The following is a 42,475-nucleotide window of genomic DNA, read 5'->3' as shown; positions in this document are numbered from 1 at the left end:
TTCCTCGGAACACGAAGTCAGGAAATCGTCGCTCTTTCGATCGATGACGGCGCAACGATCTGGCAGCAATCCGGAAGCGCAACCCGCGGGATTAGCGTCGGCCGCGAGTCAATCGTTATCTCGGGTGAAAGCCTTCCCGAAGCAAATCTCGCCGGGCTTGCCGCGCTAAACCGATCCGACGGGACCGTTCAGTGGGAACACCAAATCGAAGGATTCGACGCGTACCCCAGCACCGCACCCGTTCTCGCAGACAAAGCCGTCTACTACACGAGCAACGCAAGTAGCGGGGTCGTCGCCCTCGGTGACGTACCGAGTAATGATGACGAGTAACGAGTCAGCGGGTCGGGACTCTCAAGGGCGTGAGAACAGGATCAAGCACGAGAGCTGGAAAGGACCGATGGCAGAGTCACAGTCGGGGAGGCAGGGTCACAGCACGACTATACCCATACTCCACCCCGAAAGAGTATCACCAACGACACAACGCAGCAACAGCCCAGTGGTCATCCCGCTGGATCAGATTGTTGTAGTGGCGTGGTGACAACACTGGCCGGGCCTGTTCGTCATAGATGAGGCATTCTCGACATCTCATCACAGTGCACGCCGGAGCGTAGCCACTCTCATCATCTTCAAAAGATTGGAATTTGTCTACCATGCTATCCCGAACGGCATCCATCAGCTCCTCTGTCTCGTCCTCTGATGTATGGTGAATCCCGTCACTATCCGGTATCGAGTATCTGCTGTCCTCTTCTTCTGCGAGAACAGGATACAAGCGGAACCAGTCAAAGATCGGATTCGTTCCACCAGGAGCGTCGCTCTCCGTGTGACATAACTCAAGGAACGCGCCGTACGCATTTTCGATTGCCTCTTCTCGTGTTTCGCCGGATACAATCGCGTATAGTGTTATCTTCATCGGTTGTGTGGGTTAGCCGCTTCAGTTGGTGTCGGGCTGTCCGGTGATTGCCCGCTCGATACCGTTAGAGACGGGACTGCTGTGCTGTTCCTGCTGCGTGATATGCTTTCGCCGCACGGCGAGGTAGCACCTGCAATTCCCTACGCTACCGAGCAGGACGAGTGGTGCTGGACTCTCACCGCTGGCCATAGGTTCGCGTACCGACTCAGGCGACAGGAACTCACCTTCGGTCGGGTCTGCTATCGATCGGCGCTGATTAGCCGAACGGTCGTTTTGCGTGTGGTTGTCTTCTGTGTTGATGTGGTCGTGTTCCGTCATTAGTGACGTGTTGTCTGTTGTGTGGATTTCTGAGCTGTTTGCTGTCCATATCCGCCGGTTTAGCGTCGATTCGTGCCCGCTTCATAACTTTCAACCACCGTGTGAACCACGGCTGTATAGGCGAGGTGGATTGACTGACATAAATGCTCGTAAAATGGTGACGCCCCCACCCGCTCTCACACCGCCTGTCTGCGTCTGGTCTCACCCCCGCGGCCAGTCATCCCGTGTTCTTGGCCACGGGAACACTATTGAGAGAAAAATGACTCGTATGGACTGATGGCGCAGATCTGGGTGACCAACGGGACGCCGACTATGCCCGGTATTCTCAATCCCGTGACCGCGGCGTGTGACCAGGGATACGTCCCAGACAACGTCTGGATGCTCTCGAATCCCAGCGTCGCTGAGTACGTCACCGAGGCCACGAACCGGTTTGAAGTAATCATTGATGCGTACGGTGGCGATGCCGATGTGTATACTCGTGACTTAGACGACGAGACGGACTTCCACGGCATTATCGACTTCTACCGATCTACTATCGAAACCGTCCAGAAGAATGACGACACGATTGCTGGCGATGTCACCCCCGGTCGGAAATTCATGTCTGCCATCGCATTCCAGTCAGGATTCAAATTCGACGCTGACCACGTCTTCTATTTCCACCGGAAAGCAGAGGGATACTACGGGCAGTTCTACGCCGAAATCCCACGGACCGCCACCGACCTAATCGATTTCACCAAGGTGCTGTAATGCAGATCGAACGCCAACGACTGATGATTCTCCTCAACGCCCTCTACGATCAGGACGTCGAATCAATTCCTGTCAACCATCCCTGCGAGGACATCGGAGAACTCAGCCAAATCACTCTTAATCAAGCGAAACAGACTCACCACACCTGCCGTCACTTTCTGGCTTACAAGCGTGATGACTCCGCTGAGCCGAGGCGAGACCTACAGCTCGGTGGTGAGCTCCTGCAACGCAGTGATAGCTGCTTCTAACTGCGCCTGCAGCTCCGGATCGGCCCCGTCCACTGGTATGGCACCGGCTCTGTCAGCGTGACCCTGCTGTGCGGCCTCGCCCCTAGGAGCAACGTCACCCGAGGCGCTATCCGCAGCATCCTCACCAACGGCATCCAGCCGCTGTTGATTCTCACCACCGGCGGCAGTCTGGCTCGTGTCCGCCTCGCCGGTCGGGTCACTCGTCTCACCGCCAGCCGGGTGCTGTCCACCATTCCCACCGCGTCGAAACGCATTCAACGGGAAATCGTACGCCATCGCGCGTTTTTCCTTGTGAAACGTCGTCCTTCTGGAGACATCGAGCACAGCCATCACGGTCTCCCGGTCGCACCCACGCTCCAGTGCCTGCCTAACTTGCTCGTCCTCAACGCGCTGAATCAACGCTTGCGGATCCGACGGAATATGCCCACGCGCTGAATGCTCAATCTGCTCGGTCAGGCCCCACTCGCCGGTGTCAGCGTCCTGATCGACGATCTGCTGGTCCCGAGAGTCGACCATATTGTCAAGCCCCATCAGCAACGCCAGCCGCTCCCGAACCGTGGTGACGGACAACTCAGCCGTCAACCCGTTCGAAATCTCACCGGTCCGCGCCGGCCCCTCATCAGCCAAGTACCGCAGGATCTCGATGTCCTGCGGGAGCAGCACACTCTCATCTTCCTCAGTGATATCCACTGGCAACTCATCCGGGGTGCTCTGCTGGTGGAACCAACTATGGCACGACCGGCACAGCAACGTTAAATTCTCCAGGTCGTGCTCGTTTATCCCGTCGGGGTCCCGCTCGATGTGATGGACGTGCAGCGTCGCCAGCCCACCTTGTGCAGGCCCGCGTCGCCCGCACGCCTGGCACCGATGCTGGTACTCCGTCAGGACCTCGTCACGCGTCGCCGGGTCAACCGTCTCGTGACACTCACGAGGGCTCGTCGTCCCGGCGTCCTTGCCGTCTGTAGTTGGACTGCCTGATTCATCCGCTCGGGGTCGTGTATCAGCTTCTGCCATATTGTCTCTCAGTGTACGTCGTGTTCAGTTGCGACCGATACTGCACTGCGCTGCCGTGAGTCTTGGTGTATCGCTTCACTCCGCACCGACAGCACCAACGGAGCCGCCTGTCGACACCGCGCGTCAATCCGGCGGCACCACCCAGTCACGCACTTGCCCAGCCCGCCACGCGGCTACGACTCCCGGCACCCGCATCTCAACTCGACCTCGTCGGCGTCAACGATTTCACGTTGAACTCTGCCTTGCTACAGTACCGCTCAGCAACCCGGCCGAGCGCCCGCGTCCGCAACACATCCGCCACGTTATGCAACACGAGCTCCACGAACCGCCCGTCTTCGAAAGCGGTCACCGCCGCGGCACTGTCCTCAAACGGATCAAGGTCACTATGCGACCCGTCGCCGAGCAGCCTGTACACAGCCGCCAACCCGCGCTGTTCCTCACCGTCAACCGTCGTGTTGAACCGATCCGAAATCACCGGCAACACGTCCGCATACGCCACATCGAACGGCCACGCCATCCCATGCGCCGCGTACCGACTCCGCAGGAACGGCAGATCGAACCCGCCACTCCACACCTCGCCGTTAAACGCAACGAGCAGCGACTCCGCGTCCTGTATCCGGTCACCGATGAACGCCGCGACAGCCGCCAACAGCGCGGACTCATCAGGGTGTGTCGACACATTCACAAGTGTGTCCGACAGCCGCGCCGACACGCTGGCCTCGACATCGCCGGCGGCCCGCCCAGCGGTCTGAACGAACACCCGGACACCCATCGGCATCGCAAACCCGACGACCGTCACCTCATCATTGATGTCAAATCCAGTCGTCTCAATATCGAACGCCACCTGCTCAAGCATCACACCACCCCCTCACGCTCCGGCACGCGATCACGACCCGCCGGCCGCACCCGCAGCTCACCGAACCCGAATCGTGCGTGTGTTCCGATTCGCAACACGCCGTTTTTCGCCGTCTGTATCGGGTCGTTTCCGGCGTAGCCGACAAGTTGCCCGTGATCGATCGTCGCCAAGTCGTACACCGACTCCCCAGCGAGTCGCTCCTCGCGGCGACGCAACCGCCGGTCTCGCGTCGGCGCATCACTTCCCATGCCCGTAACCGACGTATCCCACCACCACGGCACCGACTGGGTGTCCGCGTCCGGGGCCTCACTCTGCAAGACGTACGGCGTCACCAGCTCGATGGAGTACTGGTCGTGCCCCCGCAGCCCATCGAACGACACCGCGTCGAGATCGACGACCTGTGAGTCGACAAGCGATACCTCCCCAAACCCGTAGTTCCGCGCGCCGCCCACCCGGATCCCATCAAGCACGCTCTCATCAAGCGGGAGCACGCCCTCGCGCTCACTGTGAAGATACGCGTGGATGTACCATGTCACGCGGCGCTTCGAATTCCGCTGGTGTGCCGGCACCCCGAAGAACGACTCCGGCGCGACCGCGAGCCGCCCGCCGTGCGACTGGACATCCATCGTATTCTGCGCCTCACGCGGCCGGGACGCCTGCAACCATCGCTGGGCTGCGTCCCGAAACAGGAACAGATCCTCGTACGACTCGACCGGCGGGAGCGACCCGCCGAGCTTCCCCGCATACCCATCCTGTGAATGCTCATCCGGGTACGACCCGTACTCAGACGGCGTGAACACCCCGTGACTCACCTGTAACTCGCGTCGCGCCCGGTCGTCGACGTCCGCCGCGATCGCTTGAAACAACGCGTGACCCGACACGTGATACGGCCGCCCCGCGTACGGCGCTGTCAACTCGAACACGACCTGCTGGATCCGCGTCATACCACACCACACCCCCTTCGGTTCACATCGAGATCATAACACACCGACCCATCCCGGGTAACTGCATCACCACAGCGAGCCCCCACTCGACTCAACCCCCACTCACCACCAGCAGGAGACACAGCCCCACCAAGCACCCGCAACGCACGGCGAACCGCTGGTGAGGCGTGTACTGCCGGGCGGTCCAACGACCCTCGACCCTGGAGAGCCGGGAACGCGACCGGACACGCAGTCCGACCCGCCGACTCACCGTACGACCATATCGCATGACCGGAGTCAGCAGCCCAGCCGTCACGACCGTGACGACGGGTCACGCATCCACCCCCACCGTGCCGCGCGTCTCACCCGCGACAGCATCCTCAATGTACTGTAGCGCCGTCGACCACGACCGGATGCGACGGAGCTGTGCGTCGACGTGTCGCCACCATACCGTGTCACGATCCACCGGCGACCCAGACACGCGACTCCACACATCCGCAAACGACTCAGCCGGCGCCGGACCAAGCCACGCCGCCGACCCGTCCGGTGACGCCGTCAACCGCATCGTCATCGCCTCCGTCCACAGGATGGTTCGGTGTGGAATCACCGTATCTGCGTCAAGTGCCGCCTGCTGTCTCACTACTCGATCCGCATCTCGTGGCGGTACATCTGTAGTCGGTTCTACAACCAGGAACAGGTCATCAAACACGTGGCCCGCCCGGTACGCATCAAGCAGTCCCGCCACCAGCAACACGTGATACTTCAACGACGAATACGGCAGAAACACCGACTCATTCACCAGCGACGCAGTCTCACTCGTCAACCACGCCGCGTGCAACTCTTCCGGCGACCCATCAACCAGCGGCGTGATCGAAGTATCCTGTACGGGGACCGCCCCCGTTTCGAGTACCGAGCCCGTGAGCAGCGACAGCCGCGCCGGCGACGCATGATTCGCCACCGTCTGCTCGGGTTCGCCGTCCGGCCGGCTCAACAACGCCGCATCCCGATCCGCCTGCATCGGGACTGATTCATTAACCGGCACATCGAACAGCTCGTCACACCCCGACCCGTGCTGACGACCACGCAGTTTGTGAACATCGTGCCGATACGCCACCCGCAGATCCACGCTAACCGTATCACTCGCTTGCGCCATCACAGCTCCCCCATACTGTTCACACGCTCTTGCAGCGGCGTCACGAACTCCTGGCGCACCGACTCCCGCCACAGGTCATCCTTCCACGCCATCCCCGACGTGGCGTCCTGCGCGCGATTATACACCCGCTTGATCTCAGCGTCCGTGTACAACGGGTTGATGACGCGCGCATCCACCATCCCCGCCCCGAAATTCCGCGCCCCACCAAGCTGAAGCTCAAACTCATCACTATGCGCATCCAAATAATCAACCGCCTCAACCAGCAGCCCGACGTACTCCGGTTTCAACTCCCGCAGCGACAACTTCCACGTCCCCACCAGGTTCCCGACAACGTCTCGGGACGCCATCCGCAACGGCTGCCCGTCATCCTCACTGTTCCGCGAACGCACCTGCGTATTCAGTTGGCGGTAATGCGCTTCCGCTTCGCCCTGCAGGACGTCGACTTGCCGGCGAATCGGAGAAAACCGGATCGGCCGACGCACCAACCGCCCCGCCCGATCATTAAACCCGCCGAACAAGTCATAGACGACACAGCCCGCATCGTCGTCGACGCACGACCCTTTCTCGTGGTACCCGGCGTCGAGGTCACGCTCATACACATCCTCAAGCATATAGTCCGCATTCGCCTCACCCGGATGACACGCCGACCCGCCCGCCACCTGCACCACACGCTCACAACCGTGCCGCAACCACCCCGACAATGGGAACGGCGACACCATCCCACCAATCAAATTCTGCGGATCATCCGCCTCATACCGATCCGCCGAGGCGTGATGGCGATCCGTCACGATCCCATCGCCCGGTGCGAGCAGCGGAATCTCGAGTCCCACGTACAGATCCGGAAGCGTGAGCTCCTCGACATCGTCCGGGAGCGACACCTCACGATCCAAATGCGACGTCTCAAACTCCAACACCATCACCAACCACCCCCATCAGCCCGAGTATCCTCACAGACAACCGACAGCAACGACCTCGGACCACCCCGATGCTCAGTGACGGTAGTGCTCCGGGCCTCAGCATCGCGCGTCGTGTCATCACCCACCACGCAAGCCGAGTCCGACGACGCCACACTCACCACCACCACCGACGGCGCAAGCAGAACCAACCACGACGACTGCACCGCCACATCAGAACACAGCCCAACCCGACCAGTCACCACGAGCTCGTGGACGCCGCGCATAAACTCCGTCGGGTGTGCGTGCTCGTCCGCCCCGCACATCACGTATCCGATCTCAAAAATGGGGTTGCCAGCCGCCCGGAAGGCATACGCGGTCAGCTCGTCGCCTTCCCGGAGCTCGCGGTCGCAGACCTGACACGCCGCCGGCCCTTCCCCGAGCGCAATATATTTTATTTTTGATATATCTTCAATTAACTGGTCACCGACAACCTCTTGATTCGGGGGATTTGAGTTTTCCATGGGTTCTCACGTCCAGTGTGAAACCCAGTCCGAGTGTCCCTAGCACTCGGGCGTTTCTCGACATTAACGCCCCGTTGGGACCGGGCTTCCACACCATATCTTATATAGTGTAATGGTATAAACTTTTCCATCTCTTCCATAAGAGATGGGTTTCCAACCCATCACTTACATAGGCGAAGTATACGAATTAGACATCGTGCCTGGAAAAGATCGTGAGGAAGAATCGGGAAGGTATACTACGACTTATACCGATTCTGAGTTTATAGAAGCCATTCAGCAACTCGAAGGAATGGCAGGTACATCAGAGATCGCCGAGGAGATTGGTTGTACTCAGCGGACCGCATACACGCGACTCAAGTCCTTGGAAGATCAGACTAAGATTGAGAGCCGTAAGGTCGGAAGTTCACTGCTCTGGAGTCTTTCTGAGTAGCTTACCCATTCAATATGAGTTTGTATGTTCCTGACAGGGCCTTATAATGAAATCCCGTCTCGCCCACTTACTCACGAACCGTTCACGGCCAACAGCGAACGCGGCACAGCGACTCACTTCTCGCTATTTATGCCGGGCTACAATTACGGTCCGTCGGAAAACGAACTCGTTCTGAACATCATTTCACACCTCTTACCTTCCAATCGTATTCAGGGTCTGGAGGAATAGCCCTCCGTAGGTGCGATAGGTCGTTTGTTCTAAGACGCAGTCAAGGACAGTCTCTTCCCAGAAGTCCGGATCAAACTGAATCCTAAAGGTCCGAATATCGAGGCTTGTCCGACTCCCATAAATAATCGCTGTAGTCTCGGGGTGCTGAGCGTACTTTTTGCCAAACCATGGAGATACGCGTTTATCTGCGTCTTGTGATGTGGATTTGGTGCAGTCAGATACTCTACCGATTTCTTAGTCTTGATCACCAGCAACAGAAGTGGTGATGTATGTTCGTTAACGACGACTGGACCCGTTTCACCTTTGATGTGAATATAACCTATGCCCACTCCCGATATACGATACATCATCTACTACAATAGCTGAATTGGTGACTCTATCGTCGATCTCAGTAGTCCACTCCAACATTCTTGTCTTCTAAATCCTTGACAATCCCCTTACTCAGTTGATTGAGTAATTGGGGTATTGTGACGCAGGGAACTATTTGGCGAGTCTGAAACAGACCGTCCCCAACTAAAATTAGATCAGGTTCACGCCGAGGGCCGGTTCCCGCCCCGAAAAAAACAGCTTTCAAATACTGGTCGGGACACGTAACAGTAGGTGACTATCTACGCGTGAGGTTCTACGTACCGGAATGGGAAGACCGCGTCGACGCTCACTATGACTTTGAGCACGACGAGCACTCTTCGCCGCATACCAGCGAACGCGTCCAGCAGTACATCTGGGATATCTTCGATTACGAGAGCACACCCATCGACGGCGTCCTCATCTCCCGCGAGCAGGTTGAGGACAGCCGCACGAAGTTCGAGCGTCTCATCGACCACGGAGTCCACCACGAAGCGTCCGGTCTGAACATCCCCGACTGGCTGCCTACGATCAGCGACTGCGGGGCTTGGGGCTACAAACAACTCCCGTTTCCGCCCTACGACAACGACGGGATGTTGGAATTCTACGAGCAACTTGGCGTCACGGTCGGCGTGACTATCGACCACCTTGTGCTAGGCACTGGTCATCAGGAGCGACTCTACCTCGACAAGCGTGCGATGCCCGAGGGATTCTCCACGGACGATCTACCCGAGGACCTAACGGAGGACCTCGACCTTATGATCGACGAGTGGCCTGACACCTGGCCCGACTATGTGGCCGAATCCGAACCGTCGATCTACGAGGCGGGCGATCCGGACCCGTTCGACTTATCGATTTTCGAGGGATCGGCCGATCGTGTCCTCGCCGACCTCCGGGACGACCCACGGGCGGTCTATCGGGAAGACGACACCGACTTTCGCTACCAGTTGACGCTGAAGAACGCCCGCGAGATGCGCGACCTCTACGAAGAAAACGGCTACTCATTTCGTCTTATGGTCGCAATCCAGGGGTGGGATCCCGGATCGTACGCCAATGCGGCACGGAAGGTCCTCGGGATGGGCTACGACTACCTCGGTATCGGTGGGGTTGCGGGCAGCAACGTCGAGGACGTCCGAAAGACCACCACCGAGCTCGGGACTGTTATCAAGGACTACGAACGCGGGTTCGACACCCGAGTCGACACGCACGTCTTCGGGTTCGCAAAGACGGACGCCTTCGAGACGATCGGTCGGACCGGGATGACGAGTTTTGACAGCGCGAGTATGCTGCGGGCTGCCTGGACGGGCGGCGAGAACTACCACCTCGATAGTGAACGCCGCTATGACGCCATCCGCGTCCGGTACCCGTCGAACGGTGATGACCTCGAAGACGCTGTCGAGAAGGCCCTCCGCGGACAGGAGGTGCTTCACGGCCTCCGGGCGTTCGACGAGAATCGGTCGATCGCAGATGCGCTCGACGAGTGGCTCTCGTCGGCCGAGATTGCCCTCGATAGCTTCGAGAGCTACCTCTATGACAACCGGTTCGACGACCGGTTCGATGCTTCTCGGCTCCGTGACATTGAGCAGTCACTCCGAGAGGACTTCGATCTGGCAGGGGAGTTGAAGGCGAGTTTCAGCGATATGCTCCGGAGTCGCGTCCACAAACTCCTCCGCGAAGACGACCCGGAGGAGCCACTCCTTTTCGAAGAGTACGCGAGATTGTTGAAGACAGCGAGCGGCGTATTCGAAGAGTTCGAGTCGATGCAAGCGGAGATTGCACGGCGCGAACGGACGACCGCCGATGTCGGGACGTTCAAACAGGTCTGGGCGCTCGTCAAATCGTATGCGGAGTGGATGGGTGACGAGGACCACCTCCAAGCCTACGAGAAGACCCTCCGCAACGAACCGTGGCGGGAGTGTGGCTGTCCAATCTGCTCCGAACTCGGTATCGAAGTCGCCATCTTCCGGGGAAACAACCGGAACCGTCGCCGCGGATTCCACAACACCCGGAAGTTCTACGACGAGTTTGAGGAGGAACTGCCGAAGATCCTCGTTGCCACCGAGGCCTCAGCCAGTTTATCGGGTGTTGAAACGATCGAGTCGTATCTTCGGAACAGTGAACCCGAACTCTGGAAGGCGGTTCATGACCTGCCGGTCGCGGAGATCGGGGTCGTAACCGCAAACGGCGTTCACGAATGGTGGGAGCAACCGCCGTCGACGGTTTCACTCGCCCCGTCCAAACTCGGTCAACAAATCGGAGCCCATTGCGTCCGCTATCAAGACCTCTTCATATATTCGACGGATCGCCCTCTGTTCGAGGAAGTTCGACACGCGGTCGAGACCCAAGATTGTACGGTTCACGAGTATTCCGACGCGAATGAGCTACGAACGGCGGTTCTCGACCGCCTGGGGTACGAGGCTGAATATCTGCCGTCACGGCTCGTCCAATCCGGGCTCGCGGAGTTCAGCCAATGAAGATACTCATCATCGACCAGTGCTCGGGAGCGAAGGAGTACCCCGATGAGAGTCCGGTGTTCGATGCCGACGAGATCGATGCGCAGCCGAGAGAGGAGTTGTTTGAACAAGAGGGTGTGGCAAGATTGCGGGCACGTGATCTCTACAAGGGCCGACAGCAGCAATATATCTCCGAAGCCGTCGACGCTCTTCGGGAAACGGGGTATGAGGTGGACCGCTACTTCATCAGCGCAGGGTTCGGTCTCGTCGAAGAGACCGAGGAACTTCCCCCGTACGAAGTCACCTTCAACGAGATGTTGAAGGAAGAGCTTCTAAATCGGAGGACGAAACTCGGGATTCCGCAGTCGGTTCGGGAACTCTTTGCCGTGGAGAAGCCGTACGACATCGTGTTCTTCGCACTGGGGAGCAAGTACTATCTCAGCATAGACGTCCAGGGGATAATGTCTGAAATCCCATCCGGCACCTGGGGTGTGCTTTTCAACCAGGCAGAGGTGGCCAACGGGCGGAAGAATCTCATCTCGATTCCGGCAAGAACTGACGAGGCGAAGGAGAACGGATCGATTGTCGTCGCGCTTAAAGGAACGTATCTGAAGAACTTCGCCAGCAACCTGTCTGCCGGGAATACAATCGAGACTATCTCTGATATTGAGGAGTTCTGCACTTCGGAACCCACGGCCCAACTCGACTTCAAGCAGTTCGAAGACTCGTGAACTCCTCAGAATGACATAATTATTATAATTGGCTTCATCTCAGACCTGAGCCTAATCGAGTGAGTTGCCAAATGCTGTACCGACAACGGACGCTCTAGACACCCCACGGAGCACTCAACATCCTTATCCTACTCTCGGTCCGGAACATCGGGAAGCGGTCGAGCGACAATACCCCAGAATATGTGGACAGCATCTATGATTTGCAGACCGCGATGGTCAACGCCCGTGCCATCAGACAGCGTGAATCCCAGTGGGAGTGACTACAAGATTCTCCGAAAGACGATCTGTCTACGTTGAACACCATCCGGCACCTAATGGATCAGAACTATCGGGGCTTTACATACTCTTTGGGTGTGCTCCCGAGGTCTGGCAGGACGTGATGAGTAAATACCACGCCTCCTCTGAGAGAATAGGTCAAGAAATTGTACTCAGCCCTCTGACAGTTGACGATGTCAACCAACTTATTGAAGCGTACCTAGGCAAACAACGTACCGGGTCAACGACAGGGAGGAAGCTATTCTCAGAAGAGGTTGTAGAACTTATTCTACAACGTTCGCAAGGGAATATCCGACAGATACTGTCCGTGTGTATTCGAGTTCTAGACCAAGCAGTAGACAACTGTGAGAACGATATCCCCCCGACTTCGTCAATCAGGTTCTGGAATGACACCGGTCATCGGGGAGTACTACCCAAACTGAAAAGACGCTCTACCATTAGATACCGAATAGATGGTATCGAGCGAGGAATTCTACGCACTCTCTCAGGAAGAACAACGGAAACTGGTCGATGAGCGGAGGGTGATCCTCGACCAGAATCCTGTGCGTGAAATCCCTGAGTACGGAGCGCCGATTAGGGTTCTCGATAAACCGTTCACTACCGCCATCTTCGACCGACTCCAAAACAGTCGATATACGGTCTCCGAACTCGCCGGCGAAATCGGTGTACGTGAAAAGTACGTTCGGAACGCCATCAACAAACACCGACACCGACGGTTCGAGAAACTGCTTGACGAGTACAGCGCGGTCCTGCGAGCCAAAGACATCGACGGACCCGCTCTTGTCTACTCTCTCGAATCGATTCCGTACTTTGCTCGGGTGATGGATCCGACGCTGAGTTGCTCGCTTTTGCGCTGGAACGATCTACTCGTCGATCGACTTGACGTCACCGAGTGGATTCCTGCCAATAAAGTCACAGAGATTGATGAAGACTACGCGTGGGTCATTGCGAACTACTGGGATCTCGACCCGGACGACACCTTCGACTTCATCACCGAATTCGAGCGCCGGTACGTAGAGACAGCCCTCGGACCTCTCCCTCTTGTTTCAGACACTGAGAAGTACGAGAGCGTCCGGCGCCGTCTCGCTGAAGCAGAAAACGCCTATGCGCGACGGAAAGGTATCGATGATACCACGCCTCGTGAGAAAGTGGATGCATTTGCGGGCGAGCATACCAAAGAAGTTGGAGGGATGGGTTTCTACCAGAGCCTCTCGCTGATCCTTTTCGACCTCTTGGAATACGCTCGTTACGAAGATCCCTCTATTCAGGATGTGATTGAGGACCAGCTCGACGTGGTCCTGGAGTGGGTGGAACCCAAACCCAGTAATCAAAACGAAGCCTCAACTCAGACGGACGCCGAATCAGTATCCCAAGACTCGCTGGAGTCCTCCGAATTACGACCGACTTCCAATACCTATGAGGAGGAATTCGACTGGGACAAACGAGAACTTATCATCGAGTTAGTCGCGCTGACTCAGGAGTTGGGTAGACTCCCTAATGAGACCGAAATCAACGACAGAACACGGTTCTCCCACAGAGCCTATGTGAAGAAATTCGGCTCGTTGATGGCCGCATTTCGGAGTGCAGGAATTCTTACTGAAGACGCATCCAATAACTGAGAGCAACCCAGAACTCCCTGAGAGCGGCGTTTCGAAGGCGGCAAAGAACCAGATCGAAACTGCAGCCGAAATTCTCGATCTTTCTTTTCGAACCAAAGAAATTGTTGTAGAGTACTCCCAGATCGCATCTGATACCAGTAGTAATACTTTCGGTGAAGGAGGGATGCTGGCCAATAGGTAGTCGCTGCTACAGTAGTCGCGGCTAAATAGGGAAGAATGAAATCGATGTGGACAATTTCAAAGAACTCGCTCGTTTAGGGGATGTTCTTGAGTGAATTGAATACACGATGTTGGAACCTCAAGCGCGATCGAGGAAGAAAAGAAGTTGACACGCCTCTCTATTGGTATCATCGACTTTCTCGTCTAATAGCGAGTCCCCGGGGATGCGGTCCGGTTACAAGTCGGTGAGGCGTTCGGTTAGTGTATTTCGCTTGAGCGTCGCTTCGTCCCCAACGACAGTGACGGACTCACCAGCCGTTAGCAAGGTGTACAGTGTCTCGATGTTATTCACCGGTGGCCGGACGATTTCTTCGTCGTTGGCCACTGTGAGGCTCACGATTACATCTTCTACGATGTCTCCTTCGAGGGCGTCGGGAGTGACCACCGGCACGTCAATCCCTCGGTCCTCCAGTTCCGTGCTGATGGATACGGCTTGCGCTTCGAAGGGAGTGACGACGAGCGAAGGCTCCTGTTCGGCTGTGAGATTAGCGACTTCCTGCGCTTCCAGCGGGTTCAAGATGAGTCGCCGGGTGAAGTATGGCGTCTGGGAGAGGTTGATGTCGACGGTGACCACGTGGCCCATATCGCGGTCGGGGGCGACGTCATTGTTTTCGACTCGGAACCGGGCCTCGCCGAACGTGTAGGTCTGTCCCACTCTGAGGTCGGTTGCATCGAGTGCGTTCAGATCGTCGAGTTGGGACGCGACGTAAAGAGCGTCACCTCGATCGAGCGCTTTGAGGAGGATATCCCGTGGCTCGTCGGTCTCGCCTACCGTATGAATTCGCCGCTCAATAGTCATATATTCCTCTGCTCGTTGCTCCTCTCCCGAGACGTGGTGGAACGACGCGGAGCCGCCGATCCCATCAAGCTCGATGTCCAGCGGTTTGAAGAACTCGGCGACTGGCGTCGAGGCCTCCCCCTCGATGAAAATCGACTCGGCAGATTCACTCGAAATCGTGCTGAAGCGCTTGTACGCGTTAACGTAGTAGGACTCAGCGAGTCCCTTCTCCCGAGCCTCTTCGCTGACCATCTCGGGACTCTCCCGGTTGACTTCTCCGACGGCGACAGTTCGGTCGGCGAGGTCACGGAGGAAGACGTACTCGGGTTCCGTCAGGGTCTCAGCACCAAGTATCACGATTGCATCGAAGAAGCGGCTCGAATGAGGCCGAGCCGATTCATCACCCGATGTCATCGAATGGAAGACACCTTCCTGCAGCGCGTACTGGGCCGAGGAGACGATGACGTTGGAGTCCCGAATTGCTTCGTAGAGCCTGTGCGAGTTGCTGGTCGGGCCGTATGCGTTCTTCGCGTCACCGAATCCGTCGACACGGATGATATCATCTCCGTCGACAAGATGGTCGGCCACGGAGTCTAGCTCGGGGAGCCGAGCCCCGAGCACGAGCACCCGGCGGTCGTCGTCAGGCACCCAGTCTCCGTCAAGCGACTGGAGAGGGGACTGCGTGACCTCACGAACGAGTTGGGTGAGTTTCTCGGAGCGACTGACTCGCGCCGGGAGGTTAACGAATACCTGCCGGTTGTCTAGGTAGTCCGCAATCTTTTCGACTGCGTCAGGAGCAATTCGCTCCGGACTTGGGGAGATCTCTCCTGACTCTCGGAGACGGGGGTCGATTCCGATCCGTTGTGCGTAATCGAGCTCCGAGAGCAATCGGCGAGGGAGCGACGTCGATTCGACCGCTCTCGTGGCTCGGTACGTGACATTGAACCGTTTGAAGTCAGTCGGGGGCGACCCGTCGAACTCGAAGACATAACCCCCTTCCTGGGTACCACAGTAGGTCGCCACGATGTGTGTATCTTCGTCTTCTGGGACGATTCGTACTGGGGTCCCGGGTTCGAACAGGCGAACCGACTCGCCGGAATAGAGCATCCGCCGGGTTGAGAGTTCCTCCTCGAAGGAAAGCCCGGAAAGCTGCATCCCTGCGTTCTCTAGGACCTCGTCAGTCATCCGGGCCATCGTCTTGCCGGCATCCTTCCTGGCTCGCTTCTCATCCTGGAGAGCCGACCTAAGCTGGTTATAGTGGTCCGTGACGCTCGGATTGCGGTACTCCAGGCGCTGGTCGCACTCGTGATACAAGGGACACTCGGTCTTCACCTCGCCCTCGTCGTTCGTTTCGTGGCAGGCCCACCGGCGTTCCGACTGGCAGTGGAACTTGCAGGCGGACGGCAGCCTCTGGCCTGCGCCTGCACCGCTACCGATCGTGTCTTCGTCCTTAAAGTAGCAGCCAGAACAGTCCCTGTCATACGTCGTCGGCACGGCGAAGGAATCCCGGAGCGTCGCCGCCTGGTTCCGGAGTTGCATGATCTCCTCGATGTGGTGGTGCTCTAGTTCTACCCGTTCGTACACCGGTTCCGACTCATCTTGCAGATTGGGGTAGATAATCACGCCCGGCGGGAGTTCGTCCAACACCTTGCCGAGATTCATTCCCTGGTCCAGGTTCTCCAGCAGGACCCCGAATAAGTACAGGCGAAGTTGGAACCTGTGCCGCTGTTTCATCCCGTCTTCGAGGAAGAAGTTCGTCTTGAGGTCGAGCGGACTACCGTCGATCATCAGGTCGACGCGGCCGTTCAAGCCGTACGAGTCGGCGATCGTTCGTTCAGTTTCCAGGGTTTCGGTTCCCCGAACGAGTTTCGTGAACCCAGCGTCCTGGAGAAGGTTGAGAACCGAGTTTTCGGCAAACTCCTTGATGTCGTTGGGGCTCACCCAGGCGAGGCGGCACAGCGTCATCTCCATCGAGAAGCTCTCATCCACGACGGCGTCCATGAGTTCCTCGACATCGTCGTCCGTCCATCCCGACTCGAAGTTCGCGGCGAACTCGGAGTCGTCTATCGCGCGTTCCAGTGCCCGGTGAGCGATGCTGCCCTTGACGGCGCCCTTCGAGATGTCGTACCGGTTCGGGTTGAAAACGTTCTTCCGGTATCGTAGGTCGTAGATTCGGGGACATTCGTTGGCCGACCGCATCTCGCTCTTCCCAATGGTTATGTCAGGGTTGCGGACGAACAGCGACGTCACGTTGAGGTACCACTTGCCCTCTCGATGGACAGGAATCGCCCGCACGAGCAACTCCTCCCCACGCTGGAGCGGCGACGTGTCGACGAAGGTCTGAACCGCGTTGTCGGTCTCCTCAAGCCGGCCCCAGTTGGAGTCCTCGTGCCAGAATGATAGCAGTACTTCGTCTTGGAGCTGAGTCGTCGGGTCGTCGACCGGGTAGAGAGTCTTCTCACCCCCTGCAGTTCCGGTCGATGGAATCCCGGTGACTTCACATCGGACGGTGAGTTCCTTATCCTTGAACGCTTGCTCTTCCTTGGAAAGGTCTGTTATTGCGTACTTCTCGGCGTTGTGGACGACGTCGTACAGCGAGACAATCATACTTCAATCACCTCGGAAAGCGACGCCTGCAAGAGGCGTTTGTCGAGCATCTGGTTCTGGTAGCGATACGCGTACATAGAGTCCTGTCGTTCGAGACAGTCCGGACAGGCTCTGATGCACTGCTTTGTGATCTCCTCGACGCGGTCGGCAAGTTCGCTCAGGTCCCTACGCTGGGAGCCACGGTTGGCGAACCGTTCGTAGGTGTTTCTCACCCGGGAATCGATAAACGTCTCTTCTTCGAGACCGAGGACAACGTCCATCGCAGTCGGTGTCCGATTCAGTTCGGACGCTATGCGGTGGTACGCCCGGGCGACCGCGCCGTAGAAGCGTGCAAGTTCTTTCGTCTCGTACAGCGAGGCAATCCGACGATTGAATACGGTGATGACCTCCTCCTCGTCAACGAGCTTGGCTCTGTCGATATCTGACGCGGTAGCGACTGCGAGGTCGAAGAGATCCCGCTGAATCTCGTCGTCTTCGCCGTCGCCCTGCGTGTAGATGTCGTAGAGAACGGACGCGTCGCGCTCGGCGAGCAGCGAGAGCACGAGGTCCTCCGCGAGCGAGATGTGGCAGGAACACTGGTTAGAGAGCGGGCCGGAGATGTCGAGTGATCCATCCTTGAGCCGTTTGAAGACCTCTTTGCTCGTCCCGGCGCCGCCCTGAATCGTGTCGTAGAGCGCTAACTGTACGACGTCGATGTCCTTGCTCTGGTAGTTCGCGTCGTACCAGGTTTCGAAGTCGCTTCCGCCAAGTCCCGCCGCCACGGCCCATCCTGCGACGGCGTTCTGCAGGGAGTGAACGAGGACCTGCTCGGTGAACGTCCGCTGGTTTTCTATCGACGCACAGTTCTCCAGAACCTCGCGTAGTTCTTCCGAGTTGTCCCGGAAAAGATCCTTCAGATCCTCGCGCTGGTCGCTGTCGTATCCCATCAGCCGAAGTCTGCTCGGACCTGATTCCGGAATTACCTTGTCGAGAACTCCGCAAATCTCGTTGACCGATGCCTCGAACACAGAATTGGGACTCTCGTCTGAGGTCCGAATCCAGTAGTCCGCAGCCTGAAGGGATCGGAAGACTGGATCGACGCCGTAGACGTTCTGTATCGTCCGGTCGGTGAAGAAGAGGTCGTCCCAGAGCTCCCGATACAGTTGTGCGAACCCGAGGTCACGCCGCAGTGACTCGTTCGAGTCCAGTTGCCTACTGACCGATTTTTCGACCCATTCACGAGGAATGTCGAAGAGGAGCACCTGGCTCTTCTCCTCACTCGTCACGAAGGCGACCCGACCGCTACGGTCATTGAAGTACCGGACGACATCGGAGAATGTCCGCTGGTCCTGCCGATACAAAGTGAGGACCGTCGCGTAGTAACACTTCAGGAAGACGGACTCGTCGGAGAAGACGATCCGACTGAACAGTTCGCCCTCCTCCTCGATGTCGAATCTTTCGATGTCTCCACCGAGTCGGTGAAGGTGTTTGAACCAGAGAAAGTTCGAGCTCGGGTCGCTCATTCCGAGGTCGATAACGTCTTCGTCTGGAACGGTGTCGGGATTGTAGTTCAGTACGTGCTTGTGAACGGTGTCGAAGAAGTAACGCGGGGACGCTGGCTGCTTTACGTAGATCTCCTCGGGTACATAGAGACCGACCTCGTCCGTTTCGTACCCGAACGGTGTGTACTCCTCCGAGTCCGTCAAAGAGAGCACCTCTTCGAGAGGGTAGTCCTGGCGGAACTCGAAGCCAGACGTGACGTCCACGTAGCCGTCGCGTTGCGAGGCAGCGAAGTCTCCGGTCCACATCTCGAAGTCCCATCGCCGTTTGTAACCACCAGGGAGGTAGTACGAGAGCATCAGGTCGAGGGGCTCCGAGTCGAGCAGCCCCCCCTCGTCTGCTGTGACGGGGATGTTGCCGCCGACCTGCTCGGAGATGAACGTCCCAGGAACTGTGAGGGGGCGTTCCGCTTCGGGGTCCACCTCGAACAGGTCTGGAACGTGGCAGTAGGGCTGAACAGGCCCGTATCTGGTTCGCTCTGCGAGATCGTCGTAGAACCGAACGATGGATTTGATTCTGTCACCCAGTTTCCGCTGATGCCGTTTTTTCTCGTCCCCACTCATTCGTCAGTACCTCCGGCCGCATTCACACCCTGAAGTATCTCGAACTGCGTCAGGAGCTTCTGCAACTGTTCTTTCTCTCGTTCAATCTGCTTCGACTTCGTACCGGATTCGATCCGAAGCGCTTCCCAGAACTTCTCGAATCCACCGGCCTCCTCCAACTGGTCGTGCGGAGCCAGCGCCATCTCGGTCAGCCCGACGTAATCAGTCAGGTCGTCTAGGACCCCCTCAAGGAAGTCGGGGTCCGCCGATTGGAACGCTTCATCTAGCCACCTCTCTATCTCGTCACGGTCGTCCTCAAGGATGCGAATCAACTCCGGTATCTCCAATCGCCTGTAGATCTCGTCCGAGACGTCCTGATGCCGAACGTTGACGTAATCGAAGATCGCTGAGACGACGTGCTGGGTCCTAACGAACTCGTTCTCCTCGTCAAGTGAAATCTTCAGGTATTCGTCGCTCGGATTGCTCAAGAGCTCTTCGTGGTGGAAGTAGAACGAATCCTCCGGGAACGTCCCGAGGACGACGACCGAAACCGGTTGATCGCCCGGGTCCCGTCCGCCACGACCTTTCCGCTGGACGAAACCGGGGATGTTCATTGGCGCCCGGTACTGGAATGTCCCGATGATACTCGGATGGTCGAACCCAACCTCTAACGCGCTGGTCGTGACCATCATATCCCACTCGTCGTCGTTGACACGGCTTCCGTCGGGAGTTTCAGTCCGACCGCTCTTATGCAGATAGACATCCATCGATTCGAGAAAGTCGTCCTGCAGCGTCCACCAGCACTCACCGGCCTCGTACACTGGACAGGGGTTCAGTTCTGGATTCGGAGGGAGTGGTTCACATACTGCGGTCTCGTGGTCGGCTGCCGACCCTCTGAACAGGTCTTTCGGACAGTCGGGGTTCGTTTGTTCTGTTTCAGGGAGGAAGGCGTCTGGCTTCCTGAGTGAGTAGAGCCCGGCGTCATCGTTTCCTCCAGCTCCCTCGGCGTCGTGGATGTAGTCGCCTAGGCGTTTGACGGAGTCGATCGAATCGACGAAGCCGAGGATCTTGTCCTTCGTGTCGTCATCTTCGGGTCGCTCCTTCAGGATCGTGTGGTAGAACGCAAACGCGACCTGGATCATCGTCGAAAGGTTGGTCACGTTCGTCTCGTCGAACTCCTCCCACTCGGAGCGAGGCTTGTAAACGTCGTCGCCCTGTGGAATCTGGACGGTTCTGGGCTCCGTCGATTTGACGAAGACGAGGTACTCCCAGCCAATCTCCTCAAGTTCCGGTTCGAGGCCCTCGCTACGGCTCTCGTCCATCTCCTCGATGTCTTTCTTCGAGTACGGTTTGATCTGCTCTGCACGGGGAGCGTCGAAAATTCGCTTGGTGAAGTCTTCGGCGTTCGAAATCGTCGCACTCGATGCCACGAGAACGGGATCCTGTTCTTCTGCGACTGCCCTCATCGTCGCCTTCAGCCGACGCATCAGGTTAGCAACGTGCATCCCGTACTGGTCGGTGTAGACGTGGACCTCATCGAGGACGACGAACTTCGGCGGGTAGCCTCGCTTCCAGAACTGGTTCTGCCCGTACGGGTCCATAAGTCGTCGATGGAGAGTGTCCGGCGTTGTGATGAAGATATCAGCCTGAGCCCGGTTTCCGGTGGAGACGTAGTCAATGACGTGATCTGGGTTTTCAGAGCACTCGAAGTCCTCCTCCGCCGACATCCGGCCGCCACACTCCGGACAGTCTATCTCGACTTTCCCGCTGCTGCTGTGTTGCAGATTCACCGAGAGTGGGAACTGGTTGAATGGTGATGACTCGTCGTCCTCGATGAGTTCGCCGATGGTGTAGAGATAGTGAACCACTCGCTCGAATTGGTTGTCACAGAGGTCGGTACGTGGATATGCCAGCAGGGCTCGCGCTCCGTTCAGATTCGCCTGTGACGCGGTCAAGGCATATGTGAGTAGGGGAAACAGGAACGCTTCTGTCTTGCCGCCCCCAGTACTAGCGGTGACAACGCGAGCTGTTCCGTCGTTGTCGTCGGTGACGCTCTGGAGGTAGAGCCGCTCGAAGGCACGGCCCTGGTATTTGGCGAGTCCTTTCATCCCCAGTTCGTGGCAGAGCTCTCTGACCAGCGTCAGTGACGTTTCTATGGCATCCTGCCAGTCGCCGGTGGAGTCGAATGCCTCTTGGAACTCAGCGGCCGGTTCGGAGATTTTGACCTCTTGGTAGATGTCGCGGACGATGGAGTTGATACGCTTCCCGTCCTCTCCCCACTTCGGCTTCTCCCGGGACTGAATGTCCATCTTCACCATCTTCGTTAGGCTCGGAGTGAAGTCGTACTCCTCACCGACGAATCGCTGCCGTAGCAACGCGAAGTACCGCGTAACTTCTGCGACACGGCTCCGGACACGTTGGCGGTCGTAGACGTACAAAATCGTGTTCCGCCCTTCGAGTTCGTCAACGAGACGCTGGAAGACGAGGTGGCTCGCGTGGTCCTCTCCGACCTTGCGCGGGACCGCGTCAGAGAACCGGTCGTCATCGGCTATGGTACCGACGAAGTCCTCGTACAGTTCCCCGAGCGCCACGGTGGCGTCGTAGTTGCCGGAGTTGATCTGTCGCTTGCAGCGGTCGTCGATTGCCCTAAGCAGCCGCTGCTGCAACTCCGTCTTGAACTCTTGGGGGAGTTGGTTCCAGACGGCCTGGAGGGTCTTGAGGTCGTCCCGGCCGTCCATCTGTGTTCGGCTCATTTGTCGTTCACCAGGTGGATGTCGTTGAATTCACCGTTATTGTACAGCTGGTACGCCCATTTGAACGTCTCATCCCAACTGAAATCGGTCGCATCGACGACCTTCGATAACCGCCCGTCGTGTTCCTCGACGGCATTTCTGAACCGTTCCTCGGGTGTTGGGCCCTCCAGTCTGTCCTGGATGTCCCCGAGTTGTTGTTCGGCTTCAGCGAACTGGCCGCGAGCCACGTTCTCACGGGCGTCACGGAACTGTTCGAGCAGGTCGTCGTCGCCCTCTTTCTTGACGTCGGACTCGATACTATCTAGGTTGTTGTTCAAGCGGTTCTGTCGACTAGAGATCTTCTGGGCACGGTCCGCGGTGTCCTCAAGTTCTGGTAGGTGATCGTTGAGGTACGTCAGGGCCTCTTTGTACTGTGTTGCGCTGTAATACTTATCGTAAGCTTCTAACACCTCCTCGAAACCGTTGAGTTCCTGCTGAAGTACCTCCTGCTGGTCGTTATCCGTACTGATGTCCGCAATAGCATCGGCTGCTTCCTCTTTCAAATCCTGGGCGTGTTGATACGCCTTGACACACTGCTGTTTCGCACCGGCTATCTCCTCTAGTTCCTCGTCAATTTCATCGAGGCGTTCTCCAACCTCTTCCACACGGTCGGCCAGTAGTGAATACTCATCGTCCTCGACGAGCTCTCGGAGATCCTCTAGCAGTGTGGAGAGTTCTTCGTGCCAGGTATCGAAGTCGTCAACGTGGACCTCCTCCTGCTTGATCTCCTCTAATCTCTCTTCGAGTTCATCCGCCTGGATGGCGAGGTTCTCTACTTCGCCCTCCAACTGCTCGTGACCTGCGTCGATTTCATCTTGGAGTTCGTCACGAACCGTCTCGGCTTTGCCGAGAGCATCTTTCAATCGAGAAAGATCGCCCGAATCCGGGTTAAGTGACCCATCGACGTCGGTAATCGTTGTTTCGACATCGTCAAGCTGGTTGTTGTACTCGTTCAGTTCGGTGATGTTCAGTTCCTGCGCTTCCTCGTAGGTCTCTCTCGCATCTTCCAATCGGTCTCTCGCCTGTAAAACCGTCTCGTCGACCTGATCTGCGACACTCACGACATCGTATTTCATCCCCTCTCCGGCAGGACCTTTCTCCTGTTCGACGTAGCCAGCGATGCGGAGTCGGTTGAGATACCACTGAAGCATCTCGGCTTCCTCGCCTTCGTTGCAACCGAGAACGAAGCGCTGTTCGACTTCGAACTGGAGTTCGTCGCGCGTGAGCGGGTCCTTGTCCTTCAGAATCGCATAGACGTGGTACCATGGTGGCCGATCGTCCTCGACATCCGGGTACGTCCAGTTCTGACCGTCCTTTGAGACCAGGCCCTGCTTCAGATAGCCGATCATCGTCTCGCTGCGGAGGTCGTACTGCTGGAGGTCGAGTTGTTCGCGGAGGCCTGTTATCGTGAAGTCCTTCTGCTGGTTGCGCTCCATCTCCTCAATGACGCGTCGTCCGATCGATCCCGGATACGGGAGTACCGACTCCTGAATCGCCTCGACGAGCCGGTCGTTCACGCCGAGTGACTCCACGAGTTCGTCGACTTCGAACGCGTCGTCGTCGAATTCCACGTCAGATTTGCCCAGACCTAGAAGTTTACCATACGCAGACTCCTCGCGCTGCTTCTCCGTCAAGTCGATCTGGAGGACCCGTTCCCTGTAGTAGTCGCTCTTCAGTCCCTCCAACTCACTCAGATACTTGTTCAGTTCAGCCGATTTACCCTGACCCTGCTTGAGTAGAATTCCGAAGGAAGCTCCCTTCTGCTCGATGGTTTTGATGAAGAGCTCGGCGATTTCCTTCGGAAGTTCCGGTCCATTGTAAACCGCGAGTGCTACCGTGGGCCTCCGGTAGCCCTCGCCAACGTGGTACTCGACGAGCCACGATTCGAGTTGATAGTCCTCGTATTCGACCCCGACCGGATCGGGGAACGTCGTCGCGTAGTCGGCCTCCCGTAACGCGAGTGCAAATCCACGGGACATAGATGATTGGTACTTTATTGGCGCAGTCGTCGCATGGATGTCGAGGTCGGCGATGAGAGTTCCTTCGCCACCGGTCGAGCCAAAGAGGAAGTCCTTCGCCTCTTCGTGGAGTTGATAGAAGTACCGCCCGTCCTCGTTGATACGTTCGAGAACCCGGATATCCGTATCGCTACTTATCGAAATCGGCTGGAGTAACTCCTCCGGGTCGGTCGTGAACCCATCCTGCGGGACACGGGCATCTTCCCCAATAAGACGACCCCGAAGGTTCTCGAAGTCGTTCGCCGCGTCCGTATCAAAGTCCCGAAGACCCTGCTCGAAATTGCTCAGGGACGTCGTCGAAAGGATCTGTTCATCTCGGACCAGCGAGTCGAACCCGCGAATCGCATAGAATACGGCGTCACCGTTGACCGCGTCCAGGTCTGCCTCGGCGGCATACTGGAGAGCAGACGCGTATATTGACAATATTTCTCGGGGATGCCCGTTGGTGAGAGACTTTATTACTCCGATCGTCTCTTCGACGATGGGGTAGAGTTTCCCCTTGTTAGTAGAGCGGTGCTGATCAAGACGATCGATCAACATCTCTTCCACATCCCCTTTTCGAAGGTTACCGAGTTGAATCGCCTGTCGTTGTGCGAAGCGCTGGAAGAGTGCGTTCCCGAGCGGTTGGCTTCCCTCCTCGTCGTACCCCGTAATGCGAGTTTTCGCCTTCTGTGAGAAACCCAGTAGGATGTGGATTCGAGCTGCGCTCAGTTCGTTAACAACGTGGAGGAACGACCTGACGAAGTCTTTTACTTTCGATTCCTCAGCATTGACTATGTCCTCAGCCTCGTCGATAAAAATAAAGATACTGTTGTAATCATACTCCGTCGTCGCCTCCTGGGACAATTTTCGGAGGTTCGTAGCGACGTTCTTCATCAATTGCTCGACCTCGAACGTCTCTTCGACGCTTGACTCCGGCTCCACTGGTTTCAGTCCTTCTACGAAATCCTCCAGTTCCGGAGCGAAATCGAGTACCTCTTCGATGATCTCTATGTAAAGCGACCTGATACTCAACCCAAGGTTGCCAACGTAGACCCCGATTGCGTGATGGGTTGCACCATCGATTTCGATCCCATCCTTCAGGTCGTCCCGGAGCTGGATGAGATGGTGACTCTTCCCAGTACCGTAGTCTCCAAACACCAGCGACCGACTCATATTCTCTGGATGCTGGAGAGCATCTTGGACGAACTCTTCAAGTCGGGCTTCCTGGTCGTCGCGGCCGACAATACGGTACGTTCGAGCGGTTTCTTCGTTCGCAATCGTTCGCTCGAAGGGATTCGTGTTGAGGTCGAACTTGTCGTACTTACTCATGGATACGAGCTGCGTTGAATGCGTCCTTGTCGAAGGTGATTTCGCCGTAGCTCCCGGGTGTGACGAACCCGTGACGCTGGAGTCGGGACAGATGGTTCTCGAATGTCGACTTCTCGATACCGTACATCAGTTCGATACGTTCAAAGAGTTCTTGCTCGGAGACGCCATTCTCATCACCGGAAGCGATTGCTTCGTACTCTTCATAGATGAGATGTGCGAGTAGGGTAATCGGACACCGGCCATCGGTGTATCCGCGGTCACTCTTCCGTATCACGTCCGCATCTGATAAGAGTTCTACACCTATATCGATAGTGAAATCATTGAGTTTGTTTCCGAATGGATCGTTCCCGGCTATCGCCCGCTTTATCTCAAATTTTTCTAGCGGCTTGTTTCGATAGACCTCCTTTGCGATGTTGAGAAGTTCCGGATGGGCATAAGTGAGGTTCGTTAACATTCGATCATACGCTTCGGTGTCGTCGGCGGCATAAATCGACTCACTTACTGCCTTTCCGGAGAATAGCAACCTCGAATTCTGAGGGAGTTCAGCCTCCGATGTTAACTTGATATGACCATCAGCTTCCTGAATAAGTAGGGCATTTCCCAACTCTTCGATGACATCTTTGGCGCCTTCCTCCGAGTCTGGGAGGTTCGCATCAAGATCTTTCCGTGCGACCAGAGCTTCACGCAGCGACTCTTTAGTGTACGCTTCGTCATTTGCAACCAACTGGACTGCTGCGTACAGTTGGTAGAATCGTGAGTACTGTAAGGTCACGAGTTGGAATCCTCCCACAGTGCCCCAATGGATGGGAACGGGTCACTCGATTTGTGTGGACACGTCATAAATTTTGACATGGGTTTGAGGTATTAGAAGTATCTTGTTCATCAGAGGACGGATCTCCATTAATTTCATTTGACATATTTATGAGGTAGTCAAATATGATATGAAGTCGGGAAAGTTGCTCGGACAAATATTTACTTTCCTCAGTAGCTTCTGGAAGAACCCCATACTCACGTGCAAGCTCTGACATTACCGTCTCAACACCGGCACCGGATATAATATTTTTCAACGCGGAGTCCAGTATTCATATCACTATGCCGTATAGCTAAATTCAGTTTTTATATTTTTGTACTTGGAAATATCAGCCTCAGTACTCCAAGTATGATTTTCGGAGCAGTTACTAGTATCTCTCAAGTGCGAGCGTACATCAATCCCGACGTAACAATTGGTAACAACTCTACAATCGCATCAGTTGCCGTCGTTACCGAAGATATCCCTGAGAACGTCGTCGTCCTGGGGAAGCCTGCGACAGTTGTGAAAATACTCGGTTGACGGAGCCACCGTTGCATTTGCACGTTCAACGAGTTGCTGGCCCATTCAATTTGACGTGAAACAATCAAAGGAACCGTGCTACACCCACCTCTTGATTCAGCAAGCACTACCTATCAATTTCTGAGGATTTCAACAGAGCCTATTGAATCCCATTTTTCTATCTACCACGGCGCTTCAAACCCATCAATAGACGATAATGTCAACAGAACCGATCAAGTGAATCTTGATAGAGGTAGATGATTTTAGGAGATGGCTTCTTGAATGATTTCTGCGTCGATGTTTGCCCGCCCTCGTCTGGCTGCATCATCAATTGTGTAGCTGCAGATAGAAAGTGCCTGTCGTACGTTCCCTTGTGAACTCTGCAAAATCAATTGGAGGCTGTCTTCCTCGAAAATATCGGACACTGAAACCCCCTCACCGGACGCAAGGTCAAGATAAGAATCGACGAGGTCTTTCAAGTGGTCCTCTGTCATCGGTCGGAGGGAGACTTCTCGACCGATCCGTTCGGAGAACGCGTGGTACTCGCTCATAATGTCCTGCCAGACTTCCGGAGCACATCCGAACATCATACTGAGTCCGGCACTGTTCTGATCCATCAAATGCCGTAGACTGTTGAGCGTCGCCTGTTCGTTCTTCGGGGAGAGCCGCGCCACGCTCTCGAACTCATCCACGAAGACGAACACGCCGGTGTATCCGAGTTCGAGGAGCATATTCTTGAGCGCAGTAAACGCCCGTACACCCATCGTGTCGTCGTCAAGCGCGCTGTGAATCTCCATCTCCTTGCGCTGTTCGTACCGAATGCCCTCCGCGGTGAGCCACTGCCACGCGTAGAGGTTCGTGTCCTCGTACACCATATGTACGATCGCCCGAGCGAAATCAGCGAACTTCGTGACATCACTCAGTTGTTGGATGGCCTTTGGGACAAGTTCTGAGAGCAGAGTTTCTCCCTCATCGAGCAGCGACTTCATCGATAGTGCCCCCATCGGATTCGTTTCGGTGTGCTCTCGGGCGACGTGAGCAAGGAATTCATATGCGAGTTCCTGCACACGATCGAAGCCGAGGTCGTACATAAACTCGTGATAGACGTCGAGGAACCCTTCTCCGGGCTGAGCGACGTATCCAACGAGAACGTCTTCGCGGTCACGGACGAGCGAGCGTGCGTATTTGAGGGTATGGGATTTCCCGTTTCCGTACTTTCCGGTTATGACGAGGTGCTTCGATTTCCCGGTACTGAGTACCGATGACACGGTATTGCTTACTGCGTTCGCTACGTGATCTTGTCCACAGTAAACCTCTGGGTTGTCTGAGGGTACTGGACTGTAGGGGAACGGGTTTTCGTTGAGACCCAGGGATGAGTAGTCGCGCTGTTCGTCTGTAATTTCGAATTTGTCAGTTGTCATTATTGTTGAATTGGAGTTCACGGTCGTACACCGCGAGGTAATAGTATTGTTTACCGAGCTGCTCGACACCACGCATCACTTGCTCTGAAGACTGATCGGTTGAGACGAGTTCGCCGTCCTCGTCGGCTAGTTCGATCGTTTTGAGTCCGTATCGTGCTTCCTTCGCGCCGGTGTCGATGGGTGCTCCGGAAAGTTCTATCCGACCGATGTTTTGTTGTGCGAGCGTCCGCAGGCCTTCATCGAACGTAGCACGGTCACAACTGAGACACTCACAGGTATGTTCACGAAGTTCCGGGATCGAGAGATACCGTTTCTTCAGATTCACACCAGCACTTTCCTCAAGACTGTCAGCAACGGACAGCAACGCGTACGGGAAGTTTGGCGGCACATCGCGTTTTTTGACTGCGTAGAAGGTACCATCGAACGCATTTCTCTGGATAGCGCCGAGGCGTTGCGCCCAGGCCCCGATGACGTCCAACGATGTTTCGTTATACTCGTAAGGGGTGAACTCGGCTTGGTTTTCAAGTAGTTCGAGCGCTGCGTCCGGTTCGACGGTGCTGCCATCTTCGAATAGACTGAGAAATTCGCCGTAGTGTGGACTGTGTGTTTTCAAAACCGAGTTCACTTTCTCCCAATCGCTCGATTCAACGGCATCGATAAAGCGCTCACCGACGGTCGTTGTCGAGTAGGTTTCCTTGTTAGATATTTCTTCAACGAGACTGATTCGCGTCGATTCGAGGATGGTCTCTCGTGCACGCCGTTTACTCACGTCGAGTGCATCAACGATGTCATCCGTCGACTGCGCGTCGTTTCGACACAAGTGGGTTAGTTCGACCAGTCGACCGAGGTTAACTGGTCGAACGGTGGGGCGTTCGTCACTCATACGAGCCTCCTGACTTGCTGTTTCGCTAGTTTGTAGGCCCTGGCGGTAACCTCGTTGCCACGGAAGCGAAGATCGAGGTATGATTCAACGTCCTCGCCTGCTTCCACCATATATCGGAAGCGACGAAGTTCGAGTGTGAGTGCCCATAAGTTGTGCTTCACGAGGGCATCACGATCCTCGCGGACGTCGTCGAGGGTACGGTCTTTGCAGACTGGACAAGCACAAGGAAGGTATTCAAGATCCTCGATATGTCGAAGTTCTTCACCTCCGAACCCAGGGATCAGGTAGTTCCGATTACCAGCACTTCGGATAAACGCACTTGAGTCGAAACTGTCTACTCCGCAGTAGAGCAGTAATGGTTGGTACACCAGGCCACCCAATCCGTACGTATGGAGGTGCTTGTCAGTTGCTCGCCTTGCAGCTAATATCAGTTTTGTGACCTTCTCATAGTCGGTCCTGATAGGAACAAGACTACCGAGCGCGTATCCGTCGAATTCACCATTTTTCTCAAGATACCGAATCCCATTCCGTATTGTCTCAGGGTCATATCCGTGCACGCTAGCGAAAAGTAAGCCGTCGCCATTATGCGAATCACTCGCTGCAAGGGCCCGTTGAATGTTCTCTTCAACCCGCCGGCCATTCTCACGCTCCCTGTTTTCGCGTGAGAGTGGAACGTCGACTGTACCAAGAATATCTGCATCAATTGCCTGCTGTGTTTCGAGTGATTTCTTTGGGGTAGTGTCTAGTTCTTCAGATCGAAAGTCAAACCCGCCACTATCGGCGAAAACAATCGTTGACTGGGGTACCCCCATCTCATCGCGCAGAGTCTGGCCCTCCTGTATTCTATCCCATTGTGGTTCTCGCTGACGTATCGACCGAGCATTAACCATCGCAGTCGAAAGGTCAGGGATCTCATCCGTGTACTCTGGGGTGTTATCGCTCGATCGCTTCCCGATGTTACGGACTGGGAAGAGAACAGGTGTCTCTAATTTCCCGTGTGGTGTTGATAATGTTCCTCGTCTGTATAGCATATAACGAGCTGCGATAAGCTCAGCTGCGACTTATATCTTTTCCCGACTAGAATATCTGAGATCGTATTCCGTCAACGAGAGTAGAAATAAATCTATCTCGACAATACTAATCTGTTATTTAACCAGCCTGTAGTTTCGAGTTCATTTATCTATTTTTCACCGTCTACCACGTCGAACACTGAATTCGATATTATGCTCCGATTCAGCATCGGTGATTGGTCTTCATTCAGTACATATCGTATCTAAGCCGGTCGTTCCACGAGTTCTGTGACGGCGTAGAACGGGAGCGTGTCGATCAGCGTGACTAGGAGTTTCACGATGTACTGTCCGGCGATGATCGATACGAGCGCCCAGCCCCACGTTGGGTTCCCACCAAGGCCGAGTGCGGGGAAGATGGCGAAGCCGAGCGTGATGAACACGACGGTGTCTACGCCTTGACTAATTGCAGTGGATCCGCAGTTTCGGAGCCATCGGTGACGGCCAGCAGTGCGGCTTTTGAGATTGGCGAAGAGTCGGACGTCGAGATGTTGGGCGAACGCGAGCGCGACGACGGAGGCGAGGATGATCGATGCCGAGCCGCCAAGCGTCGAGACGAACGCGTCTTGCCCACCGTAGAAGGGGGCGGATGGCATCCAAATGGCGAGGAACACGAGGGCATACGCGATGACGAGCGTGACGACGGTGCCGTTGACCACGGTCGCAGCGTACTCTTTCCCGTGGTACTCGACGAGCAAGTCAGAGGCGAGGTACGCGACGCCGAACGCAACAAACCCAGCGGGGACGGCAACACCGCCGAGCCCGGGGAGTTCGATCCACGTGAGTTTCGCTGCGAGGACGTTTGCGAGGACGATTGAGCCGGCGAACACAGCAGTAAAGATTGCGCGAGTATCCTCGGTCTCCATTAGCGGTCACCACCGGCTATGACCATACAGCTGCGTGCGGTGCTATCTTGCGGCCCGGCCGTGGTGGATACCGATGGCCAACGAGAGAGTCGGCGGAGAGACGATCGTGAGTGGTGCTGCTGTTCCATCGATGGAGTATCGAAACTCAATATTTATATATTCCCTGGGTATTCTTCGAGTATGTCCCGGGGTATATCAAGAGGAGAATCCGAAGCAGATATGCTTCAGGAAGCAGGCCAACGTACACTCCAAATCGGAGCGGACAACCCCATCCGAATTAGCTCGGGCCATCGAATTCTGCATCACGACGGGAAGTGCTCGCGGCCACACGGTCACAACTACGAGATCGCTGTCGAAGTGACTGGTGAACTCACCGAAGAGGGGTGGGTCGTCGACAAAGGCGATGTCACGGACGTCATTGACGCGTGGGATCACCGGTTCCTCGTCGAAGCGGGTGACCCGCTTGTGGAGGCGTTCGAGGCGGCCGGCGACGGCGAGGCACTCGTCGTGTTGGACCACCCGCCGACGGCGGAGGTGATGAGCGTCTTGCTTGAACAACGGATGCTCGACGAGTTCCCAGACACTGTCTCGGATGTGTCGGTGTCAGTGAGTGAAACCGGCGAGCTCTGTGCGACCTACTGATGCCGGTGGCAAGTGATGCAGAGGAACCTGTAACGGACGGTGACGCGGCTGGTGAGGGGCTCCCGATCAACGAGGTGTTCTACTCGTTGCAGGGTGAGGGAACGCGTGCTGGCGTCCCCTCCGTGTTTGTGCGGACCGCTGGGTGTAACCTGCGGTGTTGGTTCTGTGATTCGTACCATACGTCGTGGGAGCCGACCGGGGCGTGGCGTGACGTCGACTCGATCATCGAGGAAGTCCAGTCCCACGAGCAGGCCACCCACGTCGTACTCACGGGCGGGGAGCCACTCATCCACGAGGAGTCAGTCGAACTCCTCGAACGACTGGCCGCCGAAGGGTATCATACGACGGTGGAGACGAACGGGACGATCTACCGGGATGCCCCGATCGATCTGGCGAGTATCAGCCCGAAACTGGCGAGTAGTACGCCGACGCCGGAACGGGACCCGAAAGGCGACGGCGAATTCGAAGAGCAACACGAACAGAACCGGATCGATATGGACGCGCTGCCCCGGATGGTCGACGCGTACGAGACGCAGTTGAAGTTCGTCGTGACAGATGAGTCGGATCTGCCGGAGATCACGGATCTGGTTGACCAGGTGCGGGCGGCAACGGCGACGACCGTGGCGGACGATGACGTGTTGTTGATGCCGGAAGGAATGACGCGGGAGCAACTCGATGGGACGCGCAGCGAAGTGGCAGAGTTAGCGATGGAGTCTGGTTTCCGGTACACGCCGCGACTCCACGTTGACCTGTGGAACGACGCGCCGGGCACATGAGCATTGTACTGGCGCAACCCGATTGGAGCAGTGCGGTGTGGGCGTCGCACGCGGCATGGAGAACAGAGTACCGATCGATTTGACGCAACTACGCAGATATGAGCAACACAAGTGCGGTGATTCTGGTGTCCGGCGGGATGGATAGTGCGACGGCGGTGTACGAGGCGATGGAGCAGGGCTACGAGCCGTACTTCCTGCACACGTCGTACGGACAGCGTACCGAAGACAAGGAGTACGAGTGCGCGAAAGCGCTCGCTGAAGAGGTTGATGCGGCTGACTTCCTCCATATCGAAACCGGGCATCTCTCCCAAATCGGCGCGTCGAGCCTGACAGACGAGGAGATGGACGTGGCTGATGCAGATTTGGAGAGTGACGAAATCCCGTCATCGTACGTCCCGTTCCGGAACGCGAATCTGTTGTCGATGGCGACGTCGTACGCGGAAGCGACTGATTCGGAGGCGCTGTTTATCGGCGCTCATTCCGAGGATTTCTCGGGCTACCCTGACTGCCGCCCGGCGTTCTTCGACGCCTTCCAGAACGTGATTGATGTCGGCACCAAACCGGAGACAGCGATCGAGTTGAAAGCCCCGTTCGTCGAGTGGTCGAAAACGAAGATCGCGGAGCGGGGGTTAGAACTCGGCGTGCCGTACGAGATGACGTGGTCGTGTTACCGGGATGACGAGCCAGCGTGCGGGACGTGTGACGCGTGTGCGTTCCGGCTTGAGGCGTTCCGGAATGCTGGGTCACGCGATCCGATCACGTATGCTGAACGGCCGGAGTTCTCGTAACGTCCTCGCCCCTGCTGAATGGGTTAGAATTCGTCGGCTCTGTTGAAATCCTCAATTAGTGATATGTTCTCGGAGGTATGCTGAATACAGAGCGCGTATGTCGCACTATCGAGTTGGCGAGTTTGAATCAAATCAGTCGCTCACTACAGAAAGCAAATAATCTCTGTTCTCTGAACGCCATCTCCGAAAACCAATGTCATCCAAGAGACGCACAACAAATGTTCAATACAGTCCTGTGTCCGTAGAAAGCGCCTATGTCCGTGATTTGATGATAGAGGCGAGTTTCTCCGGGGCTGTTTCCGTGGCGACGTGCCCTACATTCTCCATTTCGATGAGGTGGCTCCTATCGAGATGATCGTCCAAAGCAGTGACACCGGCACGGAGATGATCCGGACTCTGCTCACCAGTCAGGAGTACTGCTGGAACATCTATGTCTGGCATATCGGATATGCCAAACGCTTCGACCTCGTAGTTCTCCCGGATCACGGTCTCAGCGAGGTGGAGATTTGCCTCTTCGGGCCACCAGGGCAACTGGGAAACATCAGAAACCGATCCATTCTCCTCAATGAACAGTCGCATTGCGGCCTGTCGCTGACCGGCTTCAAGACGAGCTTCCATTCGAGCAGCTAAATCGTCATCGCTGTGTTCGTCCACCAATACGGGTGGTTCATACAGTACGAGACGGTCGATGGCGATCTCGGGTGCGGCTGTGAGAGCAACGAGTCCACCGAACGAGTGTCCAAATACAACTGGAGTTCCGCTGACAGCGTCAACGAGCGCTCGGAGGTCAGCTGCTTCGCGGGCAAGGCTATAATTGTCACCGTCACTGCTGTCACCTCGTCCCCTCCGATCCGGGACGTACAAACTAAATTCGTCGACAAGATGCGGCCGGAGAGTGTCCCACGCCCGTCGAGTCCCAGATCCGCCGTGGAGGAGAATCAACGGCTGGCCGTTCCCTTCACTCTCGTATGCTATACTCGTTCCATCAGACGACTGGACAGTGTGAACTGTTGGATTGGAGAGCTGTGATTCCGGGGGCATCGCTTTTTCACCATACCTAAATTCAGTTTCTTAAAGATATTGTTACAGTGTCCACCAATCTAGCTGAAACGTGTGCAGGTTCACTGAGCAATAGATCCAGTAACGGCTATGAAATGGTCTATCAGTATCTGCTGTACTCAGCCTCTGTCTCGGTCAGTTCGCTACTGACAGCTGTCTGAGGGTTTGTTGATTCTATGCTGAATATAGGGCGCGAGTCGGTCAGGAGAAGGCAACCTCATTCGAGGAGTCAGGTCGGGAACTACAGTAACCAGCTTGATTGGCCAATTGGTGACTACGACTCGAACGATGCCCCGACTCCGTCAGCAATCGCTTGGAGATCGGCCTTCCGGAAGGTGGAGTCGTCGGTCGCCTCCGGCGACTCTGCGATGCCGACGTGCGCCCGGATGAGTCGACGCATCTGCGATGTTGACGGTCGCCCCGCCTCGCCGATATCGACTCCCAGTGCTTCACAAATCGCTTGCAGTTCCTCCTTCGTGAACGACGCCTCAACCTCCCGTTCGAAGCGCCCTGTCGCTACTCGAATCGCGTTTCGGTGTTCCTGGACGGTAGGACTCATAGCTCTCCACTCTCCTCTTATTCACCTCAAAGTTCCTACTCAGTTGCGGTGAGGCTTGTCCAGTGATCCGGACCTACGACCCTTGTCCATTCCCGAACACAGCCTCTGTATCTCGCACGGCGTTCTTCGGATGAGGGTGATTCAGCGGGCTGACTGGTACGCGTGTCTCTCGTGTTGATCTCGGAGAGGTCAACCTGTGTCGTTACTATGGGTTTCCACAGACCCGTACTACCCACGCCAGGGCTCTCCCGTGTAGTAGAAAGAACTGCCAGCGAGTCCGGTGTGCTGGGCGACACTATGAAGATATTCCTCTGCGAATACGAGTGTATGCCGAAGGTCAGCGTCGAGATTCCACGGGAATTGCTTGATGACCTTGACGAGCACGTCGGTGACGGGGGAAAGTTCGTCAATCGAAGCGATGCAATTCGGGCATCGATCCGGAAAACACTCGATATACTCGATGAGATCGATGAACGACACGGACGGGTTGAGATAGACGAAACTGAAGCTCACTAGCCGTAACCAACGGAACCGAAGGAGCACGACACACGGTCGGACAGCGAGTGATACGGCCAGTGCTGGATGGTCGAGACTGTTTTACTGATCATCAAGTGCCGATTCGGGCTCACTGTCGACCCTCAGTGAGGTACCGCGAGTTCCGCGAACTCGTGTTGACCGCCGCAGTCTACAACCTCGAACAGGCTCTCAAACAGTGATCTCGACGCCGTCCTCGGATTCACCAAAACGGCTTTGTTGAAATCTTATTCTTCAAACACATTATCGTCCGAAATAGCTGGTTGCTGAAGAGTACGAACCTACTACCCGAGAAATCTCTCACGATGGCGTAGTAAAAGAGCAGATGCTACCAACGGGAGTGCCCCGTACACTGCTCCAAGTAGGAGTAGGTCAGATATCATACCCACCCTCACAGCCTGAATTATCCCGACCATCGCGGCTGCGAGCGTCCCGTACCAGCCGATAGGTCTCCGTTGATACACGAAGACTGCTAAAACACCGAGTACAACTCCGACAGCACCCCATTGCAAGCTGGCAACCGTTTGGGGGTTGATTCCATCTTCAACGACCGGCCCTGATAACTGAGCCAGAAACGCCATCCAAAACGAAACGACTGCGAAGACCACTAATCCAGCCACAAGCGCGAGAATATCTATTGGAGGACGCCCCTCGCCTTTCCTCTCAAAAAGACCGGAAGCGTTCCAGCTCGCTGGGGCAGACATAGTCTCACAACCTTGTCGAATATACATAATACCCTGTACTGTGCGGTTCACTGTTCTTCTGTATTGACCGCAGCCGGGTCAGAATATGTCTTCTGTTGAGGATCTCAACAAAGCCATTACATTTGTAATCTATTGTGCGTACTCGTTGACGAAGTCGTTGACTTTGAGGATTTGGGTTTCTGAGTGGAGATTACGCGAGATTTCTGTGAATTTTCGGGATCGGACTGTCCGAGTGGGGCAGTTCTGTCAGTCGTCGTGGTCAATATACTCGGCTTCCCATTCGGCTCGTGCTTCAATCTCTCTGGTGCCCCGGCGAGTAGTGGTGTACTCGTTGGTTCGTCGATCGCGCTGACTTTTTTCGACAAGTCCCTTCTCAACAAGCGTGTCGAGATTCGGATAGAGCCGACCATGATGGATCTCTTTTTCGTAGTAGTCCTCAAGTTCGTCTTTGATCGCAAGCCCGTGTGGGTCATCAAGGCCGGCAATTACGTACAGCAGGTCTCGCTGAAAGCCAGTGAGGTCATACATATCACAAATTACGAATCCGGGTTTTGAAATACTACTGATCTGGGTTTATTGAAACCCTCAATAGTTGTTAGATTCAATACTCCCCCAATCGCTCAGTACAGGCTAGCCAGACATCAAAGTCTTGTTGTGGTCACGAAGACGATTCAATGAAGATGTCCGTTCAAAAAGCCCTCCTCATTGAACTGTTCGCAATCCTGCTTGCACTCTATGGGGGATTCACAGTATTGGCTCCCGATATACTGGGTGATCGTGTGGCTATCTACGCAGGATTGTACCTCGGTATCTTCGGACTCGTCTACGGTCTCGTCGGTGACAGGGTGGTAGGTGCCTTCCAAAACGATACGTAAGCACGGAGTATAATGAGCGCCCAGGTGCGTGCCCGTTGTGCGGGAGTGAGCAGACTGGGTTGGATTTCCATCACTGGCGGTACGGTGAGAATGAACAGGGGTGTTACCTGTGTCGGGACTGTCACGACGACGTGCACGCTGGAGACGCCGACACGGAGAATCCTGACTGGTTATTGCACTGTATCTACAATCTTGTCGCACTCCACATTGAACACCACTACAGCGACGCTGAATCCCTCGAAGGAAGCACGATTACTGGTGATATTGATGTTCTACGGGTTATCGATCGGTACAACCTACCGGAGAATCCAAATCTCGTTGAGACAGCGATACAGGTCAGTAGTGATTCGTGACTCGGGGTCAGGGCGACCACGGGAGTTATATGCTACAACCGCATACAAACGCATACGGAATGTATTATGCCTATCGATCTTCGTGAACACAATCCGGACGACGGGATCGACATCCGCCCCGGAACGAACAAAGCCGCGATCATCAAGCTCCTGTACCGAGACACGAATCTCGCGTACACACCGGCAGAGATTCAAGAAGCACTCGACTTGCCGCGCGGCACTCCGTCGACGACGCTGTCTCGCCTACGCGACGACGGGCTGATCGGGAAAACCAGCGACGGCCTGTACCACGGATTCGAGCACCGCGACGACCTTCGCCGATTCGCACGAAGCCTTGTTCAACTCGACGATATGTTCACTCGGTACCCCGATCCGGGTCTCACCCCGGGTGACGTTGAACAAACCGGGAGTGGTGCGAAGACAGAACTCCCGCGCGATCGGGGAACCGAACGCCACGCACCTAGTGAGGAGCCATCACCCAGCGACTGGGTGGCAGACGCGGGCACAGACAGTGACGGGCGCGAGGAGCAGTAGGGTAACTCCGAGATAACATATTACTACCTGCAAGGCAGTCTCGTGTTCGCATCTGATCCGACCGGCGCGCACAGCAACCCACGGTCGGTGATCGTGATTTCTACTGCTGACCGGCCGTACGTCGAGCAAGAAGCAACCGTCGTGTGCCTGACCACACAAACAGAGTACTCCTACGAAGTTACTGAACTACCCAGCCACGTGCTTGAAGACGTGGAGCTGCAGAAAACGAGTTATATGATGCCGTGGGCAATCTACACGATCCCGTTATCGTCGATCCGGGATAATCTCCCATCCGGAACGCTGACGACTGAGGGGATACGGCTCGTGGCTGATGTGATTGACGGGATGGTTCGACCGTAACACGGTCTGCCCCGGTCTGGTATGAGTGAATTTAGTTTCGCAAAATCCCTAATTATGTGGTGGTCGTACCCATCCTCTATGACGGATCGGACTGCGAAAACAACAGGTTCACAAAAGAAGCGACAGACAGTGTGGTCGTACCTTCATCGTACATTTCTGTGGTTTGCCACTCTCAATTTCTGGGTGATTGTCAGTGGATTCGTGATATTAGGATTAGTAGCAATGCAGATCGAGCAATTCAGTTCTCTTGCAGTTCTCTTCTTCCTCTTGGCCGGAATTCTGCCGATAGTGCTTCAAACGATAGAGACTGATAAAGAAGCGCATGGGTATGTCTACGAGATCAGCCATAGCGAACGCCTTCGCTATATCGTCTCTGTACTTGGGTGGAGCGTTACTCCTTGGGGAATCCTCACACAGGTTCTGCAGTTTGGTGGCCAACTAATCCCGATGATACGCTACCGGCGGCGCTACCCCAATCGTGAGCGATACGTCCCCGAAACTGCGCTGTTGCTCCCATACGACGGCCAGTGGACGGTCATCAACGGCGGGGTTACTGAGGAAACCTCGCACTCGTGGATGATCGTCGCGCAACGCTACGCCTATGACTTCGTCATTACCGACGAGGACGGTTCCACCCACACCGGTACTGGCACCGATCTTACGGAGTACTACGCCTTCGGCAAGCCGATTCATCCACCCGCAGCCGGGACAGTCGTGAAAACGAAAGACCGACTACGGGATCACCCGCATCCAGGGAGTGGCTGGCTGGAGTGGCGAACCTGGGATATTCGCGGCAATCACGTCGTGATCAAGCACGCCGATGGTGAGTACAGCCTTCTGGCTCATCTCCGGAAGGGAAGTGTCACAGTCTCCCCTGGCGACCACGTCGATCGTGGGGAGGTGATAGGCGAATGTGGTAACTCGGGGCATTCCGGTGAACCACACCTCCACTATCAACTCCAGGATCACCCGAACTTCTGGAGCGCTGCGGGTCTCGTCCCTCAGTTTCAAGATGCTATCGTGATGCGTGATGACGACCGTCGAGTTCAACATGATTTCTATCAATCGGTGAATCAAGACAGTGGTGTGAAGTATCTCTGGGCTGGTGACCGTGTTACGAACACAGGCAGAGGAGACGTTTTAGGTGATCTATCTGTCTAACTAGTTGTGCTCTCGGCATCGTCGTCTGTTAGAAATGAATAGGCTGTCAAGCCAAGCGGCTTCAAGTAGACTGGTAAAGCAGCTCCGAGAGAATACAGGAAATAAACGATCGATCTGTAGTCCTCTAACTTACTTCTGTGTGATATAACGAGTATTGATGGTACAGTGGCCTACGTAGTCGTTTTCCGGACTCTATTTCACAAGAGACACTGCCAGACAGCACAGATATGGGGCGAATCACCAAACCAGAACGACTTTTTTGGACTCACCGAGAGATTGCTATATGAGAGATGACCGCACAGAGAGGCAACCGATGCAAGAGGCGTTCGCGTTGCTTGGCCATGAGATCCGGCTGAACATTCTAGGAGCGCTTCTCAACGATTGGGTCGCTGCGTATACTGAGCCAATCCCGTATGCGGAGTTAATGGCATCTGCCGAGGTAGAGGATAGTGGGAAGTTCAACTATCATCTTGGGAAGCTCCGCGGCGTGTACGTTCAGCAAGTTGACGGGGGCTACGTCCCAACCGCCGCAGCGACCGCACTCTATCGAGCAGTCATCGCGCATAAACCTCGACAAGAATCTAATCGAACACGGTTGGATGTCGATTCAGAATGTCCCTGTTGTACCGCTTCGCTAGTCGGAACTTATCAACGGGGATTTCTATCGGTTGACTGCAAATCCTGTGACAGATGGATCGGCTTCTCGTATCCATTTCCAAAAAACGGATTCATTAATCGGACTGACGACGAAGCCATCTCTGCTGCCCACAAGCGTTGTAAACATCATCTCGAATTAGCTCGGTCCGGCCAGTGTCCGTTCTGTGCGGCGACAACTACGATCGAGGTTCAAGAAGACGCTATTACGGAAGACGACGAACCTGCGGTTGTAGTTGAGTGTGATTCGTGTTCTTTTATAGTTGGATCCCGAATTCTGTTTTTCCTTCTACTTGACAGCCAGGTGATTTCTATGCTTTCGTACGTAGGAATCGATGTCAAGCAATATGAATGGGAGCTGCCGGAATCAACAGCGTGTCTCATCTCACAGGACCCACTACGGATAAGAGTCGAAATTGAAGCAGAGGGGGATGAAGTTACGCTCGTTGTTGATGAATCTCTCGACGTTTGTTCGGTTGACGCTAGCTGCTAAAAGACATCGACACCATCTGTTCAAACGTCTCACACGATCATCTGTAGTTTCCCCTATACAACAAACACGGTAACCAATGTGAGAATGACCAACGTCTCAGGAAGGACTGTGAGGATTAGTCCTCGACTGAATGTGTCGGGGTCTTCTGCCATTGCACCAATTGCTGCTGCGCCAATTCCTCGTTCAGCGATCCCTGCTCCATATGCTGCCAATCCAACAGCGAGTGCTGCCAATCCACCAGCGAGGAACTCGGCTGATTCTGCGGTTATCACCGGACTTCCTGCTTGGAATATCACTGGCATACCTTCTTGCATAACAATTTCTGTTTCCGTGGAAATGCTATTAGGTATTTTGTGAAGTCAGTTTCACAAGGAATGTGGATTCGATATGAACATTCGATAGCCAAGAATCAGATACCAACGACGGCTTGTTGTGAGTGCTTTTGAGGGGAGTGAGGAGAGACAACAGCTGTACACACAGATCCCTCTCCTCCTTTCAGATTATTCGTCAGAAATTTCATTGAAAAAGCCTCCTTCTCTAGGTAGCGAAGTGAGTACGGTATCATATTGTCATCGTTCATAGGAATACAACTATACCTATATCACTCGTGAGAACCCCCTATGAGCGACCACTACTGTCCCCATTGTGACGTTGCGATGGAAGAGACGACTGTAACCGCAGAGGGAGTTGGAGATCTCTATGTTAAAACCAAACGAGAAAAAGGGGTTCTCAAGCGACTCGGTATCGGCGATAATACTTCTCTTGACGCATTCCTCTGTCCCGAGTGTGGATTGACCCAATTCTACGCAGACCTTTCTACGTGAGCCTCTGATTCCTTTTCCGGCTGTATTGAGGGGTTTCTGTACCGTTTGTACTGAACGGTTAGATGTTGTCTCGACTGAGTCCCTGGGGAGTCACGTTTTCCTAATCGCGTGGGATCGTCGGCTCTGTTGGATCTTCAGACAACGTTGCAATGAAACAGTTGCTCGATAAAGACTGCTTAGTGTGTAGACATTCCGGAGAGGACATTGAGACAGTAAACACCGGCGATGATGAGAAGAATTCCGAGAACGCCGGCAATGTCGATCTGTTCGTCGAATACGACGATTCCGATCGCTGCAACGCCAACGATTCCGAGGGCGGCCCACGTTCCGTATACGACGCCGACTGGTAACTCCTCTAACGTTACGGAGAGCAGGTAGAACGCGGCCCCGTACCCGAGAACGACGACAAGGCTTGGAAGCGGCTGTGAGAATCCTTCGGACAATTTGAGTGATGTCGTTCCAACGATTTCGGAGAGGATCGCTGCACCGAGCAAGACATATGGGTTCATACCGATGTGACACTCGAAGTAACGTGTTAGATATTTCGACTGTACTGAGAGATTTGCAGAGAAGGTATACCGTCTACCCTCTGGCTTTTCCCGAACGATTATTCTTCGAGAGTACTGCGAATCGCTCGTATCTCGTCTCGAATTTGCTGCCACTTCGTCAGATCTCCCGGGATAACGGATTCTCGTCTATCGCCACCACCGAGACCATCGTCGTTCGATGTTGTTTGATCGACAAGTGCCCGAATTGCACGAGGGTCTTCGATCGCCCGGAACGAGAGGTCGTCCCCACCAGCGATTTCGAACGTGACTGAGCCGTATCCGAAGATCGACCCCGTGATATCCTGCCCAAAGGAGCTGTTCTGGACGGTTTCGAGATTTGCCTGTGTGACAGACCGGGTCAAAACGCCGCGTTTCACGTAGAGTGCTTCGTCCGTTACAACGTACTGTACGCCTTGAAGAGCGAAATACTTCCAGAGCGGGATCGCCACTCCGAGTGGAACGACTGCGAGGAAGAGTGTGGTCTCTCCAGTAACACTGGCGACGATCCCAAAGCCGAGGAGGAGAACGCCGATCACAACTGCTGGAAGGATGGTAGTGATCCGCGGGCGGCCGGACCACGCTACCGATTCG

General features: G+C 55.5%; 39 protein-coding genes. 15 read left to right on the top strand and 24 right to left on the bottom strand.

The window, feature by feature from the left end; genetic code table 11:
- Positions 1–330 (top strand): outer membrane protein assembly factor BamB family protein (locus BLV25_RS15585; RefSeq protein ID WP_176819518.1); only part of this gene is annotated, 330 nt, incomplete at its 5' end.
- A gap of 136 nt (positions 331–466) precedes the next feature.
- On the opposite strand, the gene BLV25_RS15580 is transcribed toward BLV25_RS15585, so the two are convergent.
- Entirely contained in the window at positions 467–910 is a 444-nt protein-coding gene (locus tag BLV25_RS15580) for a hypothetical protein (protein ID WP_092735125.1), read from the bottom strand.
- Positions 911–1,504: 594 nt separating this feature from the next.
- On the opposite strand from BLV25_RS15580, the gene BLV25_RS15575 reads away from it, so the two are divergent.
- Positions 1,505–1,975: a PDDEXK family nuclease gene (locus tag BLV25_RS15575; RefSeq protein ID WP_256335767.1), complete on the top strand. Its 471-nt coding sequence runs from the start codon at positions 1,505–1,507 to the stop codon at positions 1,973–1,975.
- Positions 1,976–2,175: 200 nt separating this feature from the next.
- Here the strand turns inward: BLV25_RS15575 and BLV25_RS15565 are convergent, their stop codons facing one another.
- The 6 genes from BLV25_RS15565 to BLV25_RS15540 all read right to left on the bottom strand — a co-directional run bounded on the left by BLV25_RS15565 (position 2,176) and on the right by BLV25_RS15540 (position 7,586).
- Positions 2,176–3,237 (bottom strand): HNH endonuclease, encoded by a 1,062-nt coding sequence (locus BLV25_RS15565; protein WP_092735119.1) that lies wholly within the window; start codon positions 3,235–3,237, stop codon positions 2,176–2,178.
- Between the two features lie 196 nt (positions 3,238–3,433).
- Positions 3,434–4,093 carry a 3'-5' exonuclease family protein gene (locus tag BLV25_RS15560; RefSeq protein ID WP_176819517.1) on the bottom strand — a complete coding sequence of 220 codons (660 nt, stop codon included), beginning with the start codon at positions 4,091–4,093 and terminating at the stop codon, positions 3,434–3,436.
- A complete protein-coding gene (locus BLV25_RS15555) occupies positions 4,093–5,037 on the bottom strand; it encodes a hypothetical protein (RefSeq protein WP_092735114.1) in 945 nt (314 codons plus the stop codon). The genes BLV25_RS15560 and BLV25_RS15555 overlap by 1 nt, the downstream gene beginning before the upstream one ends.
- 310 nt (positions 5,038–5,347) lie before the next feature.
- Positions 5,348–6,169 carry a hypothetical protein gene (locus BLV25_RS15550; protein ID WP_092735111.1) on the bottom strand — a complete coding sequence of 274 codons (822 nt, stop codon included), beginning with the start codon at positions 6,167–6,169 and terminating at the stop codon, positions 5,348–5,350.
- On the bottom strand, positions 6,169–7,086 hold the full coding sequence (locus BLV25_RS15545) for a hypothetical protein (protein WP_092735107.1): 918 nt from the start codon (positions 7,084–7,086) through the stop codon (positions 6,169–6,171). Before BLV25_RS15545 ends, BLV25_RS15550 begins: the two co-directional genes overlap by 1 nt.
- Positions 7,086–7,586 carry a hypothetical protein gene (locus BLV25_RS15540; RefSeq protein ID WP_256335766.1) on the bottom strand — a complete coding sequence of 167 codons (501 nt, stop codon included), beginning with the start codon at positions 7,584–7,586 and terminating at the stop codon, positions 7,086–7,088. The genes BLV25_RS15545 and BLV25_RS15540 overlap by 1 nt, the downstream gene beginning before the upstream one ends.
- A gap of 145 nt (positions 7,587–7,731) precedes the next feature.
- Between BLV25_RS15540 and BLV25_RS15535 the strand changes: the two genes are divergently transcribed.
- The 4 genes from BLV25_RS15535 to BLV25_RS15520 all read left to right on the top strand — a co-directional run bounded on the left by BLV25_RS15535 (position 7,732) and on the right by BLV25_RS15520 (position 13,668).
- Positions 7,732–8,016 carry a helix-turn-helix domain-containing protein gene (locus BLV25_RS15535; RefSeq protein ID WP_256335765.1) on the top strand — a complete coding sequence of 95 codons (285 nt, stop codon included), beginning with the start codon at positions 7,732–7,734 and terminating at the stop codon, positions 8,014–8,016.
- Between the two features lie 842 nt (positions 8,017–8,858).
- Positions 8,859–11,063, top strand: coding sequence for a queuine tRNA-ribosyltransferase tRNA-guanine transglycosylase (locus BLV25_RS15530; RefSeq protein ID WP_092735104.1), 2,205 nt, complete (start codon positions 8,859–8,861; stop codon positions 11,061–11,063).
- Positions 11,060–11,773, top strand: coding sequence for a hypothetical protein (locus BLV25_RS15525; RefSeq protein ID WP_092735101.1), 714 nt, complete (start codon positions 11,060–11,062; stop codon positions 11,771–11,773). Before BLV25_RS15530 ends, BLV25_RS15525 begins: the two co-directional genes overlap by 4 nt.
- A 728-nt stretch (positions 11,774–12,501) precedes the next feature.
- Complete coding sequence (locus BLV25_RS15520; protein WP_092735098.1) at positions 12,502–13,668, top strand: homing endonuclease associated repeat-containing protein; 1,167 nt, start codon at positions 12,502–12,504, stop codon at positions 13,666–13,668.
- Positions 13,669–14,062: 394 nt separating this feature from the next.
- Here the strand turns inward: BLV25_RS15520 and BLV25_RS15515 are convergent, their stop codons facing one another.
- The 10 genes from BLV25_RS15515 to BLV25_RS15470 all read right to left on the bottom strand — a co-directional run bounded on the left by BLV25_RS15515 (position 14,063) and on the right by BLV25_RS15470 (position 31,020).
- Complete coding sequence (locus tag BLV25_RS15515; protein WP_092735094.1) at positions 14,063–17,272, bottom strand: PD-(D/E)XK nuclease family protein; 3,210 nt, start codon at positions 17,270–17,272, stop codon at positions 14,063–14,065.
- On the bottom strand, positions 17,269–19,374 hold the full coding sequence (locus tag BLV25_RS15510; RefSeq protein WP_092735091.1) for a hypothetical protein: 2,106 nt from the start codon (positions 19,372–19,374) through the stop codon (positions 17,269–17,271). Before BLV25_RS15510 ends, BLV25_RS15515 begins: the two co-directional genes overlap by 4 nt.
- Positions 19,371–22,106 carry a DEAD/DEAH box helicase gene (locus tag BLV25_RS15505; RefSeq protein WP_092735088.1) on the bottom strand — a complete coding sequence of 912 codons (2,736 nt, stop codon included), beginning with the start codon at positions 22,104–22,106 and terminating at the stop codon, positions 19,371–19,373. Before BLV25_RS15505 ends, BLV25_RS15510 begins: the two co-directional genes overlap by 4 nt.
- Positions 22,103–25,474 (bottom strand): coiled-coil domain-containing protein, encoded by a 3,372-nt coding sequence (locus tag BLV25_RS15500; RefSeq protein ID WP_092735085.1) that lies wholly within the window; start codon positions 25,472–25,474, stop codon positions 22,103–22,105. Before BLV25_RS15500 ends, BLV25_RS15505 begins: the two co-directional genes overlap by 4 nt.
- Positions 25,467–26,246: a hypothetical protein gene (locus tag BLV25_RS15495; protein ID WP_143114495.1), complete on the bottom strand. Its 780-nt coding sequence runs from the start codon at positions 26,244–26,246 to the stop codon at positions 25,467–25,469. Before BLV25_RS15495 ends, BLV25_RS15500 begins: the two co-directional genes overlap by 8 nt.
- Positions 26,247–26,310: 64 nt before the next feature.
- Entirely contained in the window at positions 26,311–26,502 is a 192-nt protein-coding gene (locus tag BLV25_RS17055; protein WP_143114494.1) for a hypothetical protein, read from the bottom strand.
- A gap of 544 nt (positions 26,503–27,046) precedes the next feature.
- Complete coding sequence (locus BLV25_RS15485) at positions 27,047–28,204, bottom strand: BREX system ATP-binding domain-containing protein (protein ID WP_092735079.1); 1,158 nt, start codon at positions 28,202–28,204, stop codon at positions 27,047–27,049.
- The gene (locus BLV25_RS15480; RefSeq protein WP_176819516.1) at positions 28,194–29,087 is read right to left on the bottom strand and encodes a hypothetical protein; all 894 of its coding nucleotides are present in this window, start codon (positions 29,085–29,087) and stop codon (positions 28,194–28,196) included. Before BLV25_RS15480 ends, BLV25_RS15485 begins: the two co-directional genes overlap by 11 nt.
- Positions 29,084–30,118, bottom strand: coding sequence for a tRNA-guanine transglycosylase (locus BLV25_RS15475; RefSeq protein ID WP_092735076.1), 1,035 nt, complete (start codon positions 30,116–30,118; stop codon positions 29,084–29,086). The genes BLV25_RS15480 and BLV25_RS15475 overlap by 4 nt, the downstream gene beginning before the upstream one ends.
- A 242-nt stretch (positions 30,119–30,360) precedes the next feature.
- On the bottom strand, positions 30,361–31,020 hold the full coding sequence (locus BLV25_RS15470) for a queuosine precursor transporter (RefSeq protein WP_092735073.1): 660 nt from the start codon (positions 31,018–31,020) through the stop codon (positions 30,361–30,363).
- Between the two features lie 180 nt (positions 31,021–31,200).
- Between BLV25_RS15470 and BLV25_RS15465 the strand changes: the two genes are divergently transcribed.
- The 3 genes from BLV25_RS15465 (at position 31,201) to queC (ending at position 33,226) form a co-directional block, all read left to right on the top strand.
- Positions 31,201–31,662, top strand: a complete 462-nt coding sequence (locus BLV25_RS15465; protein WP_092735069.1) for a 6-pyruvoyl trahydropterin synthase family protein — start codon at positions 31,201–31,203, stop codon at positions 31,660–31,662.
- A complete protein-coding gene (locus tag BLV25_RS15460; protein ID WP_092735066.1) occupies positions 31,662–32,438 on the top strand; it encodes a 7-carboxy-7-deazaguanine synthase QueE in 777 nt (258 codons plus the stop codon). The genes BLV25_RS15465 and BLV25_RS15460 overlap by 1 nt, the downstream gene beginning before the upstream one ends.
- A gap of 98 nt (positions 32,439–32,536) precedes the next feature.
- Positions 32,537–33,226, top strand: a complete 690-nt coding sequence (gene queC, locus BLV25_RS15455; RefSeq protein WP_092735063.1) for a 7-cyano-7-deazaguanine synthase QueC — start codon at positions 32,537–32,539, stop codon at positions 33,224–33,226.
- Between the two features lie 252 nt (positions 33,227–33,478).
- Here the strand turns inward: queC and BLV25_RS15450 are convergent, their stop codons facing one another.
- A complete protein-coding gene (locus BLV25_RS15450; RefSeq protein WP_092735060.1) occupies positions 33,479–34,267 on the bottom strand; it encodes an alpha/beta fold hydrolase in 789 nt (262 codons plus the stop codon).
- Between the two features lie 292 nt (positions 34,268–34,559).
- Positions 34,560–34,844, bottom strand: a complete 285-nt coding sequence (locus BLV25_RS15445; RefSeq protein ID WP_092735057.1) for a hypothetical protein — start codon at positions 34,842–34,844, stop codon at positions 34,560–34,562.
- A 327-nt stretch (positions 34,845–35,171) separates the two neighbouring features.
- Here BLV25_RS15445 and BLV25_RS15440 point away from each other — a divergent pair, with 327 nt between their 5' ends.
- A complete protein-coding gene (locus BLV25_RS15440) occupies positions 35,172–35,360 on the top strand; it encodes a ribbon-helix-helix domain-containing protein (RefSeq protein WP_092735131.1) in 189 nt (62 codons plus the stop codon).
- A gap of 302 nt (positions 35,361–35,662) precedes the next feature.
- Here the strand turns inward: BLV25_RS15440 and BLV25_RS15435 are convergent, their stop codons facing one another.
- Complete coding sequence (locus tag BLV25_RS15435) at positions 35,663–36,082, bottom strand: hypothetical protein (protein ID WP_092735054.1); 420 nt, start codon at positions 36,080–36,082, stop codon at positions 35,663–35,665.
- Positions 36,083–36,328: 246 nt separating this feature from the next.
- Positions 36,329–36,610 (bottom strand): helix-turn-helix transcriptional regulator, encoded by a 282-nt coding sequence (locus tag BLV25_RS15430; protein WP_092735051.1) that lies wholly within the window; start codon positions 36,608–36,610, stop codon positions 36,329–36,331.
- 152 nt (positions 36,611–36,762) lie between these two features.
- Between BLV25_RS15430 and BLV25_RS15425 the strand changes: the two genes are divergently transcribed.
- From BLV25_RS15425 to BLV25_RS15405, 4 genes are all read left to right on the top strand, one after another.
- A complete protein-coding gene (locus tag BLV25_RS15425) occupies positions 36,763–36,957 on the top strand; it encodes a hypothetical protein (protein WP_092735048.1) in 195 nt (64 codons plus the stop codon).
- Positions 36,958–37,376: 419 nt separating this feature from the next.
- Positions 37,377–37,844, top strand: coding sequence for a helix-turn-helix domain-containing protein (locus BLV25_RS15420; protein WP_092735045.1), 468 nt, complete (start codon positions 37,377–37,379; stop codon positions 37,842–37,844).
- Between the two features lie 438 nt (positions 37,845–38,282).
- Positions 38,283–39,365, top strand: a complete 1,083-nt coding sequence (locus tag BLV25_RS15410; RefSeq protein WP_176819515.1) for a M23 family metallopeptidase — start codon at positions 38,283–38,285, stop codon at positions 39,363–39,365.
- Between the two features lie 283 nt (positions 39,366–39,648).
- The gene (locus BLV25_RS15405; RefSeq protein WP_092735036.1) at positions 39,649–40,512 is read left to right on the top strand and encodes a DUF7351 domain-containing protein; all 864 of its coding nucleotides are present in this window, start codon (positions 39,649–39,651) and stop codon (positions 40,510–40,512) included.
- A gap of 53 nt (positions 40,513–40,565) precedes the next feature.
- Here the strand turns inward: BLV25_RS15405 and BLV25_RS15400 are convergent, their stop codons facing one another.
- A complete protein-coding gene (locus tag BLV25_RS15400; RefSeq protein ID WP_394327134.1) occupies positions 40,566–40,814 on the bottom strand; it encodes an ATP synthase subunit C in 249 nt (82 codons plus the stop codon).
- 318 nt (positions 40,815–41,132) lie between these two features.
- On the opposite strand from BLV25_RS15400, the gene BLV25_RS15395 reads away from it, so the two are divergent.
- A complete protein-coding gene (locus BLV25_RS15395; RefSeq protein WP_092735030.1) occupies positions 41,133–41,336 on the top strand; it encodes a hypothetical protein in 204 nt (67 codons plus the stop codon).
- Between the two features lie 176 nt (positions 41,337–41,512).
- Here BLV25_RS15395 and BLV25_RS15390 read toward each other — a convergent pair whose 3' ends face one another.
- Both BLV25_RS15390 and BLV25_RS15385 read right to left on the bottom strand, forming a co-directional pair.
- A complete protein-coding gene (locus BLV25_RS15390; protein ID WP_092735027.1) occupies positions 41,513–41,845 on the bottom strand; it encodes a DMT family transporter in 333 nt (110 codons plus the stop codon).
- A 98-nt stretch (positions 41,846–41,943) separates the two neighbouring features.
- A partial coding sequence (locus BLV25_RS15385; protein WP_143114493.1) for a PH domain-containing protein occupies positions 41,944–42,475 on the bottom strand: 532 nt, incomplete at its 5' end.

The sequence above is a fragment of the Halopenitus persicus genome (assembly GCF_900107205.1).
Lineage (GTDB): Archaea > Halobacteriota > Halobacteria > Halobacteriales > Haloferacaceae > Halopenitus > Halopenitus persicus.
This window is presented reverse-complemented; position numbering and strand designations above follow the sequence as displayed.

Coding starts and splice junctions, on each gene's coding strand:
- BLV25_RS15580 (WP_092735125.1), bottom strand. CDS start 910: ATGAAGATAACACTATACGCGATTGTATCCGGCGAAACACGAGAAGAG.
- BLV25_RS15575 (WP_256335767.1), top strand. CDS start 1,505: ATGGCGCAGATCTGGGTGACCAACGGGACGCCGACTATGCCCGGTATT.
- BLV25_RS15565 (WP_092735119.1), bottom strand. CDS start 3,237: ATGGCAGAAGCTGATACACGACCCCGAGCGGATGAATCAGGCAGTCCA.
- BLV25_RS15560 (WP_176819517.1), bottom strand. CDS start 4,093: ATGCTTGAGCAGGTGGCGTTCGATATTGAGACGACTGGATTTGACATC.
- BLV25_RS15555 (WP_092735114.1), bottom strand. CDS start 5,037: ATGACGCGGATCCAGCAGGTCGTGTTCGAGTTGACAGCGCCGTACGCG.
- BLV25_RS15550 (WP_092735111.1), bottom strand. CDS start 6,169: ATGGCGCAAGCGAGTGATACGGTTAGCGTGGATCTGCGGGTGGCGTAT.
- BLV25_RS15545 (WP_092735107.1), bottom strand. CDS start 7,086: ATGGTGTTGGAGTTTGAGACGTCGCATTTGGATCGTGAGGTGTCGCTC.
- BLV25_RS15540 (WP_256335766.1), bottom strand. CDS start 7,586: ATGGAAAACTCAAATCCCCCGAATCAAGAGGTTGTCGGTGACCAGTTA.
- BLV25_RS15535 (WP_256335765.1), top strand. CDS start 7,732: ATGGGTTTCCAACCCATCACTTACATAGGCGAAGTATACGAATTAGAC.
- BLV25_RS15525 (WP_092735101.1), top strand. CDS start 11,060: ATGAAGATACTCATCATCGACCAGTGCTCGGGAGCGAAGGAGTACCCC.
- BLV25_RS15520 (WP_092735098.1), top strand. CDS start 12,502: ATGGTATCGAGCGAGGAATTCTACGCACTCTCTCAGGAAGAACAACGG.
- BLV25_RS15515 (WP_092735094.1), bottom strand. CDS start 17,272: ATGATTGTCTCGCTGTACGACGTCGTCCACAACGCCGAGAAGTACGCA.
- BLV25_RS15510 (WP_092735091.1), bottom strand. CDS start 19,374: ATGAGTGGGGACGAGAAAAAACGGCATCAGCGGAAACTGGGTGACAGA.
- BLV25_RS15505 (WP_092735088.1), bottom strand. CDS start 22,106: ATGAGCCGAACACAGATGGACGGCCGGGACGACCTCAAGACCCTCCAG.
- BLV25_RS15500 (WP_092735085.1), bottom strand. CDS start 25,474: ATGAGTAAGTACGACAAGTTCGACCTCAACACGAATCCCTTCGAGCGA.
- BLV25_RS17055 (WP_143114494.1), bottom strand. CDS start 26,502: ATGTCAGAGCTTGCACGTGAGTATGGGGTTCTTCCAGAAGCTACTGAG.
- BLV25_RS15485 (WP_092735079.1), bottom strand. CDS start 28,204: ATGACAACTGACAAATTCGAAATTACAGACGAACAGCGCGACTACTCA.
- BLV25_RS15480 (WP_176819516.1), bottom strand. CDS start 29,087: ATGAGTGACGAACGCCCCACCGTTCGACCAGTTAACCTCGGTCGACTG.
- BLV25_RS15475 (WP_092735076.1), bottom strand. CDS start 30,118: ATGCTATACAGACGAGGAACATTATCAACACCACACGGGAAATTAGAG.
- BLV25_RS15470 (WP_092735073.1), bottom strand. CDS start 31,020: ATGGAGACCGAGGATACTCGCGCAATCTTTACTGCTGTGTTCGCCGGC.
- BLV25_RS15465 (WP_092735069.1), top strand. CDS start 31,201: ATGTCCCGGGGTATATCAAGAGGAGAATCCGAAGCAGATATGCTTCAG.
- BLV25_RS15460 (WP_092735066.1), top strand. CDS start 31,662: ATGCCGGTGGCAAGTGATGCAGAGGAACCTGTAACGGACGGTGACGCG.
- queC (WP_092735063.1), top strand. CDS start 32,537: ATGAGCAACACAAGTGCGGTGATTCTGGTGTCCGGCGGGATGGATAGT.
- BLV25_RS15450 (WP_092735060.1), bottom strand. CDS start 34,267: ATGCCCCCGGAATCACAGCTCTCCAATCCAACAGTTCACACTGTCCAG.
- BLV25_RS15445 (WP_092735057.1), bottom strand. CDS start 34,844: ATGAGTCCTACCGTCCAGGAACACCGAAACGCGATTCGAGTAGCGACA.
- BLV25_RS15440 (WP_092735131.1), top strand. CDS start 35,172: ATGCCGAAGGTCAGCGTCGAGATTCCACGGGAATTGCTTGATGACCTT.
- BLV25_RS15435 (WP_092735054.1), bottom strand. CDS start 36,082: ATGTCTGCCCCAGCGAGCTGGAACGCTTCCGGTCTTTTTGAGAGGAAA.
- BLV25_RS15430 (WP_092735051.1), bottom strand. CDS start 36,610: ATGTATGACCTCACTGGCTTTCAGCGAGACCTGCTGTACGTAATTGCC.
- BLV25_RS15425 (WP_092735048.1), top strand. CDS start 36,763: ATGTCCGTTCAAAAAGCCCTCCTCATTGAACTGTTCGCAATCCTGCTT.
- BLV25_RS15420 (WP_092735045.1), top strand. CDS start 37,377: ATGCCTATCGATCTTCGTGAACACAATCCGGACGACGGGATCGACATC.
- BLV25_RS15410 (WP_176819515.1), top strand. CDS start 38,283: ATGACGGATCGGACTGCGAAAACAACAGGTTCACAAAAGAAGCGACAG.
- BLV25_RS15405 (WP_092735036.1), top strand. CDS start 39,649: ATGAGAGATGACCGCACAGAGAGGCAACCGATGCAAGAGGCGTTCGCG.
- BLV25_RS15400 (WP_394327134.1), bottom strand. CDS start 40,814: ATGCCAGTGATATTCCAAGCAGGAAGTCCGGTGATAACCGCAGAATCA.
- BLV25_RS15395 (WP_092735030.1), top strand. CDS start 41,133: ATGAGCGACCACTACTGTCCCCATTGTGACGTTGCGATGGAAGAGACG.
- BLV25_RS15390 (WP_092735027.1), bottom strand. CDS start 41,845: ATGAACCCATATGTCTTGCTCGGTGCAGCGATCCTCTCCGAAATCGTT.